The 54,659-nt window shown below is 65.4% G+C and carries 59 protein-coding genes and 1 pseudogene (2 of these 60 only partly in view); 16 read left to right on the forward strand and 44 right to left on the reverse strand.

Annotated elements, in window-relative coordinates:
• The 5 genes in view from H149_RS0108755 to H149_RS0108775 are tightly spaced (at most 13 nt apart) and all read right to left on the reverse strand, a layout consistent with a single transcriptional unit that may run on beyond the window.
• Positions 1-533: the 5' end (the start) of a conjugal transfer protein TraG N-terminal domain-containing protein gene (locus H149_RS0108755; RefSeq protein WP_020649370.1), read on the reverse strand. It extends 991 nt beyond the left edge of the window; 533 of the gene's 1,524 nt are visible here — the first part of the coding sequence; the start codon lies at positions 531-533; the stop codon falls past the left edge of the window.
• A 13-nt stretch (positions 534-546) separates the two neighbouring features.
• Positions 547-897: a hypothetical protein gene (locus H149_RS0108760; RefSeq protein WP_009463266.1), complete on the reverse strand. Its 351-nt coding sequence runs from the start codon at positions 895-897 to the stop codon at positions 547-549.
• Positions 894-2,291, reverse strand: coding sequence for an integrating conjugative element protein (locus H149_RS0108765; protein WP_026353011.1), 1,398 nt, complete (start codon positions 2,289-2,291; stop codon positions 894-896). The genes H149_RS0108760 and H149_RS0108765 overlap by 4 nt, the downstream gene beginning before the upstream one ends.
• An 11-nt stretch (positions 2,292-2,302) precedes the next feature.
• Entirely contained in the window at positions 2,303-3,253 is a 951-nt protein-coding gene (locus H149_RS0108770; RefSeq protein ID WP_026353012.1) for a TIGR03756 family integrating conjugative element protein, read from the reverse strand.
• A complete protein-coding gene (locus tag H149_RS0108775) occupies positions 3,250-3,687 on the reverse strand; it encodes a TIGR03757 family integrating conjugative element protein (protein WP_039748494.1) in 438 nt (145 codons plus the stop codon). Before H149_RS0108775 ends, H149_RS0108770 begins: the two co-directional genes overlap by 4 nt.
• Positions 3,688-3,875: 188 nt before the next feature.
• On the opposite strand from H149_RS0108775, the pseudogene H149_RS22680 reads away from it, so the two are divergent.
• Positions 3,876-4,135 (forward strand): annotated as a pseudogene (locus tag H149_RS22680) (DUF2958 domain-containing protein); the annotation flags it as partial.
• Positions 4,136-4,181: 46 nt separating this feature from the next.
• Here H149_RS22680 and map read toward each other — a convergent pair.
• From map to H149_RS0108820, 9 genes are all read right to left on the reverse strand, one after another.
• Positions 4,182-4,949 (reverse strand): type I methionyl aminopeptidase, encoded by a 768-nt coding sequence (map, locus tag H149_RS0108780; RefSeq protein ID WP_020649374.1) that lies wholly within the window; start codon positions 4,947-4,949, stop codon positions 4,182-4,184.
• Positions 4,946-5,158, reverse strand: coding sequence for a ParD-like family protein (locus tag H149_RS0108785; protein ID WP_020649375.1), 213 nt, complete (start codon positions 5,156-5,158; stop codon positions 4,946-4,948). The genes map and H149_RS0108785 overlap by 4 nt, the downstream gene beginning before the upstream one ends.
• A 444-nt stretch (positions 5,159-5,602) precedes the next feature.
• Positions 5,603-6,145 carry an AAA family ATPase gene (locus H149_RS0108790; RefSeq protein WP_020649376.1) on the reverse strand — a complete coding sequence of 181 codons (543 nt, stop codon included), beginning with the start codon at positions 6,143-6,145 and terminating at the stop codon, positions 5,603-5,605.
• A gap of 47 nt (positions 6,146-6,192) precedes the next feature.
• On the reverse strand, positions 6,193-7,404 hold the full coding sequence (locus H149_RS0108795; protein WP_154654708.1) for an MFS transporter: 1,212 nt from the start codon (positions 7,402-7,404) through the stop codon (positions 6,193-6,195).
• 44 nt (positions 7,405-7,448) lie between these two features.
• The gene (locus tag H149_RS0108800; protein ID WP_020649378.1) at positions 7,449-8,825 is read right to left on the reverse strand and encodes a CoA transferase; all 1,377 of its coding nucleotides are present in this window, start codon (positions 8,823-8,825) and stop codon (positions 7,449-7,451) included.
• Between the two features lie 214 nt (positions 8,826-9,039).
• Positions 9,040-9,798: a sulfite exporter TauE/SafE family protein gene (locus H149_RS0108805; protein WP_020649379.1), complete on the reverse strand. Its 759-nt coding sequence runs from the start codon at positions 9,796-9,798 to the stop codon at positions 9,040-9,042.
• A gap of 12 nt (positions 9,799-9,810) precedes the next feature.
• Positions 9,811-10,446, reverse strand: coding sequence for a LysE family translocator (locus tag H149_RS0108810; protein WP_025513310.1), 636 nt, complete (start codon positions 10,444-10,446; stop codon positions 9,811-9,813).
• Positions 10,447-10,459: 13 nt separating this feature from the next.
• Entirely contained in the window at positions 10,460-10,666 is a 207-nt protein-coding gene (locus H149_RS0108815) for a DUF1737 domain-containing protein (protein ID WP_020649381.1), read from the reverse strand.
• Between the two features lie 2 nt (positions 10,667-10,668).
• On the reverse strand, positions 10,669-11,280 hold the full coding sequence (locus tag H149_RS0108820; protein WP_020649382.1) for an RBBP9/YdeN family alpha/beta hydrolase: 612 nt from the start codon (positions 11,278-11,280) through the stop codon (positions 10,669-10,671).
• A 185-nt stretch (positions 11,281-11,465) separates the two neighbouring features.
• On the opposite strand from H149_RS0108820, the gene H149_RS20335 reads away from it, so the two are divergent.
• A complete protein-coding gene (locus H149_RS20335; RefSeq protein ID WP_020649383.1) occupies positions 11,466-12,125 on the forward strand; it encodes a LysE family translocator in 660 nt (219 codons plus the stop codon).
• 61 nt (positions 12,126-12,186) lie between these two features.
• A complete protein-coding gene (locus tag H149_RS0108830) occupies positions 12,187-13,074 on the forward strand; it encodes a PhzF family phenazine biosynthesis protein (protein ID WP_020649384.1) in 888 nt (295 codons plus the stop codon).
• 102 nt (positions 13,075-13,176) lie between these two features.
• Here H149_RS0108830 and H149_RS0108835 read toward each other — a convergent pair whose 3' ends face one another.
• Genes H149_RS0108835 through H149_RS0108855 form a run of 5 tightly spaced genes read right to left on the reverse strand, consistent with a single transcriptional unit; the run spans position 13,177 to position 16,750 of the window.
• Positions 13,177-14,085: a LysR family transcriptional regulator gene (locus tag H149_RS0108835; protein ID WP_020649385.1), complete on the reverse strand. Its 909-nt coding sequence runs from the start codon at positions 14,083-14,085 to the stop codon at positions 13,177-13,179.
• A gap of 37 nt (positions 14,086-14,122) precedes the next feature.
• Entirely contained in the window at positions 14,123-14,398 is a 276-nt protein-coding gene (locus H149_RS0108840; protein ID WP_020649386.1) for a hypothetical protein, read from the reverse strand.
• A complete protein-coding gene (locus H149_RS0108845) occupies positions 14,395-15,237 on the reverse strand; it encodes a PfkB family carbohydrate kinase (protein WP_020649387.1) in 843 nt (280 codons plus the stop codon). Before H149_RS0108845 ends, H149_RS0108840 begins: the two co-directional genes overlap by 4 nt.
• Entirely contained in the window at positions 15,234-15,950 is a 717-nt protein-coding gene (locus H149_RS0108850) for a glutamine amidotransferase (protein WP_020649388.1), read from the reverse strand. The genes H149_RS0108845 and H149_RS0108850 overlap by 4 nt, the downstream gene beginning before the upstream one ends.
• On the reverse strand, positions 15,947-16,750 hold the full coding sequence (locus H149_RS0108855; RefSeq protein ID WP_020649389.1) for a YggS family pyridoxal phosphate-dependent enzyme: 804 nt from the start codon (positions 16,748-16,750) through the stop codon (positions 15,947-15,949). Before H149_RS0108855 ends, H149_RS0108850 begins: the two co-directional genes overlap by 4 nt.
• A gap of 70 nt (positions 16,751-16,820) precedes the next feature.
• On the opposite strand from H149_RS0108855, the gene ptsJ reads away from it, so the two are divergent.
• Positions 16,821-18,122, forward strand: coding sequence for a MocR-like B6 salvage transcription factor PtsJ (gene ptsJ / locus H149_RS0108860; protein ID WP_020649390.1), 1,302 nt, complete (start codon positions 16,821-16,823; stop codon positions 18,120-18,122).
• A 65-nt stretch (positions 18,123-18,187) separates the two neighbouring features.
• Here ptsJ and H149_RS0108865 read toward each other — a convergent pair whose 3' ends face one another.
• Complete coding sequence (locus H149_RS0108865; protein WP_020649391.1) at positions 18,188-19,165, reverse strand: branched-chain amino acid transaminase; 978 nt, start codon at positions 19,163-19,165, stop codon at positions 18,188-18,190.
• Positions 19,166-19,346: 181 nt separating this feature from the next.
• On the opposite strand from H149_RS0108865, the gene H149_RS0108870 reads away from it, so the two are divergent.
• The 6 genes from H149_RS0108870 (at position 19,347) to H149_RS0108895 (ending at position 23,897) form a co-directional block, all read left to right on the forward strand.
• Positions 19,347-20,363: a LysR substrate-binding domain-containing protein gene (locus H149_RS0108870; RefSeq protein ID WP_026353015.1), complete on the forward strand. Its 1,017-nt coding sequence runs from the start codon at positions 19,347-19,349 to the stop codon at positions 20,361-20,363.
• A gap of 42 nt (positions 20,364-20,405) precedes the next feature.
• Entirely contained in the window at positions 20,406-21,272 is an 867-nt protein-coding gene (locus H149_RS20340) for a DMT family transporter (protein ID WP_020649393.1), read from the forward strand.
• A gap of 30 nt (positions 21,273-21,302) precedes the next feature.
• Entirely contained in the window at positions 21,303-22,226 is a 924-nt protein-coding gene (locus tag H149_RS20345; RefSeq protein WP_020649394.1) for a LysR substrate-binding domain-containing protein, read from the forward strand.
• A complete protein-coding gene (locus H149_RS0108885; protein WP_020649395.1) occupies positions 22,223-22,753 on the forward strand; it encodes a 2'-5' RNA ligase family protein in 531 nt (176 codons plus the stop codon). Before H149_RS20345 ends, H149_RS0108885 begins: the two co-directional genes overlap by 4 nt.
• Positions 22,754-22,819: 66 nt before the next feature.
• On the forward strand, positions 22,820-23,323 hold the full coding sequence (locus H149_RS0108890; RefSeq protein WP_026353016.1) for a GNAT family N-acetyltransferase: 504 nt from the start codon (positions 22,820-22,822) through the stop codon (positions 23,321-23,323).
• A gap of 4 nt (positions 23,324-23,327) precedes the next feature.
• The gene (locus H149_RS0108895) at positions 23,328-23,897 is read left to right on the forward strand and encodes a peroxiredoxin (RefSeq protein ID WP_020649397.1); all 570 of its coding nucleotides are present in this window, start codon (positions 23,328-23,330) and stop codon (positions 23,895-23,897) included.
• A 196-nt stretch (positions 23,898-24,093) separates the two neighbouring features.
• Here the strand turns inward: H149_RS0108895 and H149_RS20350 are convergent, their stop codons facing one another.
• Genes H149_RS20350 through H149_RS0108930 form a run of 6 tightly spaced genes read right to left on the reverse strand, consistent with a single transcriptional unit; the run spans position 24,094 to position 27,974 of the window.
• Complete coding sequence (locus tag H149_RS20350) at positions 24,094-25,338, reverse strand: MFS transporter (RefSeq protein WP_169518324.1); 1,245 nt, start codon at positions 25,336-25,338, stop codon at positions 24,094-24,096.
• A complete protein-coding gene (locus H149_RS0108910) occupies positions 25,335-26,297 on the reverse strand; it encodes an alpha/beta hydrolase family protein (protein WP_026353017.1) in 963 nt (320 codons plus the stop codon). The genes H149_RS20350 and H149_RS0108910 overlap by 4 nt, the downstream gene beginning before the upstream one ends.
• Complete coding sequence (locus H149_RS0108915) at positions 26,290-26,589, reverse strand: DUF1330 domain-containing protein (protein WP_020649401.1); 300 nt, start codon at positions 26,587-26,589, stop codon at positions 26,290-26,292. Before H149_RS0108915 ends, H149_RS0108910 begins: the two co-directional genes overlap by 8 nt.
• Positions 26,586-26,987, reverse strand: a complete 402-nt coding sequence (locus H149_RS0108920) for a cupin domain-containing protein (RefSeq protein WP_020649402.1) — start codon at positions 26,985-26,987, stop codon at positions 26,586-26,588. Before H149_RS0108920 ends, H149_RS0108915 begins: the two co-directional genes overlap by 4 nt.
• Positions 26,984-27,376 carry a nuclear transport factor 2 family protein gene (locus tag H149_RS0108925; protein WP_026353018.1) on the reverse strand — a complete coding sequence of 131 codons (393 nt, stop codon included), beginning with the start codon at positions 27,374-27,376 and terminating at the stop codon, positions 26,984-26,986. The genes H149_RS0108920 and H149_RS0108925 overlap by 4 nt, the downstream gene beginning before the upstream one ends.
• Positions 27,377-27,380: 4 nt before the next feature.
• Complete coding sequence (locus tag H149_RS0108930; RefSeq protein WP_020649404.1) at positions 27,381-27,974, reverse strand: LysE family translocator; 594 nt, start codon at positions 27,972-27,974, stop codon at positions 27,381-27,383.
• 231 nt (positions 27,975-28,205) lie between these two features.
• Here H149_RS0108930 and H149_RS0108935 point away from each other — a divergent pair, with 231 nt between their 5' ends.
• From H149_RS0108935 to H149_RS0108960, 6 genes are all read left to right on the forward strand, one after another.
• Positions 28,206-28,985: an enoyl-CoA hydratase/isomerase family protein gene (locus H149_RS0108935; RefSeq protein WP_026353019.1), complete on the forward strand. Its 780-nt coding sequence runs from the start codon at positions 28,206-28,208 to the stop codon at positions 28,983-28,985.
• Positions 28,986-29,000: 15 nt separating this feature from the next.
• The gene (locus tag H149_RS20355; RefSeq protein WP_020649406.1) at positions 29,001-29,513 is read left to right on the forward strand and encodes a MaoC family dehydratase; all 513 of its coding nucleotides are present in this window, start codon (positions 29,001-29,003) and stop codon (positions 29,511-29,513) included.
• Entirely contained in the window at positions 29,510-29,968 is a 459-nt protein-coding gene (locus tag H149_RS0108945) for a PaaI family thioesterase (RefSeq protein ID WP_025513286.1), read from the forward strand. Before H149_RS20355 ends, H149_RS0108945 begins: the two co-directional genes overlap by 4 nt.
• Positions 29,969-30,032: 64 nt before the next feature.
• Entirely contained in the window at positions 30,033-30,626 is a 594-nt protein-coding gene (locus H149_RS20360; RefSeq protein WP_051101827.1) for a biotin transporter BioY, read from the forward strand.
• 31 nt (positions 30,627-30,657) lie between these two features.
• Complete coding sequence (locus H149_RS0108955; protein WP_020649409.1) at positions 30,658-31,080, forward strand: nuclear transport factor 2 family protein; 423 nt, start codon at positions 30,658-30,660, stop codon at positions 31,078-31,080.
• Entirely contained in the window at positions 31,077-31,874 is a 798-nt protein-coding gene (locus H149_RS0108960) for a hypothetical protein (RefSeq protein WP_020649410.1), read from the forward strand. The genes H149_RS0108955 and H149_RS0108960 overlap by 4 nt, the downstream gene beginning before the upstream one ends.
• Here the strand turns inward: H149_RS0108960 and H149_RS0108965 are convergent.
• The 18 genes from H149_RS0108965 to traD form a co-directional block, all read right to left on the reverse strand.
• Entirely contained in the window at positions 31,850-32,644 is a 795-nt protein-coding gene (locus H149_RS0108965) for a DsbA family protein (RefSeq protein ID WP_026353020.1), read from the reverse strand. The genes H149_RS0108960 and H149_RS0108965 overlap by 25 nt on opposite strands.
• 12 nt (positions 32,645-32,656) lie before the next feature.
• Complete coding sequence (locus H149_RS0108970) at positions 32,657-35,536, reverse strand: conjugative transfer ATPase (protein ID WP_020649412.1); 2,880 nt, start codon at positions 35,534-35,536, stop codon at positions 32,657-32,659.
• Entirely contained in the window at positions 35,536-35,967 is a 432-nt protein-coding gene (locus H149_RS0108975; RefSeq protein ID WP_020649413.1) for a TIGR03751 family conjugal transfer lipoprotein, read from the reverse strand. Before H149_RS0108975 ends, H149_RS0108970 begins: the two co-directional genes overlap by 1 nt.
• The gene (locus tag H149_RS0108980; protein ID WP_026353021.1) at positions 35,948-37,366 is read right to left on the reverse strand and encodes a TIGR03752 family integrating conjugative element protein; all 1,419 of its coding nucleotides are present in this window, start codon (positions 37,364-37,366) and stop codon (positions 35,948-35,950) included. Before H149_RS0108980 ends, H149_RS0108975 begins: the two co-directional genes overlap by 20 nt.
• Positions 37,356-38,243: a TIGR03749 family integrating conjugative element protein gene (locus H149_RS0108985; RefSeq protein WP_020649415.1), complete on the reverse strand. Its 888-nt coding sequence runs from the start codon at positions 38,241-38,243 to the stop codon at positions 37,356-37,358. The genes H149_RS0108980 and H149_RS0108985 overlap by 11 nt, the downstream gene beginning before the upstream one ends.
• A complete protein-coding gene (locus H149_RS0108990) occupies positions 38,240-38,929 on the reverse strand; it encodes a PFL_4703 family integrating conjugative element protein (protein ID WP_026353022.1) in 690 nt (229 codons plus the stop codon). The genes H149_RS0108985 and H149_RS0108990 overlap by 4 nt, the downstream gene beginning before the upstream one ends.
• Positions 38,926-39,336: a TIGR03750 family conjugal transfer protein gene (locus tag H149_RS0108995; RefSeq protein ID WP_020649417.1), complete on the reverse strand. Its 411-nt coding sequence runs from the start codon at positions 39,334-39,336 to the stop codon at positions 38,926-38,928. Before H149_RS0108995 ends, H149_RS0108990 begins: the two co-directional genes overlap by 4 nt.
• Before the next feature lie 6 nt (positions 39,337-39,342).
• A complete protein-coding gene (locus H149_RS0109000; RefSeq protein WP_026353023.1) occupies positions 39,343-39,702 on the reverse strand; it encodes a TIGR03745 family integrating conjugative element membrane protein in 360 nt (119 codons plus the stop codon).
• Between the two features lie 23 nt (positions 39,703-39,725).
• The gene (locus H149_RS0109005) at positions 39,726-39,959 is read right to left on the reverse strand and encodes a TIGR03758 family integrating conjugative element protein (protein ID WP_020649419.1); all 234 of its coding nucleotides are present in this window, start codon (positions 39,957-39,959) and stop codon (positions 39,726-39,728) included.
• Positions 39,956-40,318 carry an integrative conjugative element protein, RAQPRD family gene (locus H149_RS0109010; protein ID WP_026353024.1) on the reverse strand — a complete coding sequence of 121 codons (363 nt, stop codon included), beginning with the start codon at positions 40,316-40,318 and terminating at the stop codon, positions 39,956-39,958. The genes H149_RS0109005 and H149_RS0109010 overlap by 4 nt, the downstream gene beginning before the upstream one ends.
• Positions 40,319-40,438: 120 nt before the next feature.
• Positions 40,439-40,876 carry a very short patch repair endonuclease gene (locus H149_RS22685; protein ID WP_020649421.1) on the reverse strand — a complete coding sequence of 146 codons (438 nt, stop codon included), beginning with the start codon at positions 40,874-40,876 and terminating at the stop codon, positions 40,439-40,441.
• 11 nt (positions 40,877-40,887) lie between these two features.
• Positions 40,888-46,422, reverse strand: coding sequence for a putative type IV secretion/conjugal transfer ATPase (locus H149_RS20365; protein ID WP_039748502.1), 5,535 nt, complete (start codon positions 46,420-46,422; stop codon positions 40,888-40,890).
• Positions 46,419-47,954 carry a hypothetical protein gene (locus H149_RS22690; protein ID WP_081093917.1) on the reverse strand — a complete coding sequence of 512 codons (1,536 nt, stop codon included), beginning with the start codon at positions 47,952-47,954 and terminating at the stop codon, positions 46,419-46,421. Before H149_RS22690 ends, H149_RS20365 begins: the two co-directional genes overlap by 4 nt.
• Positions 47,951-50,095 carry a hypothetical protein gene (locus tag H149_RS22695; protein ID WP_169518325.1) on the reverse strand — a complete coding sequence of 715 codons (2,145 nt, stop codon included), beginning with the start codon at positions 50,093-50,095 and terminating at the stop codon, positions 47,951-47,953. The genes H149_RS22690 and H149_RS22695 overlap by 4 nt, the downstream gene beginning before the upstream one ends.
• A gap of 47 nt (positions 50,096-50,142) precedes the next feature.
• Positions 50,143-51,468, reverse strand: a complete 1,326-nt coding sequence (locus H149_RS20370; protein WP_039748504.1) for a DNA cytosine methyltransferase — start codon at positions 51,466-51,468, stop codon at positions 50,143-50,145.
• 168 nt (positions 51,469-51,636) lie between these two features.
• Complete coding sequence (locus H149_RS24035; RefSeq protein ID WP_081093916.1) at positions 51,637-52,233, reverse strand: DUF6088 family protein; 597 nt, start codon at positions 52,231-52,233, stop codon at positions 51,637-51,639.
• A gap of 111 nt (positions 52,234-52,344) precedes the next feature.
• On the reverse strand, positions 52,345-53,094 hold the full coding sequence (locus tag H149_RS0109035; RefSeq protein ID WP_026353025.1) for a TIGR03747 family integrating conjugative element membrane protein: 750 nt from the start codon (positions 53,092-53,094) through the stop codon (positions 52,345-52,347).
• A protein-coding gene (gene traD / locus H149_RS0109040) for a type IV conjugative transfer system coupling protein TraD (RefSeq protein ID WP_020649428.1) crosses the window boundary here: on the reverse strand, positions 53,091-54,659 show its 3' portion. 591 nt of this gene lie beyond the right edge of the window; 1,569 of the gene's 2,160 nt are visible here — the last part of the coding sequence; its start codon lies beyond the right edge, outside the window; its stop codon occupies positions 53,091-53,093. The genes H149_RS0109035 and traD overlap by 4 nt, the downstream gene beginning before the upstream one ends.

Below are 54,659 nucleotides of genomic sequence, written 5' to 3' on the forward strand. Positions count from 1 at the left end.
ACCTCCTGGGCCAGCACCGGATCGTCGATGCGGGTCGCGTCGATGTCCATGCGGATCTGCCGCAGGTCGGTGCCGCAGGGAATGGCCGCGACCGAGGCGCCGGTGATAGCGCGCGAGATCGCGTGCATGGCGAACCACCACACCGGCACCTTCGCCGACTGGTTGTTGATTGTGCTGAACGATTGCGACCAGCCGGTATCGGTCGGCTCCGGGACGCTTACCTGACATTGGGTCGAACGCGACCGGTCGTAGCGGATGGTGTTGAGATCGACGTCGATGAAGGGGATGCCCGCGAACATGATCACCACGATGGCGACGAAGACGCGGTTCTCGATGCGAGCCGAGGACAGCACGCCCTTGTTGCCTTCGTCCGCGCCTTCCGCGCGGGCCTTCAACCATTCCTGGATGACGATCGCCAGGAACGGGACGGCGAACATGCCGCTGGCGGCCAGCACCGACCAGATGCCGTTGTGGACTACCCAGGACACCAGTGTCAGGTAGTACTCCAGGTAGTCGGTGGTGTACAGCGTCATGGCGAACCTCGCGCTACCGTGCCTGCGTCAGCAGGCTGGCTTCCAGCACGATCACGGCGACGATGGCCGCAACCTCCGCGCGCAGCAGCCGCTGCCCGGCGGCGCCCTCCGGTTCCCGCGCGCGCAGGCGACGGCGCATCCAGAGCCAACCCCAGGCGGTGGCGGCGTACAGCAATAGCCGCCAGGCCAGGAAGGCCCCGGATTGCGCCGCCATCCAGCGCTGCCAGCCCTCGATGCCGCCCGCAATGCGGATGCCGACCACATTGACGGCGGTCGCGGCGATCAGCAGCGACACCGCCCACACCAGCACCAGGATGGCACGCCGGCTGGACAGCCAGCGCAGGCACCGCCCCACGGTATTCATGGATGGCTTCCGCCAGACGGCGGCCGCTGCAGTTCATCGACCCGATTGCGCACCGGGTCACCCTCGTAGATGCCACGCGCACCGGCGGCGCGGGTGCTGTGGCGCTGGATGATCGCCATCGGCGAGTTGCTGGCCAGTTCGCGGCGCAGTTCCAGCTCTGCCTTCAGGTTGTGAATCTCACGATCGAGGATGTCGCTTTCGTGGGTGACGGCCTTTTGGGCCAGTTCGTTGGCGGCCACGTTGGGCTCCTTGCGCCCGGTCAGCAGCGTGCGTTGCAGCAGCAGCGCCTTCTCCAGCACGCTGGCCAGCGCAACCTCCGAGGCCAGGCGCCGAGCCAGGATGTCCTGGTCCGTCTCGTCGCGCAGCGCCTCGATCACGCCACGGGTGATGGGCAGCGACGCGCTACTCGCAGCCTGCAGGTTCTGCGCCGTGGTCGGACGGCTGCCGGCGACCAGCTCCTGCAGGGCCTGCAGCTTGTCCTCGTATTCCTCCTGAATCAGCGGGGTCAGGCCAACGCCCGGCGTGGTGACGGTCTTGGTGCATGCATCGCAGGTGCGCTGCTCCTGCTCCCCCAGCACGCGAATGGCCCAGGCCGCCGCGGCATCGGGCGAACTCCAGGTCTGGCATGCCAGGTTGCCGCCGCAACTGGCTTGCGGAATCGAACTGGCATCGCCGACGCCACGGCCGTTGAGCAGGTTGTAGCCGGCACGGGTCACGTCGCCGACCACACGCACCGGACGTTGGCCCGCGCCGCCGGCGTTGTCTCCGCCGACCCACGGAACGCCGTTGTTGCCACGGTTCGCCTCGGCGTCGTCGATCGCCGAGACCGCATCGGTGCTCGCGACCGCCTGCTTCAGCGCCATGCCTTCGGCGAGTTGGTCCCAGCCGAGTTGCCCACCCGCCATGTCGGCCATGCGGTTGGCGATGGCACGGCAGGTCAGCTTGCTGCGATCGAAGTCCAGCCTGGCTTGCAGCACCCCATTGGTCAACAGGTTGTACAGCCCTGGATCGGCGCGCTGGATGATCAAGGCGGGCAGCGACGCCACGGCAGCGGTGGCGTTCTGGATCACCGAGGACATGATGGCCTGGAAGCCGTTGGTGATGCCGTTCAACTGGTTCTGCAGCGTGGTTGTGATGCTCATGTCGCCACAGATCAGGTTGCTGTTCCAGCCGACGCCAACGCCGATGGAGTGCATGTTGGCCGCACCGCTCATGGATACCGCGCGGCCGCCCCCAATGCTGTAGAGCACGTCATCGCCGATCACGCTGCCCTGATGCTGGACGCCGTACTCATTGATGCTGGTCTGCGCCCCGGCGCTGGAGCAGCACAGTGCTGCGATGACGGCCAATGCGAGAGACGTGAGGCGTCGGGTATTCGGGAGCGGAGACGTCATGGCATCGGGCCTCACTGGAAATCGACGCTGCCGAGGAACACCTGGCCGCGGCGCTGGCAGCAGCTATAGGGGCGCCACAATGCCCAGGCGTAGCCGCCCTGCCGCGCCTGCACCTTGGCATTGCTATGGGGGAATACCGCGCAACTGCTGGACAGCGTGGGGGTCAGCTCCTGCCACTTGCCCGTGGCGGCATCGGTTTCCATCAGGGCGCCGGCCGGCCAGTAGCCATCGCGCGAACTGGCGAGCAGCGGCTGGTACACGTGGATCTGGTTGCGGCGTGTCACGATGTCACCCGCGCGCTGGGCGACCACGGCCGCGGCCTTGTGGTCATCCACCTGGTGCAGGAAGCCGCCACGCGGATAGACGTTGCCCCAGAGATTCAGGCCCGTGCGCGTGCCGATCTCGCGCCGACCGGGAATCAGTGCTTCCGGATACAGCGCCTCGGGGATGTTGTAGCGCCATGCCAGCGTGTCGAGCGTGCTCAGCAGATAGGGCATGAAGGCGGTGCCGGCACCCTCGCAGGTGTAGCCGGAGGCGCTGGCGAACTGGCTGAACATATGGCCGCCGGGATGGCCGATGACGTCGGCGTTCTTGAACTTCGCCAGGTTGTTCTCGTGATCCTCGTTGGTGGTGCCGTCGCCACCGGCCTTCGCGGTCGGGTTCGGCAGGCTCATCGCCCGCACCTCGACCCAAGGGTTCTCGCCGGTGTTCGAGTAGCTCGATACCACGGCATCCGGAATGTAGTGGCGCACCTTGACCGAGGTGCGCACGGTGCAACCCGTCCAGGTGCAATAGAGCCAGTAGCAGATGCCGTTGACGCGGTATTCCATGCAATCCGGCGACAGGGTGGAGGCCACGATGGTGGCGGTGTTCAGTGCGAAGGACGATGCGGAACACCCCAGCAGCAGCGCTGCGACGGCCAACCGCTGGCGCCGGGATGGCGCGAACGGACGCCTCGTCATGGCTGCGTCCTCCGGTATTGGTCGATGCGGGCAACCGCACGGGCCACGTCCGTCTCGCCATAGACCACGTATCGGCGATCCACCAAGATGGCCGGAACCTTGGTGACGCCAAGGCTCCAGGCGTCGGCAATGCCCTGGTAGGCGGTGCCGATCCTGCGCTGCAGGTCCGTACCGCCCTGCTTCAGGCGCTGCTGGACGATGGCGCTGGCGCGCTCTGAATCGGAGGGTAGGTTGGCGGCCAGGTCAGCTTCAAGCACCGCGGCAGCGTCCAGGATGACGTGTCGGTCAGCCTGGCCAAGGACCGAGTGGTGGGAGTCGGTAACGACCCATACTTCCGCAGCAGCCGCTCGGGTGGCCAACGCCAGGATAGCAATGCCCGCAGCGAGCCATGCTGAGCGAGCACGGGCGGCTTGAGGAGCAGCGCGAGGGTCCATGAGACAACACCGGAGGGAAGCCAATCCGGTGACAGTCGAACCGAAACCAGGCCTCGACGCGACAAACAAAGCGGAGACCACCTTGCCCCGTTTTCACCATCCCTGTCCGCCCCGACTCGCTGATCGGACCTGCGCGCTTGCCAAAAGCTGACTGTGTGCAGTGGATGGGTATGGGCCAATCCGGTCTCGTGGCCAAGCTGTTCACACCGGACGCCGACGTGGCTTGACTGCTGACCGAGATTGATCTCGGCGATGACAATGACCACGCATTTGGTCTTTGCGATCTGGGCCTGGGACGCCGGAAATCGGCTGGGTCAGTCTGGGCGAACTGGCGACGGTGCTCGGCCGGCTGGGCCTGCCGATCGAACGCGACCCGTGGTTCCGTGCCGAGGAGCGATTGAGCGCCTGTGCGCGCGATGAGCGGCTGGCCGGGCGGATCGTTGTTTGACGCGGCCATTGGATCGTCGCAAGGCGTTCCTGTCCACTACGTTGAATCAGTGCAACGCCTTTTCGCCCGGGCGCAGCGTCAAGACGCGCACACCGCTCGCAGTGACGGCCACGGTATGCTCGAACTGAGCCGACAATTGCCCGTCACGCGTGACGACCGTCCACCCATCGACCTCTGTTCGGACGGCGGACCGCCCCTTGTTTACCATCGGCTCGATGGTAAACACCATCCCTTCCCGAAGCGCCAGACCCGTTCGCGGTTTACCCCAGTGCAGCACTTGCGGCTCCTCGTGCATTTCACGGCCGATGCCGTGGCCACAGTATTCCCTGACGATCGAATAGCCATTCCTGCGGGCATGCCGCTCGATGGCGTGGCCCACGTCGCCGAGCGTGGCGCCTGGGCGGACGGCCTGGATGCCTTTCCACATCGCTTCATAAGCCACTTGCACGAGCCGCTTCGCCTGGTGTGACACCTCGCCGACCAGATAGGTCTTGCTGGAATCGGCGATGTAGCCGTTCTTCTCCAGCGTGATGTCGAAATTGACGATGTCCCCGTCCTGCAGAATGTCCTTGGCGGAAGGAACGCCGTGGCAGACCACATGGTTGCGGGAGGCGTTGAGCGCGTAGGCGTACCCGTATTGCCCTTTGCTGGCCGGGCGCGCTTTGAGTTCATAGACGATGAAGTCATCGACTAGATCGTTGACCTGCATCGTGGACATGCCGATCAGGTTCAGCCGATCAAGATGGCTGAACACCTGCGCCAAAAGCTGGCCTGACTCGGCCATCAGCGCGATTTCTTCTGGGCGCTTGGTCATGCCGACCCCATCTTGATGGGTTGCGCCACAACGCCTGCGGCCCGCAGCTCACGGGTGACGATGTCGTTGAAGCTCAGTGTCGGGTTCATTTCGCACAGCATGCCGATCCTGATCCAGAAGGCCGCCTGCGCATTGATTGACCGGCACGATACCGCGCTGGCCTTGCGCAGTTGGTCATGCAGATCGTCGTCGATGTTCACGATACCCATGTGCTTTGATCTATATGAAACATATATGAATCATATAGTCTGGCTAGCCAATGGTGCAAGTGAGCTGATGACGTGACTAAAGACGGGGGCATTGATGTCTGGGCCTCCCCGGCCAAGGAAGATGACCGGTCGCGCTGTCGTGCTTTGCATCGAACCCCCTTCGGGGCTTCGCCCCTGTCGGGCTTCCATCGTTCCCTCGCTTCGCTCGGCTAGCACCTTCGGCCCCGCTTCCTGTTTCTGCCCTACGCTCCGCTTGCGTGCGGTTTGGCAGACAGGGCGGCCGTTGCCATGTCCAGCAGTTTTCTCCGACCTATCACCTGTCGACGACAGTAGCCCGCGCCCGTGTCGTCGCGTGCTCATCGACAACGGTGCACGTGAGTACGCATGCTGCAGGGCCGCGTTCGGATCAGCATCCAGGGCAACCGCCGCAAGTTGGTCTCGCCTTCAGCAGCGATGAATCGCTTCGAGAACGAAGTCGGCCCGCTCGGCCACACTGGCGCGCGGAAGCAACCTGACTTCGTAGCCGAGTGCCCGGTAGGTTGCATCCAGGTGGGCGTATTCCGCCTCAGCCTCGGGAAAACCGTGCCGCCGCGCCTCGTCTGCGCAATAGATGTCCGGCCAGGGCGGTGCGAGGAACACGAGCCGCCCATAAGGGCGGGATTCGCCCAGACTTTGCGCCAACGGTACCCCGTAGAGTCGTTGAAGCGCTGCAGCGGCGTCGATCAACCCTCGGTCGAAGAAGACCGGACCAGCGTCCCGTGCCGCGCCTTCGAGATCCATGGCGGCGACGCGCAGCGCCTCCCGCAGAAAGGCCGCCATGTCGGTCCATGGCAAGGCGTTGCCGCCCTGTCGAATCTGCTCGGCGATGATCCTCCGCCCGGGTTCGGCGACGGTCGCATGACCACGCCGCCGCAGCTCCCCGAGCAAGGTCGACTTGCCGCCGCCGGAGCACCCCGAAATGACCACCTGAGATGGCATCGGCGTCATGTCAGGGTTTGCTTCGACCAGCAGACGGTTTGTCAATTCACTTGTCATCATTGGTTTTGCCGAAGAGACAGGCCCCACGCAACGGTGGCGCTAAGCATGCCAAAGGCGCAGACCCCGGCCCATCCATGCGCAGTGAAGGCCCACCCGCCTGCAGCAGCGCCGAAGGCCCCGCCAAGCAGCATCGCGCCCATGAACACGGTGTTCAGCCGGCTGCGCGCACCCGCGTCCAACGCATAGACCATGGTCTGGTTCGCCACCTGGGCTGACTGCACGGTCACGTCGAGCAAGAAGATGCCGAGGACGAGTGCAGGGATCGATGAGCCACCCAGGTACAGCACGGCAAATGCCGTTGCGGTTCCCACCGCGCCAGCACGGACGACTGCGTCATGTCCGCGCCGGTCGGCAAAACGGCCAGCCGCCGGTGCAGCCAACGCGCCGCACACGCCGACCAGCGCGAACAGGCCGGCGGACACCGCGCCGAGCTGCAGTGGCGGCCGCTCCAGCCAGAGCGCGAACGTTGCCCAGAAGCCGATCATGCTGGCAAACAGCAGGAACTGGACGGCCACAGCTTGGCGCAAGGAAGCGTGCTTGCGCACCAAATGCCACATCGACAGCAGCAATCGTCCATAGCCGAGATTGGAGGACGGCGGCACCACCGGCAGCGTCCATGCCAGCCGAAAGCCCAGTACCAGCATCAGTGCCGCAGAAAAACCGAAGACGGGCCGCCAGCCCCAAAGCTCGGTCATCCAGCCGCTCACCACACGGGCCAGCAGGATGCCGATCAGGATACCGCCCGTCACCACGCCGAGCACCTGCCCCTTGCGGTGGGAGGGCGCCAGGTGGATGGCCAAGGGAACCAGTTGCTGCGCCACGGTGGCGCACAAGCCCACGGCGAGGCTCGCCAGTGCCAATTGAACGAAGCCGGAGGACGCGGCTGCCAGCACCAAGGAGAGCACCAGCGCCGCCAGCGTTCGCATGATGAGTGACTTGCGCTCCAGGCGGTCACCCAGTGGTGCCAGGAACAGCACGCCCAGGGCATTGCCCGCCTGGGTGAGCACGGGCAGCCAGGTCACGGTCCCCGCAGAGAGCGCGAACTCCCGGCTCAGTTCGCCGAGAAGCGGCTGGTTGTAGTAGCTGTTGGCCACGGATGCGCCCGCCGCCAAGGCAATGGTCCACTGCAGATGGGAGGGTAAGGCTGACGTGGCAGGCATCGGTGCGGCACGCGATGCATCGCCGGGGTGACCTGGGATATCGCTCATTCAAGGGGGCCGGCCATATCAATTCTCGGCTTGCGGACAAGCCATCACCAGTTCGGGCGATCCGTTCCCGGCGGCACTGACGGTCGCGCATAGCCGGCCGGTGTTCGCGCCAGTTGCGCGCTGGGCCGCACGGCGCGCAGCAGGCCGAAGCCGGAGATTTCGTCGGCGAGCCAGGGGCTGAGGTCCGGCCTGCCGGCCCGCAGGCCCTCTTCGATGCGCCCCAGCCCGCGCAGCCAGTGCCCGGTCTGCGCCAGCGACACCTGCACGTGCCAGCTTCCCCCTTCGCGCGACTGTTGCCACAGCGCGGCGGCGGCGCCGAAAGCCATCAGGAAGCCGCTGGCCTGGTCGAGGATCTGCATCGGCAGCGCGCGCGGCTTGCCGTCGCCCGCCGCCTCGCCCTCGGCGTGGTTGAAACCCATCGCCGTCTGCACCAACGAATCGAAACCGCGCCGACCGGCCCAGGGCCCTTGCGTGCCGTAGGCGGTAAGCGACACGGCGACGATGCCGGGCCGGCGCGCGGCCAGGGCCTCAGGCGAGAAGCCGAGCGCGGCCAGGCCGCCGGGCCGGTACCCCTGCGAGAACACGTGGGCGTCTTCCACTAGCCGCCACAGCGCTTCGCGCCCGGCCTGGCTGCGCAGGTCGATGTGTGCCGAGCGCTTGCCGCGGCTGGTTTCGGCAATAGCGGCGATGTTGGGTAGGTTCGGTGAGTTGACCAGCATCACGTCCGCGCCGAACGACGCCATCGCCCGCCCACCGACGGGACCGGCCAGGATGCGCGTGAGGTCGAGTACGCGCAGGCCGGCGAGCGGCCGTTCATCGGCCGCCAGGGGCGGCAGTGTGCGCGGCGGCGCATCGGCGATCCGGGTGATCGTCATCAGCGGTTGCGCTGCCACGGCTTGGCCCTGGGGCGTGGCATCCCACTCGGCGAAGCTGCGCAACGCCGTGGCCACCAGTGCGTGGTCGGCCGCGGCCTGCTCGAAGTCCAGCGCCTTCCAACCCCGCAGGGCCTGCTCGGCGTCGGCGCGTGTGGCAGTTGCCGGGCCCAGGCCCAGCAGGCGCAGCGCGCCATCGCGGTGGTGCGGGAAGTTGGTGTGGACACGCACGTGACCATCGGCGCAGCGGTACAGGCCGGCGAACGGGTCCCACAGCTCAGGCTCCTGTCCGTCGAGCGTGAACCAGCCGGTGCATTCGGCGGCGGCGTGGGCCATGTCCACGGCGACACGCTGGCGCGGAACACCCCGCTCATGACCCAGTTCGCAGGCGGCGAGCGCGGCCGCGGCAATGCTGGCCTGCGCGGCGGTGCCGACGGCGAAGGACGAGGGAAACACCGGGTCGCTGCCCGTCAGCGCGATCCCGGCCAGCGCCTGCGGCGGCAGCCCGCCCAGCGACCAGAGCGCGGTCAGTGCATCGAGTGGATTCATCGTATGGACTCCTCACAGAAAGTTCGCCAACTGAATCGATACGCCACCCCGTCGGTCGAGTCGGGTTGGCAGATCCAGGCGGGTGGCAGGGTCGGCGCCGCGTCGTCCGAAAACGCAGCGGAGCGCGGAAAGCAGCATCGCCCGCCATCGACGATGCAGGGGAGCGCCGTACTAGCACAGGCGTAGGCGTCGCGCGCCCGCTGCAAGCGATCCATCATGCGCCCGCCTTCAGCCCGAAGTACGCCGCGAGCGTCAGGCCGGTCGCCACGATCGTCCAACGCAGGGCCAGCGGCGGAATCCAGCGCGCCAACCGCGCGCCGGCATAGCCCCCCACGATCGCGCCCAGCAGGACCGCACTGCCTTGCGCCCAGGCGATGGACCCGGTAGCGACGAAGAGCATCACCGCAGCACTGGTCACGACGGTAGCCATCGCATTCTTGACGGCGTTCGCCTCCTGGACATCGCGCACACCCAGCAAGGTCAGGATCGCCATCAGCATGATGCCCAGGCCGGCGCCGAAGTAGCCGCCATAGAGTGCGGTCAGGAACTCCGCCCCCGCCGCCACCAGGTGCGGCACCTGACCGCGAGCATGCCGCTCGATAGCCTGGCGCAGCCAGGGTCCCAGGGCGAACAGAACGGTCGCGACGAGGATCAGCCACGGCACCAGACGGCTGAACTGTGCATCTCCGGTGAACACCAACAGTGTGGCGCCCACCAGCGAACCGGCACCGACCACGGGCAGGCTGCGCCGCAACGCGGCGCGGTGGCGCCCGAGCTCGCTGCGATAGCCGAGCAGGCTGCTCGCATGCCCCGGCCATATCGACACCGCGCTGGTGGCGTTGGCCACCACGGGTGGTACGCCGGCAGCCAGCAGCGCGGGAAAGGTGAAGAATGTGCCGCCGCCGGCCACCGCATTGCAGATGCCGCCGATCATGCCGGCGCCGGCCAGCAGCAGGAAGGTTCCGATGTCCATGCCGCTCGCGCCTCAGCTCGTCGGCCTGGACAGGGCCAGACGCAGGCCAAACCCCATCAGCGCCAGGCCGGTGAGCGCATCGAGCGAGCGCATCACCGTGGGCCGGCGCAGCCAGCGTGCCAGGCTCCGCGTGGCCAGCACCAGTGCGGCGAACCAGAGCAGTCCCATCGCGGCGTGGATGCCGGCCAACAGCACGCTGAACCCGACCACCGGCACATCGGCGGGAACGAACTGTGGCAGGAGGCTCACGTAGAACACCCCGACCTTGGGATTGAGCAGATTCGTCAGCAGACCGCGCAGGAACCAGCGCTCGCCACGCACGAGCGGCGGATCATCTGCGGGCAGCGTCGGCCGGCTCTTGAGCGCGCCAGAGATCAGCTTCCAGCCGAGCCAGAGCAGATAGGCCGCGCCCGCGATCTGCAGCAGGGTGTAGGCGAGTCGGGAGACCGCGAGCACCGCGCCGAGCCCGAGGGCCGCGATCAGCCCCCAGATCAGCACGCCGGTCACGATGCCGCCGCCCGCCCTCATCGCCTTGCGCCCCCCTTCCACAGCGGCCGTGCGAAGTACCAGCGCCGTGTCCAGGCCGGGGGTCAATGTGAGCAGCAGCGCCGTCAGCGTGAAGCCCAGGATCGCAGTCGATGCATCCATTAGGGGATCTCCGTCAGAGCACAGACAAGTCCAGTGACTCGCTGTACGTCGTCGATTCGATGGTCTTGACGATGGCCTGGCCGCAGATCACTGCGCCACGCGCCGCGTCGTAGGTCAGGCTCGGCTCGCCATACAGCTCCCAGCCGCTGTTCAGGGCCGCGGTGACGCGGTGGCAGAACGCCGCGTCGTCGATGCCGGTCAGGTAGCGATACGCGCGCATGCTCACGCTCCCGGTCGATTCGATGCCGGCATCTGGACGCGCAGCCCCGCTCCGAATGCCTGCAGCAGATGCCAGCCAGTGTCCCAGTCGCCCACGCCGCTGGCGGCATTGATATGCCCGAGGGCGCCGACTTCCACGCATCCCGCTGCCCAACCCATGGCCATGCGCCGGGCGTGCTCCGGCGAGCCATAGGGGTCGTCGCTGCTGGCGACCACCAGTGCGGGAAACGGCAGGGGTTCGGTCGGTGGCGGGCCGAACTCGCTCGCCTCGCCCGGAAACGCCGGTGCGCCGGGGTCAGGGACGGCAACGAGGAAGGCACCCCGGACCTGGGCGATCCGATGCTGGATGTCTTCTCCGATTCCCGGCCGCGATGCCCAGTGCGCGACGAGCAGGCACGAAAGGCTGTGTGCGACCAGGACGACGGGCGCACCGCACTCGTCGATGGCCGCATCGAGTGCCTGCAGCCAGTCGGCCAGGTCCGGCCTGTCCCAGTCGGCAGGCTGGAATCGCCGGCCATGCTCCTGGCGCGACGCCCACCGCGTCTGCCAATGCTCCGGCCCGGAATTGCCGATACCGGGAAGCATCAAGAGGCGAACGGTCTGAAGGTGGCTCATGGTGGCGTGCGCGGATATCCGGGGTGAGGTTGTCTGGCTGGAAACCTTAAGACCGATGCGTCGAATTGCCGAGTGAGAAGGTCTCAGCAAACGTCGAGAAAAGCTCAATGGTCCGCTCGAATGGCCTTGGCTATCGTCGAAGTGCACTTCCTTCACAACCGACGAAGAAGCCCCCCGAGTTCGCCATGTCCGATATCCCGCTCCTGATTTCCTACGTCCTGGCGGCCTGGCTGTCCATCCTTACGCCCGGCCCGGCCATCCTGCTGGCGATGCGCAATGGCGCTCGCCAGGGCGTGGTCGCGAGCCTGTGGTCGACGCTGGGGAACATGTTGGGGTTGCTCGTGGTTTCCGCGGCAGCCGCGTGGGGCGTCGGCCTGTTCCTGCTTGCCTCCGCCCACGCGATGACCGCACTGCGGCTGGCCGGCGCCGCCTACCTGGCGTACCTCGGTCTTCGCCTGCTTGTGCAGGGCAGACACACACGGCCGCCGGACGCCGGTGCCCATGACGCAGGGCCGGTGCAGGCCTTCGCGCTGGCAAAGGAAGGATTCCTGGTGGCGACATCCAATCCGAAGTCGATCCTTTTCTTCACCGCTTTCTTCCCCCAGTTCATCCGGGCCGACCAGGCGCTCATCCCTCAGTTCATGGGCCTGACCGCGATCTTCGTGATCCTCAGCGGCGCCACCTTGACCGGCTATGCCGCCATTGCAAGCCGCGTGCGGGGAGCATTGGGCACTTCCGTCTGGCGCCAGCGCTGCACGCGCTTGGCGGGGATCGGCTTCCTCGGATTCGCCGCATGGATTCTTTTGTGGAGACCGTCGAGCGGCGCCAAGGCCCTGGCCGCGTGATTCGTCCCCGGCCACGCGCACGCAACCGAGCACAGGCGGTGCGACCGAACCTGGAGAAGCAATGAACAAATCCTTCCTGCAAGTCGATGTGTTCACGAGCCAGCCGCTCAGGGGCAACCCGGCTGCCGTCGTGTTCGATGCCGACGACCTCGATGCGCGGACCATGCAGCGGATCGCGCGCGAGATGAACCTATCCGAGACGGTCTTCGTGCTGGCCCCGGAATCGCCCGATACCGACTATCGGGTGCGCATCTTCACGCCCTCCAGCGAGCTGCCGTTCGCCGGGCACCCCACCATCGCCACTGCGAGCGCAGTGCGTGCGCACCGTGGCGACCTGGCCGATGCAAGTCTGTTGCGGCAGGCCTGCGGCATCGGCATCGTGCCTGTCGAAGTCGTTCCGACCGAGGGCCCGCCGATCTACTGGATGACCCAGGCCAGCCCGCAGTTCCGCAACACGGCCATCGGTCCTGGGGAAATGTCGGCCCTGCTGGGCTGCGATGCGAACATGCTGGCCGCGATGCCGGTGGAAGTCGTCTCCACCGGCATCCCGTGGCTGATCGCCGAGCTGCGCAGCGTCGCCGCCCTGGCATCGCTGCGTCCCGACCTGCCTCGCATCGCCGAACGCTGCCGCGCATCGGGTGCCGTCGGCGTGACCGTCTTTGCCGAGCACGAGGCCGACGCGCCGGTACGCTTGCGCCTGCGCACGTTCGCGCCAGGCGAAGGCGTGGCCGAGGACCCCGTCTGCGGGTCTGGAAACGGGTGTGTCGCGGCATTCCTGGCAAGGCACCGGCACGCATCGGCGCTCCAGGGTGGCTACCTTGCGGAGCAAGGCATCGAGATGGGACGCGATGGCCTGATCCACGTCGAATGGACCCGAAACGGCGACGAACTGACGGTGCGCGTCGGCGGCCAGGCCGTGGCCGTCGCCAGCGGCACCCTGCATCTGTAGACGCGGCGGCACGTTCAGCTGCTCGGTCGCCCATGGCTGTCATGGCGCCTGCGCGGCGTCCCCGACGAAGGCCTGCGCCGCGACGAACGTGGTTGCGCAGGGCTAGATCGAATCGACGGCGGGACTGTCGTCGCGCGAGAGCATGGCGCGTTCGATGAAGTGCTGCAGTGGTTCCGAAGGCTCGCTGTCCGGCCGCAACAGGTAGGTGGTCATGCACGCCGACGGGTCCGACAGGGGCCGCGCGATGATCTCGGGATGGCGACAGACCGAGATCTGCGCCGCCGTGGCGAGACCCAGTCCGTAGCCCGCAGCCACCAGCGTCAGCATCAATTCCAGTGTCGCGACCCGCTCGGCAATCCGGGGCTGGATGGCGGCCGTCCGGAGCAGTCGTTTGATCTGCCGGTACGCACCCTCGCATGCTTCGGGGTGGCACTTGATCAGGGGATAGCGCAGCAGTTCATCCAGAGGGACCTGCCTGAAGGCCAGCAAAGGATGGCGCGTCGGAATGGCCACCAGGATGGGATCGGACCAGACCGCCTCGCACAGGATGCCCTCTCCAGCCTCGTCGGACTGCGCAAACCCGGCATCGAAAGTGTCGTCGCGCAACCCGCGCACTTGTGACGCGAGCGGCGTCTCGAACAGGCGGATTTCCACATCGGGCTCCTCCTCCCGACACAGGGCCAGGAGTGCCGCGAGGCGTGTCTGCGCGATACCGTCCGACAGCGCGAGGCGCAGCATGCCGCGATAGCCCGTGGCGGCGGCCCGGACGTTGGTTCGTGCCTGTTCCAGCACCGCGAACACGCGGCGGGCATCTTCCAGCAGCACCTGGCCCGCCCAGGTGAGCTGGGTGCCGCGCCGATTGCGCTCGAACAGCGTGGCCCCGAGGTCGGACTCCAGCTCCCGGATGGTGCGCGACAGCGGAGACTGCTCGATATGGAGCCGCACCGCCGCACGCGTGAAGTGCAGTTCCTCGGCCACTGCCACGAAACAGCGCAAGTGTCGCAGCTCCATCGCGCCACCTACGCGTACGTGAGGCCGGGAGCTTGATTCACGCGAGCGGCTCCTCGGGCGCCGTGCCGGACAGCAGCGCCGTGATCGGCAAGGGTTGGAACAAGGGCTCGCGACCGAGGAGCTTGAGGCCGCCAGGACCGCTTTCGAGCAAGCGGCGCTCTTCGCGCGCGACGAACAGTTCGGTGCGATAGCCATCGCATTCGGGAAGTCGCTGTAGCAGGTCGCGGATCGCGTCGCCCGCCCAGGGCGTTTCGCTGTCGAACTGACCCAGCAGCCGGCCATGCCGGGAAATCACGAGGCGGTAGGCGTTCATGGCCGGGCACTCCCGGCCATCGCGTGTATCGCCATCTCCTCCCAGCCCAGGCGCCGGGTGCGGGTCAGTTGCTCGGCGGTATCGCCGCAGGCGCGCTCGACGGCCTGAGGCATCTCTATGCCAAGCAGGCAATGGCCGGTCAGGCGCGCGGCGAAGTAGTCGCCGGCCCCTTTCACCACGCAGGGCACGTGGGGATGCTCGAAGAGGCGCGATACCCCCTCCCGCGTCTCCAGCAGCGTCTGGACGACGGCGCCTTCGGGATCATCCTGGACACTGGTCACCACCACCCATTGGGTGGGGCCGCGCAACAGCGCACGGGCGGCCTCACGGCACTCCGCCAGACCCTGCAGCGTTCTGCCGATGATGTGTTCCAGCTCGAACCGATTGGGGACGAGGCCGTGGGCTTCTGGAATCAGCAGCGTGCGCCAGGCCTCGGCCATGCCGGCCGCCGCATACACGCCCTGGTCGTAGTCGCCAATGACCGGATCCAGGTGCAGGCGCAGTTGCGGGTGGCGCTCGCGCATCGTCGACCACCAGGATGCGAGGATCCGTGCCTGCGACGGCGCGCCGAGGAAGCCGACCTGCACAACGCGAGCGCACGCGGGGATGCCGCGCGCCTCCAGGTCATCCAACCAGCCAGCGAACCACGCGTCGGGCACCGCGCCGCCATGGACCGAGGGATAGTGCGGGGTGTTGCTGAGCAGCGCGGTCGGCACCGCGGCCGTGAGCAGCCCGCAGGCTTCCAACGCGGGAATCGCCGCGTTGTTGCCGACCCGCCCGTAGACCACCTGGGACTGGATGCTGATGACATCGATGGGCACAGGTTGGGTCACTGTCATTCAGGACGTCCCCCCGTGTCCTGCTGCCGATCCAGCCAGGCGCCGATCGCGCGGTGGGCCGCAGCCTTCAGCGTTGCCCCATGCCGCTCGGCATCCGCGCGCAGCGTGCGCGGATCGACGCCGGCCTGGCCCAGCTCGCAGCAGTGGCCGACCAGCCAGCGTTCGATTCGGCTGGCATCGGCTTCCAGGTGGAACTGCAGACCCAGCACCCGGTCGCCGACCGCGTAGGCCTGCTGCGCGCAGCTTTCGGTGCTCGCCAGCAGTTCACTGCCCTCCGGCAGCTCGAAGCGGTCGCCGTGCCAATGCAGCACCGGCACGCCGGCCAGCGGTGCCAGCACCGAGCGGCGGCCCGCATCCGTCAGCGTCAGCGCGCCGAAGCCGATCTCCTTGAAGCCCATGGGGGCGACGGCGGCGCCGAGCAGGCGTGCGATCAATTGCGCGCCCAGGCAGATGCCGAGCAGCGGCCGGCCACTGGCCAGGCGTCGCTCGAGCAGGCGCAGTTCGTCGGCAAGAAAGGGATAGGCCCGCTCGTCGAAGGCGCCGATCGGCCCGCCCAGTGCGATGAGAAGATCGCTTGCCGCGGCCTCCTCACGGGCCAGGTCGTCCGTCGCGGGGTCGAGGTAGCGCACGTCGAATCCACGCTCGCGCAGCAGCGGTTCGAGCGTGCCGAGGTCTTCGAAATGGATGTGGCGCAGGGCCAGGGCGGTCTTCATACGGTCTGCTCCGATGCGGTCGATGTCGCAGCCCGGTCGTCGTCGGGCCAGTAATGGCTGTCCGGCGTCGCGCGAGCGCCGAAGAGGGCCTGGCCGACGCGCACGACGGTGGCGCCTTCCTCAATGGCCAGCTCGAAGTCGCCGGACATCCCCATCGACAGTTCGTCCATGCCGATGCCCGCCGGCGCCTCCTGGCGCAGCCGATCACGCAGTTCGCGCAACAGCACGAAGCAGGGACGGACCCGCGCCGGATCGGCCGACAGCAGCGCCAGTGTCATCAGGCCTCGCACGCGCAGGGTGGAGAAGCCCGGCAGCGCCCGGACGAAGCCGGCCACCTCGGAAGGCGGCAAGCCGAACTTGCTGGCCTCGCCCGAGGTGTTGACCTGCACGAACACATCCAGTGCGCGCCCTTCGGCTTGCAGGCGACGGTCCAGCGCCTCCGCCACACGCAGGCTGTCCAGAGCCTGGAACTCGCTGGCGAAGCGTGCCACGACCTTGGCCTTGTTGGTCTGCAGGTGGCCGATGACCGACCAGCGCAGGTCGGCGAGATCCACCATCGCTTCGGCCTTGCGCTGCGCCTCCTGCACCTTGTTCTCACCCAGGTCGCGGCAGCCGGCGGCGTAGGCCAGACGGATGCGCTCCTCCGGCACGGTCTTGCTGACCGGCAGCAGGCGCACATCGGACGGATCGCGTCCCGCGCGGGAGCAGGCATCGGCGATGCGCCGATGCACCGCCGCCAGATTGCGCCGAAAGTCCTCGACGCTGTGTGCGGTGGGCCAGGGATGCGTCTGCGCGTTCATGGACAAGGGGTTCTCCGTGCTGCTAACATTGTCATAGGACAAAATATACATTGTCACGGGACAAACGGGAATGACCGAAAAGACCGCATCGGACATCTTCGAGCGCATTCGCCGCGAGGCACATGCGGGCCAGCTTGCCGCGGGCCAGACCCTGCCGTCCGTGCGCGAGATGGCCGATCAACTGGGCGTCAACCGCAACACGGTCGCCGCCGCGTACCGGAAGCTGGTGGCCGCAGGCATTGCAGAGACGCTGGGGCGCAACGGGACGGTGATCCGGCCTGCGGCGCGTCTCGGCGAGCAGGAGGGCCTGCAGCCCGGCTCGGCGCTGGCGGATCTGGCCAGCGGCAATCCGGACCCGGCCTGGCTGCCCGATCCATTGTTGGCGCTGGCAGCCAGCGGCTATCGGCCCGCGCTGTATGGCCAGCCTGTACTCGACCCGGCACTCGAACGGCTGGCGCGGCAGTGGTTCGGAGCGGATCTCCGGGAGGGTGACGGTCTGGTGCTGGCGCATGGCGCGGTCGATGCGATCGAGCGTCTGTTGGCTGCCTACCTCGTCGCCGGCGACAAGGTGGCGGTGGAGGACCCGTGCTTCCTCGGCAGCCTCAACATCCTGCACAGCACGGGCCTGGCAGCGGTGCCCGTGGCCATGGATGCGCACGGCATGTGTCCGCAAGCCCTGGAAGCGGCGCTGGCCGACGGTGCCCAGGCGGTTCTGTGTACGCCCCGCGCGCAGAACCCGACCGGCTGCGGCTTGAGCGAGACGCGCGCCCGTGAGCTGCGCCAGGTGCTCGCGCGCCATCCGCACGTGCTGGTCATCGAGGACGACCACTTCGCGTTGCTCGCCGAAACGCCGTACTTCTCCATCACCCCGGCGACCACGGTGCGCCGGGCCCTGGTGCGCTCGGTATCCAAGGGTTTCGGGCCGGACCTTCGACTCGCCTTCGTCGCCACCGATGCGGGCACCGCGACAAGGCTCGGCATGCGCCTGGCTCCCGGCACGACCTGGGTCAGTCACGTGCTGCAGGCGGCCGTGCGCGGCCTGCTCGGATCGGATGCGTCCAGGGCGCGCCTGCATGCGGCCAAGACCGCCTACGCCATGCGTCGCAAGGCCCTGATCGATGCACTCGGCGCCGTGGGCATCGCCGCCAGGCAGCCCTGCGACGGGTTCAATGTGTGGATTCCGTTGCCGGAAGACCGTGACGTTCACCGCACCGCGCAAAGCCTCGCACGCTGCGGCTGGGCCGTGCGAACCGGCGATGCCTTCGCGATCGCGCCCGCGGCCCCCGCGCTGCGAGTCACGGTCTCGACGCTCGAACCCGGGGACGCGGCGCGCTTTGCCGCGCAACTGCGCGACTGTCTGGGGCGTGTATGAAGCCAGTCTGCATGGCATCGTGCCTGTCCTCTCGCGGGTCCGTCTGCGTACCGGTCCATGGCGCGCTACGGCGCCTGCAAGGCGGAGGCGACGCGAGCGGGCCACGGGCGCCGTTCCAACAAGCCGGTCTCCCGTTCCCGCAGGGTCCGGCCGACCTGGCTCGCCTCGGTCACGGACGCGCGAAAGTCCCGGATCAGTTGTCGCGTCACCGGCCCCACGGGCCATTCGGTGGTCGCCGCATCCTCGACCAGCGCCACCACCGGCTGCAGTTCGACCGAGGTGCCGGCGGTGAATACCTCGGAGGCGGTGCGCAGTTCGTCCAGCGTCACGGTCCGCTCCTCGACCCGCAGCCCGCGCTGGCGCGCCAGTCCCATCACGTGCCGCTTGGTGATGCCGTCGAGGAAGCAGGTCGGCAATGGGGTCACCAGCACTCCGTCATGGACCATCAACAGGTTGGTTGCCGTGGTCTCGGCGACCCGGCCTTCGCTGTCGAGCAGCAGTGCGTCGTCGCAGCCCGCCGCTGCGGCGGCATGGCGCGCGAGAGTACCGATCATGTACAGCCCCGAACACTTGGCCGCGGTGGGCGCGGTGTCGGGGCGGGGACGCCGCCAGCTCGCCAGCTGCAGCCGGATGCCTTCCTCGGCGCGACCCTGGGACGCCGCCGTGGGCCAGTCCCAGGCCGCGATCGCCACGTGGATGCGGGCGCGCGGCGAAGCGATGGAAACACTCTCCGCGCCGCGCCAGGCCACCGGGCGGATGTAGGCGTCGTCGAGTTGGTTGGCCCACAGCACCGCCTCGATGGCCTGTGTCAGTTCGCCTTGCGACCACGGCAGGTGGTAGTCCAGCAGCGCGGCGGACTGCTGGAAGCGTTCCAAGTGCGGCGCATTGAGGAAGACATGGCCGCCATAGGCGCGCATCCCCTCGAAGACGGCCCCGCCCATGTGCAGCGCATGCGTGAGCACGTGCAGGCGCGCCTCGCGCCAGGGCAGCAGTTCGCCATCGAGCCAGATCAGGCCATCGCGATCATCAAGGGAATTGAGCATGGTGCGCACCGCTGTACAGGTTGTCGATGGCGTCAGTGTGCGGCCGGTTCGCCGTCGGCACGAGTGAGCAAATCTCAGACGATGTTGAGTTTTGGTCCACGCGCCGGCGAGCGTGGAGACGACGATTTCCGGTTTAATGAGTCCATGAACGACCAATGACTTCCAGGAGGGTGAATCCCCCATGCGCATCCCTGTCCCGTTGAACGCCTTGCGCGCCTTCGAGGCCGCGGCACGCCATCTCTCGATCAAGGACGCGGCCCTGGAACTGGCGGTCACGCCCTCGGCGGTCAGCCACCAGTTGCGCACGCTGGAGGACATGCTCGGCGTCGAGTTGCTGCGCCGCATTGGCACGCGGCTGGAACTGACCAGCGCCGGCCGCCGCCTGGCACCCGGCCTCAACGAGGGCTTCGCCCTGATCGCCGAGGGCGTGGGCAGCTTGCGCGAGGAGCGGCGCGACGGGCCGCTGCGCGTGAACATGCTGCCGACCTTCGCGACCAACTGGCTGTCACCCCGCCTGAGCCTGTATCCGTTCGAGCGGCGCGGCTTCTCGCTGGACATCTCCACCACGCAGGACGACGTGGATCTGGCCGCCGGCGTGGCCGATGCCGGCATCTGGTATGGCGACGGCCAGTGGGCCGGCCTGCAGGCCGACCTGTTGTTCGAGGCCACCATCGACCTGTACGCGCGCCCGGGCTTTGCCACCGGCTCGCGCCGGGAACGCCTCAAGCAGGTCGCGCGCGCCAACCTGTTCGTGTCGCGGCATTGCCTCACCTGGCAGCGCTGGATGGACAGCCTGCCCGGCGGGCCGTTCGAGCCGGCTGTCGTGACCCGCGTGGATTCGGGCGGCTTGACGATGCAGGCGGCCGCCGATGGGGCCGGCGTGTCGATCGCCGTCTGCGAACTGGCCGAGAGCGCCGTCCGGCTCGGACGCCTGGCCTCCGTCTTCGACCACCCCGTGAGCGCGGGCGTCGGCTTCTGGCTCGTCTATCCCGAGGCGCTGTGCGAGGACCGACGGTTGGACAACCTGCGCGGCTGGCTGCGCGAGCAGGTCGATGGGCAAGCCCGGCACGGAGGGCAAGAACGGACGACGGACGACACGGGCAGAGCCAAGGACGGGCCCGCGCAAAGCACCACGTCGCCGGCGGCGAAGCCTCGATCCGCTGCTGCCTGCGCAAGCCCGCTGGCTTCAATGTCCTGACAGGGAGGATGTGGGGTGTCTCGTCGATGGATCGGTTTCGTCATGGTTGTGCTCGCGGCGGTCTGCTGGAGTTCGGCCGGGCTGTTCGTTCGGCTGACGGACCTGGACGCATGGACCATCGTCGGCTGGCGTTCCCTGTTCGCGGGCCTGGCGCTGGCCGCGGTCTTGGCCTTGCGCGGACGCGGCGAACGAGCCGGCACGTTCGGTGCCGCTGGATGGGGGGCCACCCTCCTCGTATCGACGGCGACGGTGGCGTACATCGCCGCGCTGACACTGACCACGGTGGCCAACGTCCTGCTGATCTACGCCTGCCTGCCTCTGGTCGCTGCCGGCCTGGCGCGGTTGGTCCTGGGCGAGCCGCTTTCCCCGCGCGTCCTCGCCGCCGGCGCATGCTGCCTGGCGGGCGTGGCGATCGTCGTGGGGGGCCCGACCGGCAGTGGCCATCTCCTCGGCAGCGTGCTTGCCCTGCTGATGACGTCTGCGTTCGGTGGACTCCTGATCGTCGTCAAAAGCCATCCCGGGCTGGACGTCGTGAAGATCAACACGTTGGGGTGCCTGCTCTGCGCCGTGGCGGCGCTGCCCTTCATGTCGCGGCAGATTCCGGACCCGAAGGCGCTGTCGAGCCTGGCGCTGCTGGGCAGCGTCGCCATGGCCCTGGCCTTCCTGCTGTTCCTCGAAGGAGGCCGGCGCATTCCGGCGGGAGAAGCGGGACTGATCAGCCTGCTGGACGTGGTGCTGGGACCGCTCTGGGTGTGGCTGGCCTTCGGCGAGGCGCCCGGGAGTGGTGCCCTGGCCGGGGGCGCGCTGATCATTGCCGCGCTGGCCTGGTACCTGCGGCGCCCCCAGCGGGCCCCGGCCCCGGCGCGGCGGTCCGCCGCCGTCGCCGGATGCGGCGGGACAGAACGATGACGCCGACGCCTTGCGGAAGATGAGGGGGCCATGCGCATCCCCGTGCCACTGAATGCCCTGCGCGCCTTCGAAGCCGCCGCCCGCCATCTGTCGATCAAGGACGCGGCCCTGGAACTGGCGGTCACGCCCTCGGCGGTCAGCCACCAGTTGCGCACGCTGGAAGACCTGCTGGGCGTCGAGTTGCTGCGGCGTGTCGGTGCCACCGTGGAGCTGACCGACGCCGGCCGCCGCCTGGCCCCGACGCTGAACGCGGGCTTCTGCCACATCGCCGCCTCGGTCCAGGCGCTGCGGGACGAACGGCTGGACGGTCCGCTGCGGCTGCATACGCTGCCGGCGATCGCCATCAACTGGCTGGCGCCGCGGCTGGCCGCCTATCCGTTCGGGACCGCCGAATCCGCGCTCGACATCACCACCGTCCAAGGCCATGCCGATCTTGCGGCGGGCACCGCCGACGTGGGCCTGTGGTTCGGCGAGCCGCCGTGGCCCGGGCTGCTTTCGGAGATGTTGTTTGCCGGCACCCTGGGCGTCTATGCCAGGGCCGGCTCGCTGGCCGCCACCCCCGAGGGACGATTGGCGCAACTGGCGCAGGCGCACCTGTTCGTTTCCCGCTATGGCCTGCACTGGGAGCAATGGCTGCAGACGCTGCCGGCCGGTCCGCAACACCCCGCCCTGATGACCCAGGTCGATTCCTGCGGCCTCGCGCTGCAGGCGGCCAGCGAAGGAACGGGGCTGTGCCTGGTGGTGGCGCAACTCGCCGAGCGCTCGGTGCGGGCAGGCTTGCTGGAGCCCTTGTTCGACCATGAGGTTCCGGCCGGTGGGGACTTCCACCTCGTGTATCCACCCGCCCTGGGCGAGGACCGGCGCCTCGACGCCTTGCGCGCCTGGCTGCGCGAACACTGTCCGCCGGAGAACGGTGGCCGGGACTCAGGCGACAGGGGCCCAGCCGCACCATGAGAGTGCTTTACACGCTTGCTTACCCCGTGCTCTCGGAGCATGACGGCCATTGGATCGAGGCCTTTCGCCATGAATACGATCCGCAGTTTGCCGTCGTCGACGCACACTTCACGATGGCGTTTGGTTGTACCGACGTGAGCCAGGACGTGTACATGTCGCATGTCGAGGCCGCGAGCGATCTGGCCCATCGAATTCGCTTCACCTGTCGATATGCGATGCTCGGCGCCGATCACCGGTCTGACAGTGCCTGCGTGTTCCTGGTTCCGGACGAAGGCTATAGCGATCTGTCGCGGCTTCATGACCATCTGTACAGGGGCGTGCTGGCAGAACACCTGCGTCTTGACGTTCCATTCATCCCGCAAATCACCATTGGCGCCTGTAGCGACCGCAGGCTTGCCAAGCGCTTGTGTGATGACCTGAACGCTCACGGCATGGAAGTCGGGGGACTCATCGATACGCTGACCGTTGCCACCGTCGATGACGGAAAAGTGAGAGAACTCGGGGCTTTTGACTTGGCGGCGGGCTAGCCGATGTGGATGAATCATGATCGAACCGACCCGAAACCCCAGCAACGGGGGCCGGCACACGCCGCCATGAAAGCCACACACTCGCGCGATCAGCACACCCTGCCGGATGACGGTGTGACGCTTCGACGGCTCGTTGCCCATGACGCCGTTGCACTTGCCTCCCTGCTGGCCGCCTATGGCGACGAAATGCGCCACGGGCAAGGCGCCGGGGCGAATGCACTGGCCCGTGCCAATGCCTTGATCGCCGATCCGATCGTGGAAGTGCTGGGTGGCTTTCTCGGCGACGAACTCGTCGCCTTCGCAGTGTTCTTCGATCTGCCCGAGGCGATCTCCGGAGGGCGGTCGGGCCAGCTCGACGACCTGTACGTCCTGCCCGCCGCGCGCGGAAAACGACTCGCTCAGCGGCTCATCGCGGCCATCGCCGATACCGGTCGATCACGCGCCTGGATCCATCTGCGCTGGCTGGTCCCCGAGGACAACCCCGATGCCATCCGGGCCTACGCGCGCTTCGCCGAACCCGCCGGCTGGAAGAGCTACGTGCTTTGGCTGGCCGGTAGCGAGCGGTGGTGAAGCCATGAACAACCTGCAGCAGGTCGATTGGTCGCGTCTTCCGCAGCCGGAGGATGATGGCGGCGCCCGCCACCTCGCGGGCATGCGCCTGCCCACGCTTGAACTGGCATCGACGGATGGTGGCCGTGTCGACCCTTCGCGCCTGCGCGGACGCACGGTGCTTTATCTCTTCCCGATGACGGGCCGGCCGGATATCGCACTGCCTCCAGGCTGGGACGAGATTCCAGGAGCACGGGGCTGCACCCCGCAATCCTGTGCCTTCAGGGATCATTTCGCCGAACTGAAGTCCTTGGGCGTCGCCCAATTGTTCGGCGTGTCGACGCAGGACACCGCGTACCAATGCGAGGCGGTGGCGCGCCTCCACCTGCCTTTCCCGTTGCTGTCCGACAACCGCCTTTCATTCGCAACCGCGCTCGGTCTGCCGGTCTTCGAGGTGCAAGGCCTGGCACTGCTCAAGCGACTGACCCTGATTGCGCGCGATGGCGTGATCGAGCATGTGTTCTATCCTGTGTTCCCGCCGGACCGGAATGCCGACGATGTCGTCGCATGGTTGAGGCAACGGCCAGCCACTTGACCTTGGCCAGTCAGCGACACGATCAGCGCTCATGGTCGTGCGAAGTTCTCGTCAGGTCCCGCTCACCCGCAGAAGGACCACTGCTCCAACCACACCCACAGCAGTTCCATCGACAGCCAGGCGCGGAACACCAGCACGCCCGCAGCCAGCAGCACAGCCAGCGGTGCCCAACGTTTCAACCATTCGCGGCCTTGCCTCATGAAGTCGCCAACCGTGGATCGGCGCGAACGATGGTCCTGTCGTCGATCGGCCAGTGCAGAACCGTCGCCAGCAGGCCCAGCGCAATCGCCAGCAGCCAGATGCTCAGGTACGACCCAGTAGCCTCGAACATGCGGCCACCAAGCCAGACACCGAAGAATGATCCCAACTGGTGGCCGAAGAAGACGAAACCGAACAATGTGGTGATGTAGCGCACGCCGAAGATCTGAGACACCAGGCCATTGGTCAGCGGAACCGTCCCGAGCCAGAGGAACCCCATCACTGCAGCGAACAGGTAAACGCCCCATGTGCTGAGCGGCAGCAGGACGAACAGGGCCATCGCCACCGTGCGCGCCAGGTACAGGCCTGCAAGCAGGTACTTCCTGCGCAGCGTGCCACCCCAAAGCCCCAGCAGGTAGGTGCCGGCCACATTGGTCAGCGCAATGATCGCCAGCGCGGCGACGGCATCGGTGGCGGCCAGGCCCCGGTCCAGCAGGTAGGCTGGGAGGTGCGTGGCGATGAAGGCGAGTTGGAAGCCACAGGCCAGGAAGCCCAGGTTCAGCAGCCAGAAGCCGCGGTGGCGGAAGGCTTCACCGATCGCCGCCTTCATCGACAGCTCCGTGCCGACCACCGCGTTCGAGATGCTTGCGTCGCGCATCGGGAACGCCAGCGGCAGCAGCAACGCCATGACCACTGACAGAATCAGCAGCGCACCCGTCCAGGCCCAACCGCCGATCAAGGCCTGCGCAACCGGGACCATGGCGAACTGCCCGAGGCCACCGATGGCGCCGGCCAGCCCCAGTGCCCAACTGCGGCGCTCAGCCTGCACGAGGCGGCTGAGCGCGCCGTAGATCGCACCGAATGCCGTGCCCGACAGCGCGATGCCGACGCACACGCCAGCGCCCAGAACAAAGGCCACGTGGCTGTGCGCCTGAACCATGAAGAAAAGCCCCAGCGCATAGAACACGAGCCCGCCCGCGATGACCTTGGCCGAACCGTAGCGGTCGGCAATCATCCCGGTGAAGGGTTGGGCGAGACCCCAGGTCAGGTTCTGCACCGCCATCGCGAAACCGAACATTTCGCGCGACCAACCGCGATCCATCGTCACCGGCAGCAGAAACAAGCCTTGCACGTGCCGCACACCGAGGGCCAAACCCATGATCAGTCCGCCGGCCAGGATCGGAATCCAGAGCGATCGGCGCTCGTTTGCCGATGCTGTCGAGGGGGCGAGGTTCGTGTTCATGTCGTGGCTCCCGCTGCTTGCGGATCGTCCGCAGGTCGATGCTTCAGTACGCCGAGGGGGCGGGTTGGTGGCTCGCCGGTACGCAACCAGTCCAGCGCCAGGGGCCACAGCGCCTCGCGGAAGCGCTCGTGGAAGAAGGCGAAATGGCCGATTTCGGCCTGCTCGATGGCCGCGGGAGCCAAGCGCAGGTGATGACGCTCGCTGCCGGTGTAGTAATCCAGCAGGCGGTCCAGCGCCGGGACCGTGCCGAACGGATCGTCCTCGATGCCCAGTGCCAGGATCGGTGCGCGCACCTGGCCGAAGCGCCGTGCCAGCATTTCGGCTTCGGGCTCGCCTTCCAGTGTCTCCCGACCTCGGCGCACCGTGCCCTCGAAGCGGGGACCCATGCGTGCCCAGTCCAGTGCCACGCCCTTGGGCGTGTCCTCCATCCATCCCAGGCGCTTGGCTGGCACGTAGCCAAGCACCCGCGCCAGCAGCGGCATGGCCACGTGCCAGCGCAGGAACATGGCGCGACGCACGGCGGGCGCATAGTCGCGCCAGTAGGCGTACTGCGCCCCCATGGTGAAGATGCGCCGCACGCGGTGTGCGGACGCGGCCAGCCCGATCACGAAGCCCCCGGCGGAGTGGCCGACCACGTCGATCGGCTGGCCGGGGAATCGCCAGGCGAGGTACTGCAGCACACCCTCGAAATCGTGCTGCCCCCAGTCGATCCAGTCGGCCTGCAGCCGACGCAGCCCACGGTGTCGCGATTCGCCGATGCCGCGGTAGTCGTAGGTCACCACGTCCCATCCGTGGCTGTGGAGCCAGTCGGCAAAGCGCGCGTAGTACCGGCAGCGCACCGAGGTGGCCGCGTTGATGACCGCCACCGGATGCGGGCGTCGTGGATCACAGGAACGGCGCCAGGCGAATCCACCCAGGGCATAGCCGTCGGCGGCGCGAATATCGATGGGCTCAGCCATTCACAGCAAGACCCTGGACCAGCAGCACCACGGCCTGTGCGCCGGCCTTGCGATCCTGGGCAATGCGTTGGTACTCGGCCGATTCCGCCCAGTCGTGGAAGGCGGCTTCGTCGGGAAAGGACATGAGCACGAGCTTCTGGTGCGGCCAGGTGCCTTCGATGGTGCGAGGCTGCTCGTCCGCGGCCAGCAGACGTCCCCGGTGGTGGCGGAACACCTCCATGAAGCGCGCCTGGTAGCGGTCGTAGGCGGTCCGGTCGTGGATGGTGAGTTGGGCAATGGCGAAAACGGTCATGATGCAGGCTCCGAGTCGCGATGGCGATCCGGTTCGGCGGCCGAGGTCGATTCGATGCGGTCGCCCTGCGTGCTGGGGCTGGAGAACACCAGAAAATTCACGTCCTCGTCGCCACCATTGGCGGCGATGTGGCGAGTGCCGGCCGGGACATGCACGCCTTGACGGGCTGCCAGCAGCACGTCCTGGTCGGGCGTGCTCAGGCGCAGGTGGCCACTGAGCACGTAGAAGAACTGGTGCGCCCTGGCGTGCCAGTGGGGTGCTTCGGCGCCGCCTGCGGGCATCCATTCCTGCCGCACCTGCATGTGTTGCAGCTCCAGCAGTCGCCAGCCCAGGCAGACCTCACCCCAGTCATAGCGGTTGCCGTCGTCGGTCCGGACGGCGCGCAGCAGTGCCGTCATGGCGTGTCCTCCTCGGCGGGGACGCCGTGCAGAGCCTCGCCATGGACCTGCCGCCCGTTCTCGAAGCGCATGATCTCGCACATGCGCGTGCGCTTGCCGCAGGCCTGCGCCACGTAATGGACGACGACGGTCTGCGCCTCGACATCGCAGATGGCCGAGATGAGTTCGAACCGCAGGTCAGGCCTGTCGGCGAGCGCGGCCAGCCAGTAGCGGCGCAGCGCGTCCTTGCCCTGTACCCGCGTGCCACCGGTATAGGGCTGCGCCAGCGCGCTCACGAACAGTGCGTCGTCGGCATAGGCCGCCAGCACCGCCGGCACGTCGCGCCGGTTCCAGTCATCGATCCAGGCCAGCGCATGGGCCCGGAGTTGATCATGAGAGAGTGTCGTCATGGCATCACATCCAGAAGAGAAGAACGGTCAGGGCGGCCAGGGTCGCCATCGCACGATTGACCACGCGAGCGACGGCGCGGTCGCGCAGCCAGGGCCGCAGGCCGGCGCCGAAGGCGGCCCAGACCAGCATGCAGGGCAGTCCGATGGCGGCGAACACCAGGCTGACCACCAGCAGGCGCAGTGCGTAGCCTTCGCCCGGCGGCAGGAAGGTGGACACCACCGTCACCGAGATCAGCCAGGCCTTCGGATTGACGAACTGGAAGGCCAACGCCTGCATGAAGCCGATGGGCCGGCCGGCTTCGGTCTCCTCCAGTTCGGCCGCGCGCCACAGGCGCGCGGCCAGCCAGAGCAGGTAGAGGCTGCCCACGACCTTCAATGCGACCTGCAGGCGAGGTTCGAGGGCAAACACCGCACCGAGGCCGGCGCCGGTGATCCCGAGCTGCACCATCACGCCCGCGGGGATGCCCAGCAGGTGCGGCCAGGTTCGGCCCAGGCCGAAGAGCAGGCCCGAGGACATCAGCATCACGTTGTTGGGACCGGGCGTGATCGACATGACGAAGGCGTAGACGATCAGCGCCACGAGGGCGGTATGTTCCATGGGAGTTCGCTGGGACGGGGAGTACCGGGGCGTTGAGGGAAAGACGAGGCCCGTCCGCGAATTGATTCTGGGCCGGGCATGGCGTCGGCTCCAGCGAGAAATTTTCAGTCCCACCTGAGATATTCGCGCTTGGCCGCAAGCGTCATCGCGCAGCAGACTTCGCAGGTACTGCCCGGCGCTGCCGAATCGATGACGGCCCGGCACTTCGGGCGGTTCCTCGCAGGAGAACCCATGTCTTCCGATTTCATTCGATGCGCGTCTTACCCAGACGGCTATGCCGAGTTGGTCATCGACCGGCCGGCAGCCCGCAACGCCCTGTGCCGCTCACTGACCGATGCGATGGCCGCGCACCTCGACAGGCTGGCGGCCGACGCCGCCGTGCGGGTGGTCCTGCTGCGCGCCGAAGGCGAACACTTCGCGGCCGGTGCCGATCTCAAGGAAATGCTCGGCATCAGCGCGGAGCAGGCGCGCGCCACCGACTTCGCCGGTTGCTGCGCGCCGCTGGGCACGTTCCCCAAGCCCGTGGTGGCGCTGGTGCAGGGCTTTGCGCTCGGCGGCGGCTGCGAGTTGGTCGAGATGTGCGACATCGTGCTGGCGGCCGAGAACGCCGTGTTCGGCCACCCGGAGGTTCGCGTCGGCACCATGCCCGGCGCGGGCGGCACCCAGCGCCTGCCGCGCCTGCTCGGCTTGGCCAAGGCGCTGGACCTGCTGCTGACCGGGCGCCGCATGGACGCCCGCGAGGCCGAACGCAGCGGGCTGGTCTCGCGCATCGTGCCCGCCGATCACCTGCTCGAAGAGGGCCGCCGGCTCGCCGCCGACATGGCGTCGCTGTCGGGCGAGGTGCTGGTCCTGATCAAGCAGGCCGCGCGTGCCAGCGCCAGCCTGCCCATGGACGAAGGACTGCGCCGCGAGCGGGCCGCCTTCCACCACACCCTTTCGCTGCCCGACCGCGAGGAAGGCATGCGGGCGTTCCTGGAGAAGCGGCCGCCTCGCTTCAACCCCCATTCCTGACACCGGAGCCTTGCCATGCCACTGTCCGACTTCAAGACACCGAGGGATCAGCGCTACTTCGAGGACTACGAAAAGGGTCGATCGTTCGAGTACGGCCCCATTGGGGTCGAAGAGCCGGAAGTCATCGCGTTCGCGCGGCAATTCGATCCCCAGGCCATGCACATCGATCCCGAGGCGGCGGCCCGCGGGCCGTTCCACGGCCTGATCGCCAGTGGCTGGCACACCATCGGCCTGATGATGCGGCTGTTCGTCGACCACTACCTGACGTCGGTGGCAAGCCTGGCCTCGCCGGGCGTCGATGAAGTGCGCTGGTTCAAGCCGGTGCGCCCGGGTGACCAACTGCACCTGCGGCTGACCATCGCCGACGCGGCGCCATCGCGCTCCAAACCCGACCGCGGCATGGTGCATACCGTGGTCGAGGGGATCAACCAGCAGGGCGAGGTCGTCGCGAGCTTCAAGGCCATGAACCTCATCGGCCGCCGCCACCCCGGGGCGTCCCCACAGCGAGAAGGAACCTCCGCACCGTGACCCAAGCCGCCCCCTCCTTGCCGCTCGATCCCGAGGTCGAGCGAATCGTCCGCGACAGCTTCGCCCGCCAGGGCCTGATGCACCACCTGGGCGCAGAACTGCACGAGGTTGCGCGCGGGCGGGTCAGCATCCGGTTGCCGTTCCGCGAAACCCTCACCCAGCAGCATGGCTACTTCCATGCCGGCGGCACCAGCGCCATCGCCGACTCGGCCGGCGGCTACGCGGGCTTCACGCTGTTTCCCCCGGACAGCTCCGTGCTGACCGTCGAGTTCAAGATCAACCTGCTCGCCCCCGCGCAGGGCGACTACCTCGAAGCGGTCGGCACGGTGGTGCGCTCCGGACGCACCCTGACCATCTGCCAGCTCGAAGTCTTCGGCGTCACCGAGCAGGGACGGGCCCAGGTGGCGCTCGGCCAGCAGACCCTGATCTGCCTGCAGGGCAAGCAGGATCGATGACGTTTCCGGTGTCCGCGCAAGGATGCGCTCGGCGGCCAGTACCGCCATTCATGAAGGAGAACCCATGACCCCAACCTCGACCCAAACCCTCGGGACCCTCGACACAACCCGCTGGCTGCGCGGACAGTCCAACGCGACCAAGGTGCTGGCGGTGCTGTTCGGCACCCTCGTGCTCACCGCGTCGTCCCACGTCAGCGTGCCGATGGTGCCGGTGCCGATGACCATGCAGACGCTGGCCGTCACGCTGGTCGGCGCACTGTACGGCTGGCGCCTGGGTGGCCTGACGATCCTCGTCTGGCTGGCCCAGGGCGCGCTCGGCTTGCCGGTGTTCGCCGGTGGCACGGGAGGCCTGGCGCGCTTCCTGGGGCCGACGGCCGGCTACCTGCTGGCCTTTCCCGTGGCCGGCGCGCTGACCGGCTGGCTGGTCGAACGCGGCTGGCATGGCGGGCGCGTCGCGCTGGCCTTCGCGGCGATGCTGATCGGCAACGCCCTGTGCCTGCTGCTCGGCGGCGCCTGGCTGGCCGCGATGGTTGGCGTGCAGAAAGCCATCGCCGTGGGCGTGGCCCCCTTCGTCCTCGGCGGCGTGCTCAAGTCGGTGCTTGGTGCAGCGCTGCTCAAGGCCATCGACAGCGGAACCCGCAAGGCGGCGCACCGATGACGCGCGTTCCGGCCCGGCCCGGTACATCACGATGAACGCCCTCGATGCGGAGCAGGCGCGGCGCTTTGCGCAGGCGTGGTTGCCCGCCTGGACCGGCAACGATCCCCAGCGGCTGGCTGCCTTCTATTCGGAGGATGCCTTCTATCTCGACCCTGCCGTACCCCAAGGGCTGCGGGGAAAGCCCGCGTTGCTGGGCTATTTCGAGCGCCTGTTGGCGCGCAATCCAGCGTGGGTCTGGACGCAGGTCGAGGGCATCCCCATGCAGGATGGCTTCCTCAACAAATGGCGCGCGGACATCCCGGTTGGCGGCGAGGTGTTGACCGTGGTCGGCGTATGCCTGGTGCAACTGGACCACGCGGGCAAGATTCGCCGCAACGAGGTGTATTTCGACCGCAGCGACTGGATGACCAGGATGGGAGCGGGATCGAAGCGGCAACAGGACGGAGGGCCATGAGCGAGCAGCGGGCAGGAACCAGTTGGTGGATTGGGATCTATGTCTTCGTGGTGGAGCCGGTGCTCCTGGTGTCGGGTCTGATACTGGTGCTTGCGTTGCTGTCATCCCTGCGCGCGGCCCCTGGCCCCGCCAGACTGGCTGCCACGGTCTTCCTCGTCACCTTCGTCATGGGGCTCATGGTCCTGGCCCGACAGTATGGACGCCGCCTGCGCTGGCGACGCAGGCACATGCCCTTGCCTCGCTTCCCGGCGACGCTGCGCATTCCCATCGCGCGCGCCGCGTGGTGGGAAGTGCTGGTCATGGGCATGGGGATCGTGTTCCCTCTGCTGGTCGTCGCGCTGCCGCCCCTCGTCAGGGACATCCACGAGACGGACCCTGTCGTGCTCCCCCTTGCGCTGGGCGGCGTCATCCTGGCCGTGGCGCTCACACGGGCGATCGTGCGAACACTCGTGCGGCGCTTGCGTCGCCTCGATCCACCCGCCGACCTCGTGGCCGATGCCCTCGGCCTCACGCGCGAAGGCCCTCAGCGGGTCTTCGTTCCCTGGCAGGCGATACGGGCCATCGAACATGCGAAGTTCCGAATCTGGAACTCGCACCTGCACCTACTGGCGCTGAAAGTCGATGATCCGCATCGATATGGCCTGGACACCAGTCGCTTCCAACGGCTGATGCTCAGGGGCACCACCGACGAACGCGGCATGAACGTCGGGCTCGTCAACCTGAGCGGCTACATGCCTTCGCCATCGGACAGCGTGCGCGCCCTCCGCGACTACTGGGCCTCGGCGAGGCCATGACGGCGGCCATGGACCGCCGTGCCGGCGGCGTCGGCGGCCCCCAATGAACGAGCGTCCGGCCTGTCCGGCGACGCGACCAGATCGAGCGCCGACAGCAGCGCATCGCCCTCGACCAGGCCGTGCAGCAGCAGCGTTTTCCCGGTCAGGCCGTCGTCAAGCCGCACGGAGGGCGTGGCGGTGATGCCGCTGCGCAGGGCCTCGTCGGCCTGCGCGCGAACGATGGCTGCGGGGCGATTGCTGTCCAGGCAGGCCCGCATGGCGGTCGTCAGACCTGGCCAGGCCTGATCGGTGGGCAGCCCCTGGCCATCGCCCCGGGTGTTTTGGTAGAGCCATGCGATGGCATCGAAGAACGCCTCGTGGCCTTGCGCCTCGCCTGCGCACTCGGCCACGCGGGCCAGCCGACTCGCCTCGGGATCGTGCATCGCCAGCGGCAGGTGATGCCACCGCAGGCTGGTCTCGGGATGGGCATCGATCCAGGCCATCAGGGTCGGGTAGTAGGCCTTGCAGAACGGACACTCCAGGTCGGCGTACAGCGTCAGCGTGAAGCGCGCATCGGCTGGGCCGCGGCGCCAGGGTGGGCCGGCCGGATGTGCCTGCGCGACCTCGGGCCCCGTGCGCGGTGCCGGCGCACCGGGCGTGCGGTACAGGAGCCAGCCCAGCAGGCCGACTACAAGGATGCCAGCGACCACCCAGGGCAGCCGTGGCAGGCGCCCGGCGCGCTTGCGAATGGCCTGGGCCCGGCCCGGCAAGGTGGTTCGCTTCGAGGACATGACGCGCTCCGGTCATTTCGGCAGGAACAGCGGCGGCGATGCGATGCCACGCGCCTGGTCGATCTTCTCGGCCACCTTGAAGGCGGCATCCAGTTCGCCGATGCCGTGCTGGCGCATGAGCTGGTAGCGCTCGGCCTTCTCTTCCGGTTCGGTCTGCGCAAGGGCCAGATAGAGGCTGGGCGGCACGGCGCGGAACAGCACTTCCATCGACTTGGACAGGATGACGCCCTCGCTGAACTTGCCGGCCTCCTTGCGCGCGGACAGCATCAGCGCCTTCTGCGCGGGCGACAGTTCGCGGAACCGGGCGATCTTCTCCACCTCGTCGGGCGGCATCGACAGGCAGATCCACCACTCGATCATGTTGAGCATGGGCTCGGCGGCCTTGGGCAGGTCGTCGATGTTCTGCGTCGCCAGCCAATACCACGCACCGAGCTTGCGCCACATCTTGGTGATCTTGACCACGTAGGGCGCGAGCAGCGGGTTCCTGGTGATGATGTGGCCTTCGTCGGTGACGTTGATGATCGGCCGACCCAGGAACTGGTCGCGCTCGGCGATGTTGTTCACCGTGTTGATCAGTGAGATGTAGGCGATGGAGAGCTGCGCGTTGTAGCCCTCGCGCGCGAAGGTGGCCAGGTCCACGATGGTGATGTCCGCCTCGGGCCAGGGCGTGCCCGGACGGTCGAACATCTCGCCGTCTGCGCCCTGGCAGAGCATGTCCATCGCATCGGCCATCTCCAGCAGCCGCGCGCGCCGGGCATCCGGCAGGTTGGCGTCGCGGGCGCGTTCGCGCAGCGCGTCGCGCAAGTCGCGGGTCAGCACCGTGCGCGCCTGTGCCACGCAGCGCTGGGCGGCGTCCAGGATGCACTGGCGAATCAGGCTGCGGTCGGCGCGCGTCATGCGCGCTTCCTCCTTGTCCTCGCCGCCGGTGATCATCAGCCGGGCGGTGATTTCGAGTTCGCCGAGCACGTCCCGCTGGTCATCCCCGTCGTCGGCCGGATGGGCGTCGCCGTCCTCGTCCAGGGCGTCGGCGTCCAGCGTCTGCACCTGGCCCGGTGTATCGACCAGGCGCCAGGCATCGGCGAATGGCGCCAGGCTCACGCCCGCGCCGGGTGCCAGCTTCACGCGATGCACGCTCAGGCCCAGTCGAGCGGCGAAGTCACCGAACAGGCCAAAGCTGTTGCCGGCCTCGACGATGAACAACCTGGGCCGGTAGATCGCCGTGATCTGGTTGAGGATGTTGTTCAGCGTGGCGCTCTTGCCGGAGCCGGTCGGGCCGAAGAGGAACAGGTGGGCGTTCATCTGCCGGTCGAGCCGGTTCAGTGGATCGAAGGTGATCGTCCCGCCGCCCCGGTTGAAGAAGGTGATGCCCGGATGGCCGGTGCCTTGACTGCGCCCCCACACCGGCGCCAGATTGGCCGCGTGCTGCGCGAACATCAGTTGCGTGTACCACTGCCGCTTGTCCGCCGCCGGGTCGAACAGGCAGGGCAGCCAGCGCAGGTAGGTGTTGAGCGGAGCCACCTCGTCCTCTTCGCGCACCGGCTGCAGGCCCGCATTGAGCATGACATTGACCAGTTGCAGGCTGCGGGCGTCGAGCTGCGCCATGTCGCGGCCGCGCAGGTAGAACGCCAGCGTGCCCCGGTACAGCTTGTGCGCGCTGCCGATGAGGCCGCGGGCCTGCTGCACGTCCTGGCGCGCCTGTTCGCTGGCGAGCGTCTCGCCAACCGCCTTGCGGGCCAGGTGGTTGAGGTGCGCCTCCAGCACATCCTGCGGCGTGGCGACCAGGGTCAGGCACATCACCGTGTCCTCGGGCATCTGGTCGAACAGCGCGTTCACCGCATCGCCCCCCTTGCGCGTCTCGCCGGTCACGTGTCCGGTCGCGGGCGGCGAGCGCAGGCGGTCCATGACGATAGCCCGGTGCGGCATGCCGTCGAAGAACCACAGGCCGCGGGCGACATCCGAGCGCGGCTGACCGAAGAACAGGCGTTGTGCGAAGTCGCCGCTGGCCAGTTCGATCTCACCTTCTTCCCGTTCCTCCGGGTAGCGGGCGAGCGCGTAGAACCGTTCCCGGTCTTCGGCCGTGCTGCCCAGCGCGCCGGGATTCGGGTTGAACCAACGCAGCAGCCAGTCGTGAATGTCCGCCGCGCCAAGGCGCCGGGCCTTGACGCCGGCATTCGCCAGGCCGCCGACCAGGCGGTCGCAAATCGTCGCCAGGGCCTGCTCGGGCGATTGCCCCCGCCGGGCCGATGCGGCGTCCGGGGTGCGCCGATAAACCACCATGCGCACGCGCCGGGTCTGGCCTCGCCACGGCAGGCGTGTGACCGTGGTGTCCTCGAACAGGCCGCCCGGCTTCGCGATCGCGCGCAGGTGGTGCCCGAAGTAGCGCAGATAGAACTCGCTGAACGCGCTGCCCTGCGCGCGTGGATGCAGGTACGCCCCCAGCGTGCGCAGGTAGTGGTCCCAATCGGCTTCGTCCTGCGCGTAGAGCTGCACCACCCACGGGTTCTCGTCCAGTTCGTCGAAGGAGTCCTGCAGCGCATTCTCCAAGGCATCACGGGCCTGCCAAAGCCAGGCGGTCTCGCGCCCTTCGGTACCGATCGGCTGCAACTCGAAGAACGCCGCCACCGATTGGCCATCTTCGAGCAGCATGCTCTTCGTGGCCGGCAGGTACTCGACCCAGGGCAGCAGGTCGGCGAAGGACGGCGCCACGTCGTAGAGCGCCGCGTGGTCGGCCCGCGTCGCGGGTCGCCGATGATTCGACCCAAGGGCGGCGCCAGGTGCGTCGATGCCGTGCGCAGCGAGGCGGTCGACATGCCGCGTCCAGGCGTCCGGCTCGATGTCGGCCTGGACTGGCCTGGGGGCCGGACGACGCGGCCACGGCAGTCGCCAGCCCATCAGTAGTCCTCCAACCGCTCGCCGGGCATCGCGTACTGCACGCGCTGGTAGAGCGGGAAGACGGTGCTGTAGCCGGGCACCGGTACTGGGTCGGTGCCGGCCAGGTGCGGAAAGACGTACATCACCAGATCGGGGTTCGGCAGTCGATGGAACTGTCGCTGGATCTCGTTCGCTGCCGTGCGGGTGTAGGCCGCGTTCCGGGCGGGCGCCGCGAGGGTGTCAGCGTCGGCCAGCGGGCGCCGTAGCTCCTGGCGTGCGTCGAGCAGCAGGCGGCCGGCCTGGCCGCCGCTGTAGCCGCCAGTCTCGTGCTGCCAGATGTCCAGCATGGTGTGCTCGCCCCGGGGCAGCAGCTTTTCCGAGCTGGTGGCACAACCTGCGAGAACGGCGGCGGCGAGCAGGACAAGGGGACGGTCAATCCAGGTCCGACGCATGTGCTTCTCCCATGAGGTGATTCACCCGGCGCCCCTTGGCGTCGTGGTCGATGGCGATCGGCTGCTCCAGGTGCACGGCCACCCTGGCGCCGGGCTGCACGTAGACCGCAGCGAAGGCCTGGCCGTAGAGCTTGTTGACCCAGTCGGCCATGTCGCGCACGCCACCGGCCAGGATGCGGCCCATGGCCTCGTTGCCCGAAATGCCGACCGTGCCCAGCGAACCGTTGTTGTTGGCGACCACGGCCACGCTGCCGTTGTCGGACTTGATGAGCGAGGCGGCGCCTGCGCCGGCCGCGGTGATCAACGCCTGCGATCCCAGGTACTGCTGGGCATTGCTGCGGCGGTCGCCCGAGACGCATGGGATGCCGTAGGGATCGCTGATCCAGCCCAGGCCATCCAGCAGACTGGTGCTGTTCTGGCTTCGACTGCGCTTGCCGTCGTCTTCCGGCACCGTGCGGATGGTGCCGTCGCCGAACACGAAGGTGATGGAGCGGACCTGCCCACGCACGCACGAGAGCGTCCAGTCGCCCGAGGCCGTGCCGCTGACCACCGCACCGGCCACGTCGGGAATCTCGATGCCGTTGGCCGCCAGGTTGTCGGCCCCGATCAGCACCTTGAAGGGAAACGGGTCGTTGACGGTGCCGTCGATGGGAATGCGACCGATCAGCGCGGTCATGGCGACCGAGCCCATCAGCGTGGCATTGGCGGGCACCGTATAGACCGCCTGGGCGGTGCCGCCAACGGCTTGCGCAGTCCTGTCGCTGACGGCCTCCGCCGCAGCCGACAGCTCCGGCGAGGCCGGGCCGAAGCTGGAGGGAAAGGCGGGCAAGCGCAGGCTGCTCGAACCGCCCTTCGGATCGGGCCGGGCGTCAGCCGGTTCGATCCAGCGCATGCCGCCATCCTTGAGCGGTCCGCCGTCATGCCCGTCCAGTCCAAGGCCGATCGGCAGGTCGGCGACATCGCCCTTGCCGGACAACCCGTCCAGGCGGCGCTGCAAGTCCTGCATCAGCCCTTGCGTCTGCTGCCGGTCGCTGGCGGCCTGGGTTCGCTCCTGTTCCAGGCGGCGGCGTTCGCTGTCGAGGGCGTTCTGGATGCGCTGGTCGATCGCACCCTCGCGGGTACGCAGGCGCTCGTTCTCCGCCTTGTGCTGGCGGTTGTCGCTCAGCGCGGTCTGCAGCTCGGTGCGGAGCTGCTTGACCTGCGCGACCAGGGTGGCGACGGTATCGCGCGGGGTGTCGCCCGCGATGCCGAGCGCCTTCATTTCTTCGGGAGTGAGCTGCCCCGGGACATCCTGCTTGCCAGGTGCAGCGTCACTGCCTGAGAACAACCTGGCACCGACGAACACCAGCAACAATGCCATCGGAATCAGCAGCCACTTCAACAGGGGATTACTCCTCATCGGACGTCCTCCCCGCAGCGGCGGCCGGCGGCAAGTTCGTGCCGGCATCGATGGGGCTGAGCACCGGCATCAGGGACTCGGCCAGGCCACGGCCGCGCGTGACCAGATAGACCACCGTGGTGTCGGTCGAAGCGCCCGCCGGCCCCAGGTCGGGATGCTGGAAGGTCGCGGCCACGAAGTCGCCTTGCAGCACCCTTGGATCGAGATCGATACGGTGAGGTGAGGTGTTGATCAGGCGCACGGCGGTGACCCACTGGTCTTCGAGTCGCCAGGCCGCCAGCGCCCGCGCCTTCAGCGGCAGCGTTGGCAGCAGTGTGTCCAGCGCGAGCGGGCGCCGCAGCGGCACGCGCCCGATGCCGGCCACGGGCTCGACGGTGCGCAGCGGTGCGTAAAGGTTCTGCGCCGCGTAGCGCGTCAGGACAACGGTTATCGGCGTTTGCCGACTCCTCGCGGGTCGCACTGCTTGGGTTGGACCGGCGGCAGTGTCACCGCCGGCCTCCGCAGCGGCGTCCTGCAGGACGATGCGTACAGGCTCCAGCGGCTGCTCGCCTTCCCGGGCGTCCGTGGCTGCGATATCGACCAGCACGATGGCGCCGGATTCCACGTCCTGCAGTTGCAGCCGCGTCGGCGCGATGGCCTCGCTGGCGCGCAGGTAGATGGCTCCACCCGCGCTCTGCACGCGCAGCCGCTCGCCCAGGCTCGGGGGCAGGCCGACACGCACGTTGCGGTCGATGAAGACCACGCGCTCCTGGCCGACGACCAGCGGGACGGCCAGCGGTAGCCGCTGCCAGCGCAGGATCTCGATGGCATGGCTGTCCGGCACCAGGCCGAAGCCGAGGGCCAGGCTCGCCACGATGGTGAGGACGTTGCGTTTCATGGGTTGCCTCCCTGCGAAAGGCCGCCGCCGGGCGTGCCGGACGGAGGCACTGCCGGCGACGGTGCCTCGATGCGCTGCGGCGCGCCGTCATAGCAGTCCAGCGCAAGGCCGAAGGGGTTGTGCTGAGGATCGACGTCCAGACGCACCACTTTCAGCGGATAGCGCACCAGGGCCCGCTTGACCTGCTCGGCGCCGTAGTACTCGTCCGCGCTGACATCGAGCGTGACGATCCAGTCGCGGCTGGAAACCGTCTTTACCCGCATCGTGGGGTTGTCGCCAAAGCCGCGCCCCGGAATCTCGTAGATGCCACGCACCCGCTGGCGCAATTCGCCACTGCTGCGCCGGTGCTCGTAGTCCTGGCGCAGGAAGGCCTGGCAGGCCGGTGTGAAATAGGCCGCCAGCGCGTGGAGGTTGCGCGGGTAGTCCTGCTCACCATCCGTCGGCCAGCGCTGGACCTGCTGCCAGACGTAGAAGGCGAACGCATAGACATTCTCGGGCGGCACATCCCACCAGGCGCGGGTGCTGCCCGAGCGCAGATCGGGGGGCACGTGGATCGTCAGTTGCTTCGGCGCACTCCACCAGCCGAAACCGAGCAGCAGCGCCACCACGAACAACGCACCGGCGCCCAGGCGCAGCGTGCGCACATGGGCCTGCAGGTGATGGACTTCATTCCTGAAACGGCTCATGAGGCGGCTGCTCCGCGTGAGCGCCGGGTGGTCCAGTACCCAGACCGCGTGATGAGACGGTGCCCACCGAGCCAGGACGCTGCCAGCGGATGGCGCAGCGCCAGGCGCCACTGCAGTTGCCGGTACAGCCAGATGTCCGGGCGGCCGCGCTTCTGCCGGCGCAGGAAGCCGCCACCACCGAACACGCCAGCCGCCACGCCGGCCACGATCAGGGTCGGCACCATGGCGACGCTGTGCGTGGCCCAGGCCAGCGGCACGCCGGCGATGAACCCCGCCACCGCGGACAGACCGGCGCAGATCCAGAGTTCGTCGGCGGTCAGGCCCCTCACCACCACGGGCTGCCGGTTCAGCCTGTGCGGCAGGAAGGTCACCAACCCGTCGCGCGCGATATCGTTCAAGGCAGCCATCGCCGCTCAGAGTACGCCGGTGGCCTTGGTCAGCAGCCAGATGCCGACCACCAGCAGGATCGCACCCACGGCCACGGTGAGGCCAAACTGGCCCCAGGTGGCGCGACCGGTATGGATTTCCGAGTAGCGCGTATAGGCGTGGTAGCACACACCGACGAACATCGAGGCGACCACGAGGAGCGCGATCAGCAGCACGATGTCGTAGCCGTAGTTCTGCAGCGTCTGCATGATGCCGCTGCCCTGGCCGCGCGAGGGGTCCTCGATGGTCGGCAAGCCCTGCGCCCGGGCCGCCAATGGCAAACCCATCAGCATCAATGGCGCGAAGATGGTGGTGGCAACGCGATGGGGAATCGGATGGGTCTTCATGGCGGTAGGGCCTTTCGTGATGGTCAGGACAGGAGGAAATAGGTCAGCATCAGGTACATCGCGACGAATCGCACGACGACACCCAGGAACTGACGCTGGGACAGGCGTTGCTCGGCCCACCCGGTGTAGGCGGTACGCATCGCCCACACGCCCCACAGGAGCAGGACGGCGAACACCAGGCCGAGAACCGCCGTGGCCACAGCGGCGGGGGCGAAGCCGCCATTGGCCTGGAAGGCGCTGACCTGGGCGGCGTTCATTGGGGTGCCTCCTGGTCGGAGGGCGGGCTGGACTGGCGGTAGTCGCCGGACAGCTCGACCGGATCGCGCGGCTGGGCGCGCGGCGGCGTCAGGTAGTCCTGAATGCCCGCCCGAACGCGCTGGAGATCCTCGCGCAGGCGGCCATGGTCGAAGTGGTAGCGGGCGCGCGCCTGCGGAGCGGTATGGACGGCGTGCTCAGCGAGGCGGTCGATCAGGTCGATCTGGCGAACCAAGGCCGCAAGCTGCTCGCGTTCGATGGCTGCAGTGGATGCAATGGCCGGCTGCAATGAAGAGGTTGCGAGCAGAAGCAGCACTATCCAGCAATGCTGTCGACAAGCGCGGGGGCTGGTTGGGGGCATCGTGCCTTCCTCGGTGAGGGAATGGCAGGATGCTGGGACACAGGGGTGCCCCGGGCAGCCAGGAATGGGATTTAGGTCGTCACCGGATTCCTACCGGGCAATGTCGATGCTGCTTGGAAGTCATGTCGCGGACTCTGCGGAATCACGAATTAAGACTGCGATCCGTTCGCTCGTGGCAATAGTTTTTGCTGTTGACGACAACTCGCATTCCCAGACGACGAAGACTCGCCAGCCCAAGGCACGAAGCTCATCCACGGCCCGGATGTCACGGGCAACATTGTGTTGGAACTTCTCCAGCCAGAATGGGGTATTGCTCTTGGGAACGGTGGCTATCTTGCATCCCGGATGACGGTGCCAGAAGCAGCCATGGACAAAGACCACGACCTTGTAGCGAGGAAGAACAATATCTGGCTTTCCTGGTAGCTTTTTTTCGTGCAGCCTGTAGCGGAAGCCCATCCGATGCAGGGCCTTGCGCAGTGCAAGCTCCGGCTGGGTGTCCCTTCCCCGGATCCGCGACATGCGCTCGGAGCGATCGGATGGGGAAAGGAAGTCGACCATGCTGGTTCAGCTCAAGGTTTCTTGTCCAATTCGTAGAAAGGCAACCCACGAATCACTTCCCCGGATGAGTCGAACGACTTGTAGAGGCAATGATGGTTTGGCAATGTCTTCACGCGTTCGGAAAGGTCTCCTAGGTCCGAGGTGAATCCCAGCGAGCCTAGCTCGGCTGGCGTGACATTGGGGACCTTGTGTATGAACCATGTCAGCAATGGCTCCTTGTAGTCGGTAGTACTTGCCTTGAAGTGCCGAAGGTATTGGGATGCCAGGATAACCCCGGCCCCGAATTCTCGGCCTTGCAGCAATAGTTTGCGCAATACGTCGAATTCGTAGCGCATGATGTTGTCGGCTTCATCGACCAATAGGTATGAGTCAATCACCCGAAGCTGTGGATCGCTTCCCTGGAAGGGACGCTTTGGTGTCTTGAGCATGTTCTCGTAGAACATGTTCAGCATGATGGCCACGAGCATGTTCTTGCTCCTGTCGTCTTGCCCCATTGCATCCAGGGAAATAACGACTATGCCATCGAGGAAAGCATCGAAGGTCTTTGTCTTGGCAGGGTCCTTCTCGAATACCTCCATGTCCACGAGGTCGTCGATGATCGCCATCGGCGAATCCGACTTGCCATTCAATAGCGCCCGGTACTCGGAATGAATGTCGTAAATTGTTGGCTGGCGACCCTCTATCGAACATGTCTCGTAGGCATTGCGGACAGCGCCCTTGAGCTTGTCTCGCTGCACGGGCCCAATGCCGGAATAGACCTTGTCGAGGACATCGGCGAAGAAGCGGAACCGATCCAGCCAAGGTGCCATGGATTCGCCGATGGAGGAGGTGTCGAATAGGTTGAGTGGCAAGCGTGATGGCTTTACGACACGGGCACCAGTTGCATTGACGAATTCCGGGCTGCTGTAGTCTCGCTTGTAGTCGAATATCAGGAACCGTGGCTTGATTCCTCGATTTTCTGCGCTTGAGGTTGCTATCTGGAAGATCAGGGATTTCAGTAGCTGCGTCTTCCCTGTGCCGAGGTCTCCAACGACGCCGATGTTGAGCTGGTTGAGTCTCGTGTCCGATATGTTCAACGATAGTTGGCGAGGTTCGAAGCCATCGATGGTCCTGCCGACTGAAAGCAAGATGCCGCTGCCTTGTTCTTCAGACGGCGGCATCGATGTATCCGGGGAGGCGGACGCATCGACAGCCCTGTCGCCCTTGGTTTCCTCAGTGGAGGCACCTGCAGGGCTTGACGTTGTGATGGTGTCTGGCTCGGCAGGTGCACTGTCGTCACCATCGCTTGACCCCGGGTTCGTGGGGCCGGGCGAGACGCTCGTCGTGGAAGTGGTGATGGCAGTGTCCAGCGATGGCATCAGCCGCCAGTCACCAACCTTGGACCGAACTGCCTCGTAGAACTCCTGGGGGTCGCCTCCAACGATTTTCCCTGCATCCTTGGGGGAAATTGAAATGCTTTCGCTGAAGCCATCTCCATCGTGGTCGTGTGCATCGCTGAGTGGCGTCCCGTCGACGACTAGCAATCGTCCCGATTCATCTATCGTGATCGATGAATCAGGAGCAAGTATTTCTGCAGCAATGCGCTCGTGGTAGCCGGACCAGCGTTCCGTTTGGGTGGAAACAAGTTCATGCTGGCTATATACGCGCAGCCCGAACCCTATCATCGAAAGCAGCAGGTGCTGGTAGGCAAGCTTCCAGGCGGTGGATTTCGCAGACTGGTCGACCATGGCCTTGAGCAACGTAGTCAAGGCACGTGCCTGGGCAAGTGCTTCCTTCGCCTCTCCTGGGGGAAATCCGCTACCTTGGTTCCTGAACTTCACTTCGATTGGCGTGAGGTGCAGGCGAACCCCGGCTTCGGTTGCACGAATCCCGATGACAAGCAGGTCGGGGCGAGACAAGGACGTCTCCTTCTTATCCCGTTCCAGCGATCTGGACAGGTCTGCCAGGTAGCTCCGGAATGGGTCGACGGGAATGATCAAGGCCATGGACAAGTCATCCTGCGTACCCGACAGCACGGGCAGCAAGCTGTCCTTGTTTCCTTCTGTGCGGAACTGGTCTTGCAGGAGACGGACGGCCACGAATAGTCCCAGATCTCCAGTGGCGCCCGTGTCGTCGCCCGAAAGTCCTCGTACCGTTGGTATTCCACGCCTGGCTACCTCGAGCAAGATTTGCTCTACCTGCGACTGGTCGAGTCCCTCGCAACCCGGCAATGGACACAGTACCCGTCCTAGTGCATCACGGTCAGCATCCCTTACCTGCGATAGGAGGTAGTAGCCACTGGTATCCCCAGCCCTGTGGGAATAGGAAGGCAGGTCATAGTCCCAAAGGTACGTACCCTTGATCCAGCCACCAAGGAAGCAGGCGGGGTCAATGGCGGAGGATGATACGGCGACAAAGCTAGCGCATTGATCTTCCAGCATGCTGGAGACGGCATGTACATTGGGGGAAAACTGCAGTCCGATGGCCTTGTCTTGTCCGCTCTCTACGAGGGTGATGCAATTGGCAATCTTGTTGCAGAACACGTCTCCGGCAGGTGGTATGGGGAGTGACTGCCTGGATTCACTCAGGAACGAGCCATGCAGTTGCCTCCTGATCCTGTGGCGCACGAGTCCGCCGAGTCCTAGCGGAGATCGCATGCCGACAGGCCTTGACTCTGGCTGTGCAGAATCAAGCTGGGCAATGATGCCGAGGTCTGGCCTTGTTCCATGAGGTTGTCGCTCGAACCAGCGGACACGGTTCCCCGTGTCTTCCGACAGGTTCGCAATCATGGCCTGGTCCGGGCGCGAACTTTCTGGCCTGGTATCGAAGACCTCGATCATTCTGGGGCCTACGCCCCGTTGCAAGCCCTTCTCCTCGCCACGCCCGAATCGCCAGGAACACCATGTGGCGAGGCCCTCGTTGCAGGCGTCCGTCGCTCCGCCTCCGCTGGAGACGACAAGGCCAATGATAGGCTTGGCGGCGAGAAGGTCGGAGACATCCTCTAGCGAACGGGCAACCTGGGCAGGACTGAATCCACTCGAAATACCGCCTACGATTAGTCCTAGTGAATCGTCGAATGGAGCTTTCCTTGACTTGCCTGAAATCTGGTCCAGGCGCTTGCCATTCCATAGGACCGACCAATAGTCGGAGTTGCATTCGACGGAAAGGAATGCAACTCGGTCTATGCCGGTGGGCCCTCCCGGAGACTGTAGTGGCATTTCCAGGATGTCGGGTATGCAGTCTGGGTCCAGTATGCTGGCAGCAGGGCAAGGTCGGGGTTCGTCACCTTCCACCGCCTCGTACAGTATTTTCTGTGCGAGGCAATGCCATGCGAGTCGCAACGGGTGCAATGGGGAAAGAATGATTGCATCTGGAATCCTTGCCAGCGTGCGTCCATCTGCCTCCCTTGGGCATACGGCGATAAGGTCCACCCAGCAGGCAACATCGCGATCGGCCGTAATCCAGGCCATGTACGCATCTAGGTAGGCTTCGACTTGTTCCAGGAAACTAGGGTCGCGCAACAGCCATTTCCCAAGGGGGGATGACTCGACCAGTCCCATGCCGTCGCTTGTTTCCCTTATTCGCTTGGCAATTTCTTCACGAGCGTCGACGAATCCCTTTGGGGGAATAAACAATCCTGCCGGAGGCCGTGGGTCGTGCAGGAAGCGTGCTTGCGAAAGAATCGGGCCAACCTGGGAGTCCCAGTCTGGAGAGGCCCACTTGCTGGCATAGTCGTCGGATATGACTACGGGAATGAATGACTTGGCGACTGAATTCTCGTCAAGCATCCATGACTGCATGGCAGATAGTCGAGCATGACGATCCAACTGCACTACTGCCTTCGTATCGAACTTCTCGACCGGGCGTCTATTGAGCTTGATGAGTCGCTCGAACTCGCTCCTGCAGCCTTCTTCCTTGGCTTCCTCGCAGGTGATGAACACCCTGCATATTTCATCCGTGTTGCTGCCATCCTTCTGGAAGGAGATCTCCAGCTGATACTTCTCTTCGGCGTCGATCTCGACTTGATATATCCCTTGCTTGGCCTCGTGAAGGGTGAGTTCTTCGGGAGCATCGGCCATCGATTCAGTTGCGTCGTCCGGAATTCCTTCGGCCTTTGTCACCTGGGTGCCAGGAGTGACGAAGATCAGGAGTTCATATCGGCCGGAGCCGGGCAAGGAGAGTGCGGATTCCCAGTCTGCCCCGGCATTCCCCTTGCGAGGTTTCTTGGGCGGGGTGAACTTGGTAGCCATCCGGGACACGACTAGGATGCCGGGTAGCCAGCTTGCCAGGGAAACTACCTTGGCTGTCGCAGGTTTCCTTCCGCTGGCTGCCACCTTGTAGCTGATAGGTGATCTTTGGCCGCTTGCGGGTGGTTTGTCGGAATGTTGGATAGCGCCATCGACTGGGATTTGAATGCCAGTCCTGCCATGGGAACCCCCGGTCAGGAAAACGTCGACTGGAGTGCCAGTGGCATCTGGTCCGGTCGATATCGATAGTTCCACGCCTGCTTGTACGATAGACGGTGTTCCACGCACTGCGTGGAAAATGGCATTGGAGCAATCGATGGAAAGGTCTCCGCTGGTTTCATCAGGCTCATCAGCAAGGAGTTCCGACCAACACTGGCATGTCAATGTGGTCCACCATGACTCGGGCTTTTCAAGTTCGAGGCCATCCGAAGGCAAGTAGAACGCAGGCATCGAGCGCTCGAATGCCGTAGACACCTGGCAAGTGTGTTCTACGTGGGAAAGGAAGCCAGAAAGGGCTTCCCTTGTCGCATCAGTAGCCTGGTCGGCGAGTCTCCTTACCCCCGTCCTGAAGCCATCCGCCATCTCGTCGGCAATCTTGTCCTGTATGCGCATTTGGAGTTTTGCGGATACGCTTCCATCTTGCATCGGTGGAAAGCCGCAAGCGAGTGCGAGGGCCGACCCAGGCGGTAGTTCCTTGGTGTCCTTGTTGATCGAGTAGATTCGGGATAGCAAGCGCCATGCAGCAATCCGTAGGCCCTCGCTGGGGTCCACTTCGTCGACAGCCATTGCCGCCCGCTTGACCATTGCCCTTGAATCATCGAGGGAATCGCTGCCTATCCCTGCATCACCGAGGCCCTTGTCGACCAGATCCTGGACAAAGCCGTCATCCCACCACTCCTCGAACGTCGCATGACCGGTATTGCTTGATGCGCTGATGCCGAATTCGTCGGTCGTGGATGCAACTGACCTACTGCTATGTTGCCCCGGTGGGAGCAAGGCGACGAAACTGGCCGAGTTTGGATCATTCCGGATATGCAGGAGATGGTTCTCGTCGCATTCCCCGGAGTCTCCTATCCCAGGGTTTGCCTGCACCGCCGGGAGAACCAGCAATACAGGTATTTTCTTGGCCGCGCCATGCGCGTCGATTTCGATCCGTATGCCACCATCGACGGCCAGTGCACCGAACACCTGTTCCAGGATTTCCAGTGGGGGGCCGTGGAAAATAAACCTGGATTCAAGCTTGTCGCCCGATTGTCCAGTCACGGCTCCCTGGACCTTTTCCTGGACAAGTTTCGCCAGGATTTCTACGAGTCTATTCATTCTTTCTTGTCCAAGGACTGGTTGCTTGAGGGGAACGGTGGTAGCAAGAGCATTCCGCTTTCTGCATCCGGGCTATCGAGTACGAGTCCGAGCATCCGGAGTTGCTGGCCCAGGTCATTCCTTGCGATGTCATGCCTATCAATGACGACACCATAGGCCGCTAGATGCTGTTCGAGGCGATGGATCGATCGAGGTCCTCCCATGCCTGCCAGTGAGCAATGGACCAAGGCAAGAATCGATACAGGGCCAAGCGCAACTATCCATGGGCTCGATGGGCTGCTTCCCCTTTTCTTGAGTACGTAGCCTTGGTCATACCCCCTAAGCAATTGGGATGCTGTCTGCCGCTGCCCCAATGCATGCCTGGAAAACTCCAGGATGTTCGCTCCGATTCCCTTCTTGCAGTTCAATGCACGTGCTTCCCTTTCGCGCAGGTCGGAGAACGTCATGCGCACGCCCATGGCATCGAGGGCACCACGGTTTTCCCGGACATGGGTGCATAGCTGGGCTATGCCAGCGCTCGAGGACAGGCTTCCATGGAAGGGAAGGCCTGCTTCCTCCAACGACCATAGGAGCGTATTAATGCCGAGACGCGCCGTCAGGTAGGCAGACGCCTTGTCCTTGAGGCCGTGGAGGGCCTTCCCGCCATACGTCATGTACTGTGGATTCTTGGGGAATACGAGATCACGTACATCTTCCGTTCCAGACGGGCCGTTGCCGTCGACAGCCTCTAGGAGGCAACGCCAGATGCGCGACTGGACATCGCATAACCATGTGACATGCGAAACTGCAGAAAGCCTCAGGATGGCTTCGAGTAGGCTTGTCCATTGCCTGCGGGTCATCGAGGGCTTCGCCTTCATGATCGCACGTAGGTCACTGGCAAATTGCCGCGCAGGCATGAAAGGCACGCCTTCGAAATCGTCGATGGAGAAGTTCGCAACGTCTTGCGGATCCACCTTCGCCAGTTCCCATTTCGGGGAGGCGCCCCAGGAGGATGTTTCCTGCTCCAGCCAACGGGCGAAGACATCATCGTCTTCGCCGACTTCGAGTGCAGAGAAAAGCTCCTTCCAAAGGGAAAGTGCAGTGTCGTGGTCCCTGGATCCCAGCCATGCCATGCGCCGCACAAGGCTACCTGCAGGCCAGGAATTGCTGCTTAGTCGCGCCGAGCCGGAGAAAACCGACAATGAAGGAACGAGTGGCGTAACTTGGAGGAACCGCTTGGAGGATTGGTTCGGTAGCTTGGGGCTTTCCAGTACTCCGTGCAGGACGCCACTCCATGCGTCGGCGTCAAGTATGGCTCCATCAGGAATGGCTTGTTGCTTGTCATGGAGCTTGCGAAGCTTGCCTTCAAGGTCGCGCCCAGCCTTTGGTACGCCTCCTTCGCTAATGGAGTCGAATCCAATGGTGCGATAGAGGGAGGCCACCAGTACTTCCGAGCTGGCATATTCCGGTGCTGGACTGATGGCTAGTGCCGACTCCTTGTAGGTCTGGTGGGACTTCTGCCACGGGGATTGCTTGAATTCGGCTAGCGTCATGGCTGCTTCCCTCCAACGGTTGCCACGAAGCCATTCCACGACTGGCCGACTTCTATCCCATCGGATCCAATCCTGATGATTGACTCTTCCAGGACATCTGGATCCCGGACAATCGTCCCTGCCAGCCTCGCCCTAGTGGTATCCAGAAGGGCAACGACTGTCCTGGGCAAGGAAGCGATGGATATCCCCCGCTCAAGTTCCTTTACGGCCTTGAACAAGTCATACGTCAATGCGATCGGCTGGAGCGATTGCCCGCTTCCTACCTGAAGGAAGCAGATCGGAGACCGTGGGCGCCCTTCGGATGCAAGCTGCAGGGCCTTTACCGGCCTTGTCTGGACGAGTAGGGTTGCCTGGCGTTGCTGGGGAGGAAGTGGCTGCCCAAATGTCGTTGTGAGGGAAACCTCGAATCTCTGGTTACGGTTCAAGAGGTCCTTGACTTGCTTGGCTACCTCGAAGAGCTGTTTCCCCTGAACGTCTTCCACGACGTGCTGGAATGCTTCAAGGGTTTGTGCGTCGGCGACCACTGCTGTTCGCGTGCATAAGCTGCGCCGAACCAACCGACATGCAAAATCACGGACGATGTTCTGGATGCGACCAGCCGCTGCGGGATTCCGGCGGCGCGTGGCTGGCAAAGACAAGGTCTCGTCTAGTTTGGCCAGGCGTTGGAGCAGGTCGAGCTCGATTTTCGAGAGCGCCTGATACTTGCGAACAAATTCGATTCCCCCGGCAACGGAACGACTGAATCTTGCATCGAGTTCTGCGAGGACGATATTGCTTCTCCCGCTGACGGCTACCTCGGTTTCCGGGCTTGCCATTGCAGGATCCAGCAAGTCAGACAAGCTCGACAGCAGGGAAGCAATGGTCGCTGGAAGATACGAGTCCTTGCGCCCAGCAAGGAAATACTGGAGGCCAAGCAAGGTCAGGATGGGTCCGCGGGTATCCGTTGTTGCCTTCTCCGGCCCTAGTCCTAGGTCCTTGATGCCTTGCCTGAGGACATTGGCGGCCAACGGATCCCAATGATGGAAAAGTGCATGTTGGTAGCCTGCGGTCGCTAGCTGGAAAATAGCGACAAGTTGCTGGCGACGAGGCTTCTTGGCCGATTGTCCCGATTGGTCTTGTTCCCAAAGGGATGCAGCCCAGCTGCAAGGGTCGCTTGGCTTTCCTTCGTCCACCGCAAGGTTGCCGGCCAGCAGGTAGGAAACAAGGGAGAACAAGTCCCGGAAGCTCCATCTCTTGCCGCTGGCAAGCTCGTACCATCGAAGCATCTTCAACAATGAGGTTCGTGCATCCTCCCGGGCTAGCAAGGCTTGGCTGCGACAAAAGGGGCAGCGGTCGCCTGCAATGCAGGTGCCTTGCGCGGGCCAATACCTCGAATCGACAGCATGCCGGAGGAGGACCTCGGCTGGTGCAGGAATATCGCTATCGGGCTTGGCAAGTAGCGATTCGGCATCCATCGGCCACACCGCGATATCTGGATACTCCGAAAGTGGCCAGCAGGAAGGCGCATCGGCGGAGAGGCTGACGGATCGAGTGATCCGCTCAAGCAATGCACGGGCATCGCCAAGGTCGTGATCGATGGCGTGGATCAGTGCATCATCGAGCACGCCTCGATTGACGCAACATAGGTAGTAGCATGCATTCTGGTCGGCCAATAGGGAACGCAGCTCATCAATCAACAGCTCAGGTGCGGAGCGTCCTTCATGGCCTGCCGTTGCCGAGGCATCTTGCACGATGGACAAGTCAAGCCTCCTTGGCACGGCGGCAAGGGCGCCAGCATCAACATGTATATCCCTTGGCACAGGTTGCCCAAGAGGTGGGTGGAACTGCTCCGAGAGCTTGCGTCGTAGGCTGCCATTGGCTGCCAGGCCTTTATCTAGGCAATCTATGGTGAACTCGATGGCTTCGGTCTTGCCATTGCCTGGCCCTCCGACCAAGAGCAATATCCTGGGCGTACCCTTGGCTCCCGACGCAACTAGGCTGGCCCAGGCCTCAAGCCGGGAAATCAAGCTGGTCCTCAGCAATTCCTTGCCAGGACGCCCGCTACTAGGATCGAACAGTCGCTTGACGCCGCCCGAATGATGCCCGGCCCATTCAAGCAGCCCTCCAGGGAACCGCCGGGGCTGCTCCGTTTCGTTTCCCATGATCGCCATCTCCCCCATAGACATCGATATTCCCTAGGTCACTGCCATCATGCTGGTGTGACGATTGGCATTTCCTGTAGGCTATTTTTGCGCAGTGCTATCTCATCGAGTTCGTCCAGTATGGATGCCGCAGTGAGGCCAAGTGCCTCGGCCAGCAGGGGTGGGACTGCATTGCCTACCTGGGTGTATCGAGGACACTCCTTGGTACGCATTTCCCCTCCTGTCGTGTACTTGCCGCGGAACCGGAACCAGTCCGGAAAGCTCTGAAGGCGGGCACTCTCGCGTACGGTAAGTATCCTTGGCTCGCAATAGTGCAGGACATCATCCGGCAAAGTCGTGATCGTCGGTGCGGGATCGTTCGCCGACATTGGGTAGATGCGGTGTTTCTTCAGGCCGAATCGAGCCCTGCTTTCCTCGTTCATCCTGACCCCCTGGGTGCACTCCTTGATGATTAGCCGGAACCGGTCGCGCACGTCATCGCGGTGCCGGGCCAGTCTCATGCTATCCATGGAGTCCGTGCGGCAATGCTTGTGCATGGCTTTCTGGTACGAGGTGTGCGGACCGTAGTACGCGGTCTCCTCGAAACCTGGTCGCGAATATGGATCTAGGCATGGCTGCGTATAATTTTGGCTGACGAGAAGGTCCGAGATGGCATCTTCGGCAGTAATGAGCTTCTTCTTTGGGAGAGCATGCCGCTCGCGGACTTCGGCCCTCTTCGATTCGAGAACCTCGAAAGCGTGAATTACCCCTCCATCAAGTTGGGCGGCCAAGTCCTCCTTGATTCCGATGACGATAAGCCGGGAGCGCTTCTGGGGAACGCCAAAATCCGAAGCGTCCACGATCTTCCCATGGGCGACGTATCCAATTTCGGACAAGCGTTTCTTCAGTTTTTGGTAGAAGGATTCCTGCGATTGTGCGCGGGTTCCATCTTCGCTTGGAGGCCCCAGATGGGCGACCTTCATGCCGGGCACGTTCTCCAGCACCAGTATCGTCGGTCGTACGGCATCGACAACCGATACATACTTCTCGAACAACTGGTTGCGTGGATCTTCCTCGCGCCTACGCCCCGCAAAGCTAAATCCTTGGCAAGGAGGCCCCCCTGCGAGGACTTGTACAGTACCGCGCATCTCGACAAGGTTTGGCTGGTGCTTATCGAGAAGGTCATCGATACCCCAGGCTTTCTTTTCCAGCCAGGATGGCCAGGTAAATTTCTTTACGGGAACATCCCGTTCGCCAAGGAAATTTCCTGAGAACGTATCGAATGCCATCGGATCTTTCTCGACGGCGAACACTCCTTGCAACCCAGCCATGGACAAGCCCAGTGACAGGCCGCCGCATCCAGAGAAGAGGTCCACGAACTTATAAGCACTCATCCTGGGATGTTTTCCTGTATGCCAGCACTCCGTGGTGCTGTGCGAACGAATAATTGATGGCCAATGAATTTTCTCCCTGGGGCGGAGCAAGACTTTTGCTCGCATGCCGGCCCCCCTATCCTTCGAGGGGACAGCGCGTACATGTGCCAGCCTGGGGTGCCATGAAGCCTAACCATTGCCGACTTCCTCCCCGATTGCCCTGGCCAGCCATGAAGGAAAGCATGCTCGTGCTGCTACCAAGGCATCCCACTCTCCGCCTGGGAGTTTGCGGCGCAAGACCGGCAAAGCCTTGCGAGCCATGTCGGGACCAAGCCAATCCAAGGCGCGTATTGCATCGCCGGCCGGTCGGTTCCCCAATGCCAACACCCATCCGGGAGCATGCTTGACTAGGATTTCTAGCCGGCCGAGCCGAATTTCACGAGTTCGTCCCGATGTCACGTAGGCTTCCCGAACAGGCACCTGTCGCGAGAGTCCTAGGTTATTTGCAGCGATCGCTCCATGAGGAGCAACGAACTCGCCATTCTGGGAGGCTAGCGACTGGATTACCTTCGAGACAGCCGGTGGGCGTTCACCAAAAGAGCCAGTGACCGGGGCGACATAGGAGCCTCGGCCGATCCTGAGAAGCTTGCCTTCCCTGGCTAGGCGGGACAGTGCCTGGTCAATGGCAGATCGGCTTCCAAGGTGAAGGAAGACCTTGGGCGAGACAATTCCTCCCTCTGGCAAGGATCGAGCATGTAGCAGAATTTCCTCGGGAAGGGTTTTCATTGGCACTCATGATCTAGTCATGAAAGAATCATAGTCCTTTTTCTGACATCGGACCAGGAGTAACCCTGCTCTGGCCGACCTTCGGTGGAGAAGCCCGAAGCGTTGGATAAGTCACAGGTACTTCTTAAAGCTCGCCGCCACGATGTTCACCGCCAGTCCAAGCAAAAACGCTGCAGGCAGCAGAATCATCAAAGGATGCAAGGACACCGGCAACGCCAGGTAGGTCACCCACGGCAACACCGCCAGCGGCATCAAGGCCGCCTTCGCCCGGTGGTAGACGAAGCCCGATTCCCGCCCCGCGCCGAACTTGCGGATGTCGCGGCGAACCAGTCCATCGACCAGGCCGACGAAGGCCGCGAGCAGGAACAGCGGCAGCGTGAGCACCAAGACCAGCAGGCGGACGATGAACGTCAGTACGGTGAAGCCGGCGGCAATCAGATAGCCCTTGGTCCAGACATAGACCTGGGCCAGGTAATGGCGGAAGTCTCGGTGCGCGCCTCGGCTGGGTGCGCTGGCCTGCGCCGAGGCGTCGCGCATCCAGTCCAGCAAGCCCGTCTTCACGAAAACCCACTCGTAGGTGCCCTCCACCAGCCAGCGCGCGGTGCGTCCCGGCTCCTGCATGACGGCGCTCCGGGTGAAATGGGTGGAGAGCTGGTTCAGTTCGTAGTCGAGCATGCCCTGCGCGTGGCGCCAGCCCTGGTCTGGCCAGAACAGGTGCATACCAACGCATTCGATGACGATGGACAGCAGCAGCGAGGCGACCAGCACGCCGAACAGGCGCCATGGCAGCGTGACCACGCTGGCGACCAATCCGCGTTGGCGTGCCTGCTGTCGCTCGGCGGTCGCGGCGGGCTCTTTCACGATGGGGCCTCGTCATCCGGCGTGCCTTCTTGCCCTTCCTCCGCCAGATTCGCTGGCAACGCGTCGTCGTCGTGCAGCGGGGGCTGCCCGTTGCCCTCCCACCATTCGCCCGCCTCGGCGTAGTGCTGGCGCATGTAGCCGGCCAGTTGCTGCAGGTCCCGGGGCATGGCTTCGTCCGGATCGGGCGCCGGCAACGGCATGCGAACCTTCCACAGGTTACCGCCTTCGATGAGGGCGAAGCACTGCCCCTTGGGCAGGCCGACCACGTGCGCAGGCTCGATGAGCGGCACGCTCGACGTGCTGATGCGGTCCTGCGCGTTGCTGGTGAAGTCGGTCGGGCCGTGGATGTCGGAACTGTCGGTGGCGCCGCTGACCAGGGTGGTGGTGTAGACCTCCACCTTCGGCAGTTGTCGTGTCAGCAGTTCGGCGGTGGCGGTCTCGCGCACCCGCAGCATGAACAGGCTGTTGAAGTTGCCGATGACCTGGCCGGCCTTGGCGCGATTGCCGATGCGCGCCTCGATGTCCGAGAGCGTCTGCGTATAGGCCGTGACCTGCATGCCCGCACCGCCACCCTTGTTGATGAGCGGGATGAACTCATCTCCCATCAGTTCGTTGAATTCGTCCGCATGAACGTTGATGGCGACCTTGGCATCGGCTGACGCCCCCGGCAGGCCATCGTCGATGCCGTGCTTGTAGATGTGCCCCGCCACCGACACCAGGTCACTGAACATGCTGTTGCCGACGGCCGCCGCCACTTCGGCGTCGGACAGCGCATCCAGTCCCACATAGACCACGGCCCGCTTCCTGATGATCTGCATCCAGTCGAAGATCGGGCGCGGGTCGGACAGGTCGGAATAGTTCGGCGCGAGCAGTTGCGCGATCTTGCCGGTGGTGAGCTTCTCCAGCAACGGCAACAGCGAAGCGACGATCTTGTCGAAGTAGGTGCGGTCGTAGCGCACGGCGGAGCGCAGGCCGTCGAGCACCGCGTCATAGGTTCGCGTCTGCGACAGATACTGCTCCAGTGCCACCACCCGCTTCTCTCGCCCGACCATGTGGCGCGGGATGGTCTTGTCGTTGAGGCGTCCTTCGAGCTGGACGATCACCTCCCAGGCCTTGGGCTCGGTTCGGGCGAAGAAGTGCTGGGCGTACTCGATGAAGAGCGCGTCGATATTGACGACGTGCCGCTGGATCAGCAGGTAGTCTGGCCGCTGCCCCAGTTCCACCAGGGCGCGCGCGATGATGTTGACGAAGCGCCAGGCGAACTCGCGGAACGCGGCGCTGTTGCCCTCGCCGGAAAGCTGCCCCGCAATGCGGGTGGCGACTTCCGAGATGCGCCCGAACCGGCCGACGGCGTTGTAGCGTGCCGAGATGTCGGGCCAGCCCAGGTGAAACACGTACATCTCGCCCTCGCGTCCGGCGCGCCTGGCCTCGACATACATGCGCTTGAGCAGGTCGGCATCGCCCTTGGGATCGAAGACGATCACCACCTCGTGCTCGCCATGGACCTTGCGACGGATGTCCTGCGTGATGAACAGTTCGGCCAGGCGCGTCTTGCCCACGCGCGT

Source organism: Solimonas variicoloris DSM 15731 (genome assembly GCF_000382285.1).
Lineage (GTDB): Bacteria > Pseudomonadota > Gammaproteobacteria > Nevskiales > Nevskiaceae > Solimonas > Solimonas variicoloris.

Coding starts and splice junctions, on each gene's coding strand:
- H149_RS0108760 (WP_009463266.1), bottom strand. CDS start 897: ATGAATACCGTGGGGCGGTGCCTGCGCTGGCTGTCCAGCCGGCGTGCC.
- H149_RS0108765 (WP_026353011.1), bottom strand. CDS start 2,291: ATGACGTCTCCGCTCCCGAATACCCGACGCCTCACGTCTCTCGCATTG.
- H149_RS0108770 (WP_026353012.1), bottom strand. CDS start 3,253: ATGACGAGGCGTCCGTTCGCGCCATCCCGGCGCCAGCGGTTGGCCGTC.
- H149_RS0108775 (WP_039748494.1), bottom strand. CDS start 3,687: ATGGACCCTCGCGCTGCTCCTCAAGCCGCCCGTGCTCGCTCAGCATGG.
- map (WP_020649374.1), bottom strand. CDS start 4,949: ATGACCAAGCGCCCAGAAGAAATCGCGCTGATGGCCGAGTCAGGCCAG.
- H149_RS0108785 (WP_020649375.1), bottom strand. CDS start 5,158: ATGGGTATCGTGAACATCGACGACGATCTGCATGACCAACTGCGCAAG.
- H149_RS0108790 (WP_020649376.1), bottom strand. CDS start 6,145: ATGACGCCGATGCCATCTCAGGTGGTCATTTCGGGGTGCTCCGGCGGC.
- H149_RS0108795 (WP_154654708.1), bottom strand. CDS start 7,404: ATGAGCGATATCCCAGGTCACCCCGGCGATGCATCGCGTGCCGCACCG.
- H149_RS0108800 (WP_020649378.1), bottom strand. CDS start 8,825: ATGAATCCACTCGATGCACTGACCGCGCTCTGGTCGCTGGGCGGGCTG.
- H149_RS0108805 (WP_020649379.1), bottom strand. CDS start 9,798: ATGGACATCGGAACCTTCCTGCTGCTGGCCGGCGCCGGCATGATCGGC.
- H149_RS0108810 (WP_025513310.1), bottom strand. CDS start 10,446: ATGGATGCATCGACTGCGATCCTGGGCTTCACGCTGACGGCGCTGCTG.
- H149_RS0108815 (WP_020649381.1), bottom strand. CDS start 10,666: ATGCGCGCGTATCGCTACCTGACCGGCATCGACGACGCGGCGTTCTGC.
- H149_RS0108820 (WP_020649382.1), bottom strand. CDS start 11,280: ATGAGCCACCTTCAGACCGTTCGCCTCTTGATGCTTCCCGGTATCGGC.
- H149_RS20335 (WP_020649383.1), top strand. CDS start 11,466: ATGTCCGATATCCCGCTCCTGATTTCCTACGTCCTGGCGGCCTGGCTG.
- H149_RS0108830 (WP_020649384.1), top strand. CDS start 12,187: ATGAACAAATCCTTCCTGCAAGTCGATGTGTTCACGAGCCAGCCGCTC.
- H149_RS0108835 (WP_020649385.1), bottom strand. CDS start 14,085: ATGGAGCTGCGACACTTGCGCTGTTTCGTGGCAGTGGCCGAGGAACTG.
- H149_RS0108840 (WP_020649386.1), bottom strand. CDS start 14,398: ATGAACGCCTACCGCCTCGTGATTTCCCGGCATGGCCGGCTGCTGGGT.
- H149_RS0108845 (WP_020649387.1), bottom strand. CDS start 15,237: ATGACAGTGACCCAACCTGTGCCCATCGATGTCATCAGCATCCAGTCC.
- H149_RS0108850 (WP_020649388.1), bottom strand. CDS start 15,950: ATGAAGACCGCCCTGGCCCTGCGCCACATCCATTTCGAAGACCTCGGC.
- H149_RS0108855 (WP_020649389.1), bottom strand. CDS start 16,750: ATGAACGCGCAGACGCATCCCTGGCCCACCGCACACAGCGTCGAGGAC.
- ptsJ (WP_020649390.1), top strand. CDS start 16,821: ATGACCGAAAAGACCGCATCGGACATCTTCGAGCGCATTCGCCGCGAG.
- H149_RS0108865 (WP_020649391.1), bottom strand. CDS start 19,165: ATGCTCAATTCCCTTGATGATCGCGATGGCCTGATCTGGCTCGATGGC.
- H149_RS0108870 (WP_026353015.1), top strand. CDS start 19,347: ATGCGCATCCCTGTCCCGTTGAACGCCTTGCGCGCCTTCGAGGCCGCG.
- H149_RS20340 (WP_020649393.1), top strand. CDS start 20,406: ATGGTTGTGCTCGCGGCGGTCTGCTGGAGTTCGGCCGGGCTGTTCGTT.
- H149_RS20345 (WP_020649394.1), top strand. CDS start 21,303: ATGCGCATCCCCGTGCCACTGAATGCCCTGCGCGCCTTCGAAGCCGCC.
- H149_RS0108885 (WP_020649395.1), top strand. CDS start 22,223: ATGAGAGTGCTTTACACGCTTGCTTACCCCGTGCTCTCGGAGCATGAC.
- H149_RS0108890 (WP_026353016.1), top strand. CDS start 22,820: ATGAAAGCCACACACTCGCGCGATCAGCACACCCTGCCGGATGACGGT.
- H149_RS0108895 (WP_020649397.1), top strand. CDS start 23,328: ATGAACAACCTGCAGCAGGTCGATTGGTCGCGTCTTCCGCAGCCGGAG.
- H149_RS20350 (WP_169518324.1), bottom strand. CDS start 25,338: ATGAACACGAACCTCGCCCCCTCGACAGCATCGGCAAACGAGCGCCGA.
- H149_RS0108910 (WP_026353017.1), bottom strand. CDS start 26,297: ATGGCTGAGCCCATCGATATTCGCGCCGCCGACGGCTATGCCCTGGGT.
- H149_RS0108915 (WP_020649401.1), bottom strand. CDS start 26,589: ATGACCGTTTTCGCCATTGCCCAACTCACCATCCACGACCGGACCGCC.
- H149_RS0108920 (WP_020649402.1), bottom strand. CDS start 26,987: ATGACGGCACTGCTGCGCGCCGTCCGGACCGACGACGGCAACCGCTAT.
- H149_RS0108925 (WP_026353018.1), bottom strand. CDS start 27,376: ATGACGACACTCTCTCATGATCAACTCCGGGCCCATGCGCTGGCCTGG.
- H149_RS0108930 (WP_020649404.1), bottom strand. CDS start 27,974: ATGGAACATACCGCCCTCGTGGCGCTGATCGTCTACGCCTTCGTCATG.
- H149_RS0108935 (WP_026353019.1), top strand. CDS start 28,206: ATGTCTTCCGATTTCATTCGATGCGCGTCTTACCCAGACGGCTATGCC.
- H149_RS20355 (WP_020649406.1), top strand. CDS start 29,001: ATGCCACTGTCCGACTTCAAGACACCGAGGGATCAGCGCTACTTCGAG.
- H149_RS20360 (WP_051101827.1), top strand. CDS start 30,033: ATGACCCCAACCTCGACCCAAACCCTCGGGACCCTCGACACAACCCGC.
- H149_RS0108955 (WP_020649409.1), top strand. CDS start 30,658: ATGAACGCCCTCGATGCGGAGCAGGCGCGGCGCTTTGCGCAGGCGTGG.
- H149_RS0108960 (WP_020649410.1), top strand. CDS start 31,077: ATGAGCGAGCAGCGGGCAGGAACCAGTTGGTGGATTGGGATCTATGTC.
- H149_RS0108965 (WP_026353020.1), bottom strand. CDS start 32,644: ATGTCCTCGAAGCGAACCACCTTGCCGGGCCGGGCCCAGGCCATTCGC.
- H149_RS0108970 (WP_020649412.1), bottom strand. CDS start 35,536: ATGGGCTGGCGACTGCCGTGGCCGCGTCGTCCGGCCCCCAGGCCAGTC.
- H149_RS0108975 (WP_020649413.1), bottom strand. CDS start 35,967: ATGCGTCGGACCTGGATTGACCGTCCCCTTGTCCTGCTCGCCGCCGCC.
- H149_RS0108980 (WP_026353021.1), bottom strand. CDS start 37,366: ATGAGGAGTAATCCCCTGTTGAAGTGGCTGCTGATTCCGATGGCATTG.
- H149_RS0108985 (WP_020649415.1), bottom strand. CDS start 38,243: ATGAAACGCAACGTCCTCACCATCGTGGCGAGCCTGGCCCTCGGCTTC.
- H149_RS0108990 (WP_026353022.1), bottom strand. CDS start 38,929: ATGAGCCGTTTCAGGAATGAAGTCCATCACCTGCAGGCCCATGTGCGC.
- H149_RS0108995 (WP_020649417.1), bottom strand. CDS start 39,336: ATGGCTGCCTTGAACGATATCGCGCGCGACGGGTTGGTGACCTTCCTG.
- H149_RS0109000 (WP_026353023.1), bottom strand. CDS start 39,702: ATGAAGACCCATCCGATTCCCCATCGCGTTGCCACCACCATCTTCGCG.
- H149_RS0109005 (WP_020649419.1), bottom strand. CDS start 39,959: ATGAACGCCGCCCAGGTCAGCGCCTTCCAGGCCAATGGCGGCTTCGCC.
- H149_RS0109010 (WP_026353024.1), bottom strand. CDS start 40,318: ATGCCCCCAACCAGCCCCCGCGCTTGTCGACAGCATTGCTGGATAGTG.
- H149_RS22685 (WP_020649421.1), bottom strand. CDS start 40,876: ATGGTCGACTTCCTTTCCCCATCCGATCGCTCCGAGCGCATGTCGCGG.
- H149_RS20365 (WP_039748502.1), bottom strand. CDS start 46,422: ATGAATAGACTCGTAGAAATCCTGGCGAAACTTGTCCAGGAAAAGGTC.
- H149_RS22690 (WP_081093917.1), bottom strand. CDS start 47,954: ATGACGCTAGCCGAATTCAAGCAATCCCCGTGGCAGAAGTCCCACCAG.
- H149_RS22695 (WP_169518325.1), bottom strand. CDS start 50,095: ATGGGAAACGAAACGGAGCAGCCCCGGCGGTTCCCTGGAGGGCTGCTT.
- H149_RS20370 (WP_039748504.1), bottom strand. CDS start 51,468: ATGAGTGCTTATAAGTTCGTGGACCTCTTCTCTGGATGCGGCGGCCTG.
- H149_RS24035 (WP_081093916.1), bottom strand. CDS start 52,233: ATGAAAACCCTTCCCGAGGAAATTCTGCTACATGCTCGATCCTTGCCA.